The 56,927-nt window shown below is 54.2% G+C and carries 53 protein-coding genes (2 of these 53 cut by a window edge); 27 read left to right on the top strand and 26 right to left on the bottom strand.

Annotated elements, in window-relative coordinates; genetic code table 11:
* The 7 genes from AB9F26_RS02235 to AB9F26_RS02265 form a co-directional block, all read left to right on the top strand.
* Positions 1-373: the 3' portion of a cytochrome c oxidase assembly protein gene (locus AB9F26_RS02235; protein WP_369767176.1), read on the top strand. 203 nt of this gene lie to the left of the window's left edge; 373 of the gene's 576 nt are visible here — the last part of the coding sequence; its start codon lies beyond the left edge, outside the window; the stop codon is at positions 371-373.
* A gap of 20 nt (positions 374-393) precedes the next feature.
* Positions 394-1,194, top strand: a complete 801-nt coding sequence (locus AB9F26_RS02240) for a cytochrome c oxidase subunit 3 (RefSeq protein ID WP_335585006.1) — start codon at positions 394-396, stop codon at positions 1,192-1,194.
* 92 nt (positions 1,195-1,286) lie between these two features.
* Positions 1,287-1,964 (top strand): SURF1 family protein, encoded by a 678-nt coding sequence (locus tag AB9F26_RS02245; RefSeq protein ID WP_335585005.1) that lies wholly within the window; start codon positions 1,287-1,289, stop codon positions 1,962-1,964.
* Between the two features lie 13 nt (positions 1,965-1,977).
* A complete protein-coding gene (thrC, locus tag AB9F26_RS02250) occupies positions 1,978-3,363 on the top strand; it encodes a threonine synthase (protein ID WP_369767177.1) in 1,386 nt (461 codons plus the stop codon).
* On the top strand, positions 3,360-4,622 hold the full coding sequence (locus tag AB9F26_RS02255; protein WP_039001466.1) for a pitrilysin family protein: 1,263 nt from the start codon (positions 3,360-3,362) through the stop codon (positions 4,620-4,622). The genes thrC and AB9F26_RS02255 overlap by 4 nt, the downstream gene beginning before the upstream one ends.
* On the top strand, positions 4,622-5,206 hold the full coding sequence (locus tag AB9F26_RS02260; protein WP_039001465.1) for a GNAT family N-acetyltransferase: 585 nt from the start codon (positions 4,622-4,624) through the stop codon (positions 5,204-5,206). Before AB9F26_RS02255 ends, AB9F26_RS02260 begins: the two co-directional genes overlap by 1 nt.
* 8 nt (positions 5,207-5,214) lie before the next feature.
* On the top strand, positions 5,215-6,636 hold the full coding sequence (locus tag AB9F26_RS02265) for an FAD-binding oxidoreductase (RefSeq protein WP_369767178.1): 1,422 nt from the start codon (positions 5,215-5,217) through the stop codon (positions 6,634-6,636).
* Positions 6,637-6,766: 130 nt separating this feature from the next.
* Here AB9F26_RS02265 and AB9F26_RS02270 read toward each other — a convergent pair whose 3' ends face one another.
* Genes AB9F26_RS02270 through AB9F26_RS02280 form a run of 3 tightly spaced genes read right to left on the bottom strand, consistent with a single transcriptional unit; the run spans position 6,767 to position 8,840 of the window.
* Complete coding sequence (locus AB9F26_RS02270; RefSeq protein ID WP_335585002.1) at positions 6,767-7,303, bottom strand: adenine phosphoribosyltransferase; 537 nt, start codon at positions 7,301-7,303, stop codon at positions 6,767-6,769.
* Positions 7,304-7,342: 39 nt separating this feature from the next.
* Entirely contained in the window at positions 7,343-8,221 is an 879-nt protein-coding gene (locus AB9F26_RS02275; protein WP_369767179.1) for an S-methyl-5'-thioadenosine phosphorylase, read from the bottom strand.
* 10 nt (positions 8,222-8,231) lie between these two features.
* A complete protein-coding gene (locus tag AB9F26_RS02280; protein ID WP_369767180.1) occupies positions 8,232-8,840 on the bottom strand; it encodes a flavin reductase family protein in 609 nt (202 codons plus the stop codon).
* 101 nt (positions 8,841-8,941) lie between these two features.
* Between AB9F26_RS02280 and AB9F26_RS02285 the strand changes: the two genes are divergently transcribed.
* Complete coding sequence (locus tag AB9F26_RS02285; protein ID WP_369767181.1) at positions 8,942-9,427, top strand: GNAT family N-acetyltransferase; 486 nt, start codon at positions 8,942-8,944, stop codon at positions 9,425-9,427.
* Here AB9F26_RS02285 and AB9F26_RS02290 read toward each other — a convergent pair.
* The 5 genes from AB9F26_RS02290 to AB9F26_RS02310 form a co-directional block, all read right to left on the bottom strand.
* A complete protein-coding gene (locus tag AB9F26_RS02290; protein WP_369767182.1) occupies positions 9,424-9,615 on the bottom strand; it encodes a hypothetical protein in 192 nt (63 codons plus the stop codon). The two genes, AB9F26_RS02285 and AB9F26_RS02290, sit on opposite strands and share 4 nt — an antisense overlap.
* A gap of 61 nt (positions 9,616-9,676) precedes the next feature.
* Positions 9,677-11,929 carry a phosphoenolpyruvate--protein phosphotransferase gene (gene ptsP, locus AB9F26_RS02295; RefSeq protein WP_369767183.1) on the bottom strand — a complete coding sequence of 751 codons (2,253 nt, stop codon included), beginning with the start codon at positions 11,927-11,929 and terminating at the stop codon, positions 9,677-9,679.
* Between the two features lie 12 nt (positions 11,930-11,941).
* Positions 11,942-13,180: an aspartate kinase gene (locus tag AB9F26_RS02300; protein ID WP_335584996.1), complete on the bottom strand. Its 1,239-nt coding sequence runs from the start codon at positions 13,178-13,180 to the stop codon at positions 11,942-11,944.
* Positions 13,181-13,301: 121 nt separating this feature from the next.
* Positions 13,302-13,781 carry a DUF1178 family protein gene (locus tag AB9F26_RS02305; protein ID WP_335584995.1) on the bottom strand — a complete coding sequence of 160 codons (480 nt, stop codon included), beginning with the start codon at positions 13,779-13,781 and terminating at the stop codon, positions 13,302-13,304.
* A 92-nt stretch (positions 13,782-13,873) separates the two neighbouring features.
* A complete protein-coding gene (locus AB9F26_RS02310; RefSeq protein ID WP_039003207.1) occupies positions 13,874-14,338 on the bottom strand; it encodes an NUDIX hydrolase in 465 nt (154 codons plus the stop codon).
* 342 nt (positions 14,339-14,680) lie between these two features.
* On the opposite strand from AB9F26_RS02310, the gene AB9F26_RS02315 reads away from it, so the two are divergent.
* On the top strand, positions 14,681-17,260 hold the full coding sequence (locus AB9F26_RS02315) for a methyl-accepting chemotaxis protein (protein WP_335584994.1): 2,580 nt from the start codon (positions 14,681-14,683) through the stop codon (positions 17,258-17,260).
* Between the two features lie 640 nt (positions 17,261-17,900).
* Here AB9F26_RS02315 and AB9F26_RS02320 read toward each other — a convergent pair.
* From AB9F26_RS02320 to AB9F26_RS02345, 6 genes are all read right to left on the bottom strand, one after another.
* The gene (locus AB9F26_RS02320; protein ID WP_335584993.1) at positions 17,901-18,998 is read right to left on the bottom strand and encodes a primosomal protein N' (replication factor Y) - superfamily II helicase; all 1,098 of its coding nucleotides are present in this window, start codon (positions 18,996-18,998) and stop codon (positions 17,901-17,903) included.
* 25 nt (positions 18,999-19,023) lie between these two features.
* A complete protein-coding gene (locus AB9F26_RS02325) occupies positions 19,024-20,136 on the bottom strand; it encodes an SPFH domain-containing protein (protein ID WP_369767184.1) in 1,113 nt (370 codons plus the stop codon).
* Positions 20,136-21,098 (bottom strand): DUF2927 domain-containing protein, encoded by a 963-nt coding sequence (locus tag AB9F26_RS02330; protein WP_369767185.1) that lies wholly within the window; start codon positions 21,096-21,098, stop codon positions 20,136-20,138. Before AB9F26_RS02330 ends, AB9F26_RS02325 begins: the two co-directional genes overlap by 1 nt.
* Positions 21,095-22,288 carry a toxic anion resistance protein gene (locus AB9F26_RS02335; protein WP_039002734.1) on the bottom strand — a complete coding sequence of 398 codons (1,194 nt, stop codon included), beginning with the start codon at positions 22,286-22,288 and terminating at the stop codon, positions 21,095-21,097. Before AB9F26_RS02335 ends, AB9F26_RS02330 begins: the two co-directional genes overlap by 4 nt.
* Positions 22,289-22,300: 12 nt before the next feature.
* Positions 22,301-23,173: a 5-bromo-4-chloroindolyl phosphate hydrolysis family protein gene (locus AB9F26_RS02340; RefSeq protein ID WP_369754984.1), complete on the bottom strand. Its 873-nt coding sequence runs from the start codon at positions 23,171-23,173 to the stop codon at positions 22,301-22,303.
* 277 nt (positions 23,174-23,450) lie between these two features.
* Positions 23,451-24,413, bottom strand: a complete 963-nt coding sequence (locus tag AB9F26_RS02345) for a pseudouridine synthase (protein ID WP_369754983.1) — start codon at positions 24,411-24,413, stop codon at positions 23,451-23,453.
* Positions 24,414-24,486: 73 nt separating this feature from the next.
* Between AB9F26_RS02345 and AB9F26_RS02350 the strand changes: the two genes are divergently transcribed.
* A complete protein-coding gene (locus tag AB9F26_RS02350; RefSeq protein ID WP_335584986.1) occupies positions 24,487-24,939 on the top strand; it encodes a nucleoside deaminase in 453 nt (150 codons plus the stop codon).
* On the opposite strand, the gene rimO is transcribed toward AB9F26_RS02350, so the two are convergent.
* Complete coding sequence (rimO, locus tag AB9F26_RS02355; RefSeq protein ID WP_335584985.1) at positions 24,936-26,324, bottom strand: 30S ribosomal protein S12 methylthiotransferase RimO; 1,389 nt, start codon at positions 26,322-26,324, stop codon at positions 24,936-24,938. The two genes, AB9F26_RS02350 and rimO, sit on opposite strands and share 4 nt — an antisense overlap.
* A 155-nt stretch (positions 26,325-26,479) precedes the next feature.
* On the opposite strand from rimO, the gene AB9F26_RS02360 reads away from it, so the two are divergent.
* A complete protein-coding gene (locus tag AB9F26_RS02360; protein ID WP_369767186.1) occupies positions 26,480-28,423 on the top strand; it encodes an AsmA family protein in 1,944 nt (647 codons plus the stop codon).
* Between the two features lie 58 nt (positions 28,424-28,481).
* Here AB9F26_RS02360 and AB9F26_RS02365 read toward each other — a convergent pair whose 3' ends face one another.
* A complete protein-coding gene (locus tag AB9F26_RS02365) occupies positions 28,482-29,048 on the bottom strand; it encodes a GcrA family cell cycle regulator (RefSeq protein ID WP_039002729.1) in 567 nt (188 codons plus the stop codon).
* A 217-nt stretch (positions 29,049-29,265) separates the two neighbouring features.
* Between AB9F26_RS02365 and AB9F26_RS02370 the strand changes: the two genes are divergently transcribed.
* From AB9F26_RS02370 to gndA, 4 genes are all read left to right on the top strand, one after another.
* Positions 29,266-30,009 (top strand): ABC transporter permease, encoded by a 744-nt coding sequence (locus AB9F26_RS02370; protein ID WP_369757592.1) that lies wholly within the window; start codon positions 29,266-29,268, stop codon positions 30,007-30,009.
* A gap of 205 nt (positions 30,010-30,214) precedes the next feature.
* Entirely contained in the window at positions 30,215-31,396 is a 1,182-nt protein-coding gene (locus AB9F26_RS02375) for an aspartate aminotransferase family protein (protein WP_369767187.1), read from the top strand.
* 28 nt (positions 31,397-31,424) lie between these two features.
* Complete coding sequence (gene argF / locus AB9F26_RS02380; protein ID WP_369767188.1) at positions 31,425-32,351, top strand: ornithine carbamoyltransferase; 927 nt, start codon at positions 31,425-31,427, stop codon at positions 32,349-32,351.
* Positions 32,352-32,405: 54 nt separating this feature from the next.
* Positions 32,406-33,830 carry an NADP-dependent phosphogluconate dehydrogenase gene (gene gndA, locus AB9F26_RS02385; protein ID WP_369767189.1) on the top strand — a complete coding sequence of 475 codons (1,425 nt, stop codon included), beginning with the start codon at positions 32,406-32,408 and terminating at the stop codon, positions 33,828-33,830.
* A 65-nt stretch (positions 33,831-33,895) separates the two neighbouring features.
* Here the strand turns inward: gndA and AB9F26_RS02390 are convergent, their stop codons facing one another.
* The 4 genes from AB9F26_RS02390 to AB9F26_RS02405 form a co-directional block, all read right to left on the bottom strand.
* Positions 33,896-35,377, bottom strand: coding sequence for an inorganic phosphate transporter (locus tag AB9F26_RS02390; RefSeq protein WP_039002724.1), 1,482 nt, complete (start codon positions 35,375-35,377; stop codon positions 33,896-33,898).
* A 75-nt stretch (positions 35,378-35,452) separates the two neighbouring features.
* The gene (locus tag AB9F26_RS02395; protein ID WP_335584978.1) at positions 35,453-35,908 is read right to left on the bottom strand and encodes an NUDIX hydrolase; all 456 of its coding nucleotides are present in this window, start codon (positions 35,906-35,908) and stop codon (positions 35,453-35,455) included.
* 67 nt (positions 35,909-35,975) lie between these two features.
* The gene (hrpB, locus tag AB9F26_RS02400) at positions 35,976-38,516 is read right to left on the bottom strand and encodes an ATP-dependent helicase HrpB (protein WP_369767190.1); all 2,541 of its coding nucleotides are present in this window, start codon (positions 38,514-38,516) and stop codon (positions 35,976-35,978) included.
* Positions 38,455-39,192, bottom strand: coding sequence for a DUF3108 domain-containing protein (locus AB9F26_RS02405; protein WP_335584976.1), 738 nt, complete (start codon positions 39,190-39,192; stop codon positions 38,455-38,457). The genes hrpB and AB9F26_RS02405 overlap by 62 nt, the downstream gene beginning before the upstream one ends.
* Positions 39,193-39,308: 116 nt before the next feature.
* Here AB9F26_RS02405 and meaB point away from each other — a divergent pair, with 116 nt between their 5' ends.
* From meaB to AB9F26_RS02425, 4 genes are all read left to right on the top strand, one after another.
* Positions 39,309-40,307: a methylmalonyl Co-A mutase-associated GTPase MeaB gene (meaB, locus tag AB9F26_RS02410; protein WP_369767191.1), complete on the top strand. Its 999-nt coding sequence runs from the start codon at positions 39,309-39,311 to the stop codon at positions 40,305-40,307.
* Between the two features lie 199 nt (positions 40,308-40,506).
* Positions 40,507-40,797 (top strand): 50S ribosomal protein L28, encoded by a 291-nt coding sequence (rpmB, locus tag AB9F26_RS02415; protein WP_039002721.1) that lies wholly within the window; start codon positions 40,507-40,509, stop codon positions 40,795-40,797.
* 36 nt (positions 40,798-40,833) lie between these two features.
* Positions 40,834-41,298 carry a hypothetical protein gene (locus AB9F26_RS02420; protein ID WP_369767192.1) on the top strand — a complete coding sequence of 155 codons (465 nt, stop codon included), beginning with the start codon at positions 40,834-40,836 and terminating at the stop codon, positions 41,296-41,298.
* Positions 41,299-41,351: 53 nt separating this feature from the next.
* A complete protein-coding gene (locus tag AB9F26_RS02425; RefSeq protein ID WP_369767193.1) occupies positions 41,352-41,852 on the top strand; it encodes a copper chaperone PCu(A)C in 501 nt (166 codons plus the stop codon).
* 55 nt (positions 41,853-41,907) lie between these two features.
* Here the strand turns inward: AB9F26_RS02425 and AB9F26_RS02430 are convergent, their stop codons facing one another.
* A complete protein-coding gene (locus AB9F26_RS02430) occupies positions 41,908-42,237 on the bottom strand; it encodes a hypothetical protein (protein WP_369767194.1) in 330 nt (109 codons plus the stop codon).
* A gap of 297 nt (positions 42,238-42,534) precedes the next feature.
* Between AB9F26_RS02430 and lepA the strand changes: the two genes are divergently transcribed.
* Positions 42,535-44,334 (top strand): translation elongation factor 4, encoded by a 1,800-nt coding sequence (gene lepA / locus AB9F26_RS02435; protein WP_369767195.1) that lies wholly within the window; start codon positions 42,535-42,537, stop codon positions 44,332-44,334.
* Between the two features lie 787 nt (positions 44,335-45,121).
* Here lepA and AB9F26_RS02440 read toward each other — a convergent pair.
* Positions 45,122-45,409: a hypothetical protein gene (locus AB9F26_RS02440; RefSeq protein WP_335584970.1), complete on the bottom strand. Its 288-nt coding sequence runs from the start codon at positions 45,407-45,409 to the stop codon at positions 45,122-45,124.
* A 161-nt stretch (positions 45,410-45,570) separates the two neighbouring features.
* Between AB9F26_RS02440 and AB9F26_RS02445 the strand changes: the two genes are divergently transcribed.
* Both AB9F26_RS02445 and AB9F26_RS02450 read left to right on the top strand, forming a co-directional pair.
* The gene (locus AB9F26_RS02445) at positions 45,571-46,128 is read left to right on the top strand and encodes a PhnA domain-containing protein (RefSeq protein ID WP_369767196.1); all 558 of its coding nucleotides are present in this window, start codon (positions 45,571-45,573) and stop codon (positions 46,126-46,128) included.
* 71 nt (positions 46,129-46,199) lie between these two features.
* Positions 46,200-46,382, top strand: coding sequence for a CTP synthetase (locus AB9F26_RS02450; RefSeq protein WP_335584969.1), 183 nt, complete (start codon positions 46,200-46,202; stop codon positions 46,380-46,382).
* 2 nt (positions 46,383-46,384) lie between these two features.
* On the opposite strand, the gene AB9F26_RS02455 is transcribed toward AB9F26_RS02450, so the two are convergent.
* Positions 46,385-47,140: an alpha/beta fold hydrolase gene (locus tag AB9F26_RS02455; protein WP_335584968.1), complete on the bottom strand. Its 756-nt coding sequence runs from the start codon at positions 47,138-47,140 to the stop codon at positions 46,385-46,387.
* Positions 47,141-47,225: 85 nt separating this feature from the next.
* Here AB9F26_RS02455 and AB9F26_RS02460 point away from each other — a divergent pair, with 85 nt between their 5' ends.
* Positions 47,226-47,597: a hypothetical protein gene (locus AB9F26_RS02460; protein ID WP_369757580.1), complete on the top strand. Its 372-nt coding sequence runs from the start codon at positions 47,226-47,228 to the stop codon at positions 47,595-47,597.
* A 56-nt stretch (positions 47,598-47,653) separates the two neighbouring features.
* Here AB9F26_RS02460 and glyA read toward each other — a convergent pair whose 3' ends face one another.
* Positions 47,654-48,949: a serine hydroxymethyltransferase gene (glyA, locus tag AB9F26_RS02465; RefSeq protein ID WP_369757581.1), complete on the bottom strand. Its 1,296-nt coding sequence runs from the start codon at positions 48,947-48,949 to the stop codon at positions 47,654-47,656.
* Positions 48,950-49,134: 185 nt separating this feature from the next.
* On the opposite strand from glyA, the gene AB9F26_RS02470 reads away from it, so the two are divergent.
* Positions 49,135-49,896, top strand: coding sequence for an NAD kinase (locus AB9F26_RS02470; protein ID WP_039002712.1), 762 nt, complete (start codon positions 49,135-49,137; stop codon positions 49,894-49,896).
* Positions 49,897-49,930: 34 nt separating this feature from the next.
* Here AB9F26_RS02470 and prpE read toward each other — a convergent pair whose 3' ends face one another.
* Both prpE and AB9F26_RS02480 read right to left on the bottom strand, forming a co-directional pair.
* Positions 49,931-51,820: a propionate-CoA ligase PrpE gene (gene prpE, locus AB9F26_RS02475; protein WP_369767197.1), complete on the bottom strand. Its 1,890-nt coding sequence runs from the start codon at positions 51,818-51,820 to the stop codon at positions 49,931-49,933.
* 108 nt (positions 51,821-51,928) lie between these two features.
* Complete coding sequence (locus tag AB9F26_RS02480; RefSeq protein ID WP_335584964.1) at positions 51,929-54,214, bottom strand: NADP-dependent malic enzyme; 2,286 nt, start codon at positions 54,212-54,214, stop codon at positions 51,929-51,931.
* Positions 54,215-54,385: 171 nt separating this feature from the next.
* Between AB9F26_RS02480 and cdd the strand changes: the two genes are divergently transcribed.
* The 3 genes in view from cdd to AB9F26_RS02495 are tightly spaced (each overlapping or abutting the next) and all read left to right on the top strand, a layout consistent with a single transcriptional unit that may run on beyond the window.
* Positions 54,386-54,778, top strand: coding sequence for a cytidine deaminase (gene cdd, locus AB9F26_RS02485; RefSeq protein WP_039002709.1), 393 nt, complete (start codon positions 54,386-54,388; stop codon positions 54,776-54,778).
* A complete protein-coding gene (locus tag AB9F26_RS02490) occupies positions 54,779-56,083 on the top strand; it encodes a thymidine phosphorylase (RefSeq protein WP_369767198.1) in 1,305 nt (434 codons plus the stop codon). It begins immediately after the preceding gene.
* A protein-coding gene (locus AB9F26_RS02495) for a phosphopentomutase (RefSeq protein WP_335584962.1) crosses the window boundary here: on the top strand, positions 56,084-56,927 show its 5' portion. Its footprint extends 350 nt past the window's final position; 844 of the gene's 1,194 nt are visible here — the first part of the coding sequence; its start codon is at positions 56,084-56,086; its stop codon lies beyond the right edge, outside the window.

The raw sequence follows: 56,927 nt of genomic DNA on the forward strand, positions 1-56,927 counted from the left end.
TGGCGGCATGTCGTGGGAATTCAAACCCGTTGTTCGGGAGATGGAAATCCGCATCGGCGAAACCGGCCTTGCGTTCTATGAGGCCACAAATCCGACCGACCGCGTTATCGCGGGAACCGCCGCCTATAATGTTGCTCCCTATGAAGCGGGCGGCTTTTTCACGAAAATCGATTGTTTTTGCTTCACCGAACAGGTGTTGCAACCGGGCGAAACCGTCATGATGCCGGTCAGCTTTTACGTCGATCCCGAAATCGTTACGGACAGGGATGCAAAATACGTGCATCACATTACGCTGTCCTATACGTTCTACGAAACCGAACTGCCTGAAGATGTGGCGAACCTCTCGACCACACCCGCGGCTAATGTTAACTAAGTCCCAAACAGGGGATCCCCATGGCACACGCTAAAAATCACGACTACCACATTCTCAACCCTTCGATCCTGCCGCTCTTGGGCGCATTATCGGGCTTCATTATGCTTTTCGGTGCGGTTATGTGGATGAGTGATATCACTCCGTTCATGTTCTTCATCGGCCTCGCTGGCGTCCTTTACGTTATGTACGCGTGGTGGAGCGAGATGGTGACCGAAGCCCAACAAGGCGACCACACGCCAGTTGTTAAAATCGGTCTGCGCTATGGCGTGATCATGTTCATCATGTCCGAAGTTATGTTCTTTGCCGCATGGTTCTGGAGTTTCTTTAAAAACGCAATCTATCCAATGGGTCCAGATTCCCCGGCAATCGATGGCGTTTGGCCGCCAATCGGTATCGAAACATTTGATCCTTGGCATTTGCCGCTGATCAATACGTTGATCCTCCTGTGCTCCGGTGCAGCAGCGACTTGGGCGCACCATGCGCTCGCACATGAAAATAACCGCAAAGATCTCGTAACTGGCCTTGCTCTCGCAATTGGTCTTGGCGCGGTGTTCACCTTGTTCCAAGCCTATGAATATAGCCATGCGGCCTTCGCGTTCTCGGGCAATATTTACGGCGCGAACTTCTTTATGGCGACGGGTTTCCACGGTTTCCACGTTCTCATCGGCACAATCTTCTTGGGTGTTTGTTTGATCCGCGCCCTCAAGGGGCACTTCACTCCTGAAAGCCATGTCGGCTTCGAAGCTGCTGCTTGGTACTGGCACTTTGTGGACGTTGTGTGGCTCTTCCTCTTCGCAGCGGTCTACGTTTGGGGCGGCTAAATTTGACGGGTGCTTAACGGCGCCGTTATAAAATAAAAAAGGCGCGGGCATCGTCCGCGCCTTTCCAGTTTTAAGTAATAAGGTTGCACTCCATGCGCCGCAAAATGCTCATCCCTTTGATCTTTGGTTTGATTGGCACAGCGATTCTGTGCGCGCTTGGGACGTGGCAGCTCCAACGTCTGACGTGGAAAACAGAAGTGTTGGCCGCAATTGACACGAAAATTCTGTCTGAACCTGTTGATATTCCGCTAAACCCAACCGAAGCGACGGATCAATTCCTGCCCGTGCAGGCCAAAGGCGTTATCGGTCCACAGGAAATTACCATCTTAGCCAGCGTTCAAAAAATCGGACCGGGTTATCGGGTGATTGCGCCGCTGGAAATGGCCGACGGACGTCGCGTACTATTGGATCGTGGTTTCGTTGCGATTTCAGCGAAAAACGCGCCCCGCCCCGCCGTTGAGGCCGAAATCGTCGGTAATTTGCTCTGGCCCGATGAAATCAGTAACGCGACCCCGCCGCCAGACCTCAACGCAGGCATCTGGTTCGGGCGCGATATTCCAGCCATGGCCGAAGCCCTTAACACCGAACCCGTCATGCTTGTTCAGCGCACGTCAACAGAGCCAAATCTGGTCACGACCTCGTTCCCTGTCGATTCGGCGGGCATCCCAAACAAGCATTTGGAGTATGTTGTGACGTGGTTTGGGCTGGCGTTGGTATGGTTTGGGATGACAGCGTTCCTTCTGTGGCGTATCAGGCAGAGAACCGTCTAGAGGCGAGAGAAAAATGCACTATATTTCGACACGGGGCCAAGCGCCCGAACTGAGTTTTGAAGATGCGATGATGACTGGCCTTGCGCGGGACGGGGGCCTTTTTGTGCCTGCGGAAATCCCTGTCATGTCCCCCGAAGACATCGCAGCCCTTGCGGGAAAATCCTACGAAGAAATCGCCTTCGCGGTGATGCGCCCCTTCATTGGGGGCGCCTTCACGGACGACGAATTCAAAGCGATCATTGCACGGGCTTACGCAGGTTTTCGCCACACCGCGCGCGCGCCGCTGGTGCAGTTGGATCAAAACCACTTTCTACTCGAATTGTTCCACGGCCCGACGCTCGCCTTCAAAGACTTCGCGATGCAACTCATCGGGCAATTGTTTCAAGCGTCCTTGAGCCGTTCAGGCAAGCGTGTAACTATCGTTGGGGCCACATCGGGCGACACAGGGTCCGCAGCAATCGAAGCCTTTAAAGGCCTTAGCAATGTCGACGTTTTTATCCTGTTTCCCCACGGTCGCGTGTCGGAGATTCAACGTCGCCAAATGACCACCCCCACCGAGAGCAACGTTCACGCCCTCGCGATGGACGGGGATTTTGATGATTGCCAAGCCCGCCTCAAGGATATGTTTAACGACTTTGACTTCCGCGAAGGTGTCAAACTTGCGGGGGTGAATTCGATCAATTGGGCACGAGTTCTGGCTCAGGTCGTCTATTATTTTTCATCAGCTGTGGCGCTCGGCGCGCCATATCGCGAAGTCTCCTTTACGGTTCCGACCGGCAATTTCGGTGATATTTTTGCAGGCTACATTGCCAAGAAAATGGGCCTGCCTATTCGCGAACTCGTGATTGCCACAAACCATAACGACATTCTGCACCGCACCTTGGTAACTGGCGCCTATACCAAGGCCAAAACGATCCCAAGCAGCAGCCCCAGCATGGACATTCAAGTCTCCAGCAATTTCGAGCGCGCGTTGTTTGATATGTATGGTCGCGATGGCAAAGCCGTGGCGCAACTGATGGAAGAGCTGAAATCGGGTAGTTTCAAAATTTCCCAAGGCCCCCTCGAGAGCCTGCGCGAAACCTTCACCTCTGGTCGTGCTTCCGAGGAAGAATGTGCCGCAACGATCAAGGAAATGGCCGCCACAACGGGCCACGTCCTTTGCCCGCACACTGCGGTCGCGGTTAAGGTCGCAAAAGAGCATCTGGGATCGGTTCCCATGATCACGCTCTCAACGGCACATCCCGCTAAATTCCCCGCAGCCGTCGAGGCGGCCTGCGGTATTCATCCTACGTTGCCCGCTCATATGGCAGATCTCGGCAACAAACCCGAACGCGTGACCCGCGTTCCAAATGATTTGGCCGCGCTTATGGCGTTGGTTCACGAAAGGCGCGCTCTTTGACCAGCCAACTTACAACTCTCGATAACGGGTTTCGCATTGTTTCTGAAAACATGCCCGGACTTAAAAGCGCGAGCATCGGCATTTGGGTGATGGCAGGCGGTCGTCACGAGCGGCTTGAGCAAAACGGCATCGCGCATTTTCTTGAGCATATGGCATTCAAAGGCACGACAACGCGCAGTAGCCTCGAAATAGCCGAAGCGATCGAGGATGTCGGCGGCTATATCAATGCCTATACCAGCCGCGAAATGACAGCCTATTACGTGCGTGTTTTGGGGCAGGACGTGCCCCTTGGCCTTGATGTTATTTCCGATATTCTGCTCAATCCCACGTTTTCCCCCGAAGAAATCGAGATTGAGCGTGGCGTGATTTTGCAAGAAATCGGCCAAGCGCTTGATACACCGGACGACGTGATTTTCGATTGGCTCCAGAACGTTTCCTATCCGGACCAGCCGATTGGCCGAACGATTCTTGGCCCCGAAGAGCGCGTGAAGAATTTCACCCGTGACGATCTGGTTGGATTTGTGAAGGAACGTTACGGCCCCGCACAAATGATCCTATCTGCAGCAGGGGAGGTCGATCACGCGGCCCTCGTTGAAGCCGCGACCGCGCTTTTTGGCCACCTGCCAAATCGAGACAGCGCTCAGGAAGTCACGGCAACCTTTAAGGGCGGCGAGACCCGTGTTGAAAAGGATCTTGAGCAAGCGCATTTCGCGCTTAATTTCGATGGACCCAGCTATACAGACGACGCTATTTACACCAGCCAAGTCCTTGCCTCAACTCTTGGAGGCGGTATGTCGAGCCGCTTGTTCCAAGAGGTTCGAGAAAAACGGGGCCTTTGCTATACGATCTTCGCCCAAGCGGGCGCATTTTCGGACGGCGGCTCAACCACGATTTATGCGGGCACGTCTGGCGAAAAATTGCCCGAATTGGCCGAAATCACCGTGAGCGAAATCCGCCGCGCCGCCGAGGACATGTCGGAACGCGAAATCGATCGTGCCCGTACACAAATGAAGGCCGGAATGCTCATGGGCCTCGAAAGCCCGTCAAGCCGCGCAGAACGCCTTGCGCGGATGATTTCAATTTGGGGCCGTGTCCCAAGCTTGTCTGAAACCGTTACTAAAATTGATGCGGTTTCACGGCAAGGTGTCGCCGATATGGCCCGTGAAATGGCCGAAAATGCGCGTATCTCACTGGCCACCTATGGGCCAAACGCGAAATCGGTTTCAATCGAGGGTATCCGTGGGCGTTTGGTTGGCTGATGCTTTTTAAGCGTAGAAAAGTTCTGGTGGATTCGGAGCGCATGACGCTTCGGCTGCCACAACATTCGGATTACCGAAACTGGGCCGCATTGCGTCACAACAGCCAATCTCACCTGTCGCAATGGGAACCCGCGTGGGCGGCGGATCATTTGACGCGTAAAGCCTTTACCAATCGTGTTTATTGGGCACAACGCGCTGTCACGACAGGGACCGCGTTGCCATTGTTTCTAACCTTGCGCCAATCGGGAGAGATTTTGGGGGCGGTCACTTTGGATAATATTCGCCGTGGCCCCGCGCAATCGGGCACACTTGGGTATTGGGTTGGCGAAGAATACGCGCGCCAAGGCTACATGCGCGAGGCCATCGAGGCCCTGAGCCACTATGCGTTTTCCACACTCGATTTGTCGCGCATTGAGGCGGCCTGCCTTCCTGAAAATGTCGCGTCGCGGGGCGTCTTAGAGAAGTCAGGTTTCAAGTATGAAGGGGTCGCGCAAAGTTACCTTCAGATCGCGGGACGCTGGCGCAACCATGTTCTATATGCCAATCTACGGGGCGATCGTCGGGGGAGAACCGGCGTACGTTAGGAGGACCTATGCTCAATCCGCTCACCAATGATTTCGTCGAGAAGCTGTCTGCGATGTTGCCCGATAAGGCCCTGCGCCTTGCCACACCTGCCGACGTGGAGGAACCGCGTGGTCGCTATATAGGTTTGGGCACACATGTTGCCACGCCAAGCACGGTTGAGGAGGTTTCCAAGATCATCACCGCCTGCAATGCGGCGCGGATCGGCGTTATTCCTTTCGGTGGCGGGACGGGTTTGGTTGGCGGGCAAGTCGCCCCCCAAGGGCCCCTACCTCTCATTCTCTCGCTTGAACGTATGACCCAAATTCGGGCAACTTACCCACAAGAAAACGTCCTCATCGCTGAAGCGGGCGCAATTCTGGCCAATGTGCAATCTGCGGCACAAGCTGTGGATCGTTTGTTCCCCCTATCCCTTGCTTCCGAAGGATCGTGCCGTATTGGCGGCAATTTGGCGACAAATGCGGGCGGTTTGAATGTGTTGCGATACGGAAATACGCGCGATTTGTGTTTGGGGCTCGAAGTGGTTCTCCCCTCGGGGCAAATTTGGAACGGGCTGACGCGCTTGCGCAAAGACAACACGGGGTTTGATTTGCGCAATTTGATGATCGGATCCGAGGGCGCATTGGGCGTGATTACCGCCGCTGCGTTGAAACTTTACCCGCGTCCTGCCGAAAATGGCACGGGAGTTTTTGTTGTAGAGGATCCAACGGCGGCCCTCGCGCTGCTTAATCTCGCACAAACCATTGCACCCAGCGAAGTTTCTGCCTTTGAACTCATTCACAAAACGGGCCTCGAGTTCCTTTCAGAGAAGCTACCGGATGTTCGGCAACCCTTTGAGAACAAACCAGAGTGGATGGTTCTGATTGACCTAGGAACTGCAAGAGGGCGTGATCCGGACGCTTTGCTCGAGCGCTTGTTTGAGGAAGGGCATGCGGCGGGATTGATTTCGGACGGAGCTATCGCACAAAACGAAGCCCAGCGGCGCCAGTTTTGGGAGGTCCGAGAGCGGATTCCCCAAGCCAATAAGGTGATTGGCTCCATTGTCTCGCATGATGTTTCTCTGCCGCTTGGAAGTATCGCGGCCTTTGTCATTGAAGGGCTCGCGCGTCTTGCAAAGCTTGGCGATATGCGGGTGAATTGTTTTGGACATCTCGGTGATGGGAATCTGCATTTCAACGCTTTCCCTGCACGCGGGCGCGACCGCCACGAATACGATGCTATACGTGATGATATTCAGCGCTGTGTGCATGATTTGGTGAGCGAAATGGGCGGCTCCATCAGTGCCGAACACGGAATTGGACGCCTGAAGGCCAAGGACTTGGCACATTATGGTGATCCGGGAAAAATCGCGGCGATGCGGGCGATCAAAACGGCCCTTGATCCGAACGGAATCATGAATCCCGGAGCCGTCATCGGCAATTTGCACGCATAGTTGAAAAATCAACGCCCCGCCGCGAACGACGAGGCGTCAATCGGAACATGTAAGCAAATGCCAGCTGCTCCCAACTGGCAAGCATGGGTCTAAGACTAAAGTTTTAATAAACTATTACTTCGAGAGACGATTACAGTCCGCCAAATTCACAAATCGATGTGACATCCATACCCATTTTTTCGAGCTTTTCACGTCCGCCAAGATCAGGAAGGTCGATCACAAACGCACAGCTCACGATTTCACCGCCCAATCGTTCAATCAACTTAATTCCGGCTTCGGCGGTACCACCTGTCGCAAGCAGATCATCAACCAGAAGGATTTTTTCCCCCGGTTTGATGGCGTCATCATGGATTTCCACAATCGCCTCGCCGTATTCCAGCGAGTATTCTTCACTGATCGTGGTGCCAGGAAGTTTGCCCTTTTTGCGCACGGGCACAAAGCCGACCGAAAGCTGGTGCGCAATCGCGCCACCAAGGATAAATCCGCGAGCCTCAAGCCCAACCACCTTGTCGATCCGCATGCCCGCATAGGGATGCAGCATTTGGTCTACCGCCATGCGAAACCCGCGTGGGTCGGCAAAAAGGGTTGTGACATCGCGAAAAAGGATGCCCTCGTGCGGGAAATCAACAATCGTACGAATGTAGTCTTGAACGGTCTTTTTTTGCATCGTTTTGTCCATTCTGCTTTCGAAAAAAGGGGGGCGAGACTATCGGTTGAGGACACGGCCTGCGACGGCGTCGAGCTTGGCCACATGGGCTGGGTCCCTTGCGTCGGGGGCCGTGAGAATGGCGTATTCCAGTGCCTTGTCACAGCCATGTTCACAATCGTCGCGCTGTGCTCCTAAGAGGGTGGGCAGGCGTGCGACCAAGCCGCGCGCTTTGGTTGCATTGCCCATCAATGTTTGGATGATTTGGGTGACGTCGACCTCGCCATGATCGGGATGCCAGCTGTCGTAATCGGTGATCATCGCGACGGACGCATAGCAGAGTTCGGCCTCGCGGGCGAGTTTTGCTTCGGGCATATTTGTCATGCCGATCACGTCTGCGCCCCAGCTTTCGCGGTACATTTTACTTTCTGCGAGCGTCGAGAATTGCGGCCCCTCCATCGCCAAATACGTGCCGCCGTCATGGACAGTGATCCCTTGATCTTTTGCCGCCGTGAGGCAGGCCGCTGAGAGGCGCGGGCAGGTGGGATGGGCGACGGAAACATGCGCGACGCAACCGGTGCCAAAGAACGATTTTTCACGCGCGAAGGTGCGGTCAATGAATTGATCCACAATCACGAAATCACCCGGTGCCATCTCTTCGCGAAAACTGCCACAGGCCGAAACCGAGATCACATCCGTAACGCCAATGCGCTTTAAGGCGTCAATATTTGCCCGATACGGTACGGTTGTCGGGCTAAGGCGGTGCCCACGTCCATGGCGCGGTAAAAAGGCCATTTTAACGCCATCCAAAACGCCCGTCAAAACGGCATCACTCGGGTCGCCCCAAGGCGTTTCGACACGCGTCCATTCCGCGTTCTCAAGCCCGTCAATTTCATACAGGCCAGAGCCGCCAATCACACCAATCATCGTGTCGCGCATATCAAAATTCCTATTCTTCGCCGGGACGTTTGAGGCTGAAAATCGTTTCCACTCGCGCGTAGTCTTTATACCCCAGCCGCGCGAGTGGGCTGAATGTGGAAACATCAAAAACACCGTCCACAAGGCAATTATCGCGCAAATGCACCCCCACAACCTCACCGAAAACCGCGAAGTTGGCTTCACCGGGCAATTGAACGATCTTGGTCAGTTTGCATTCCAAATTCGCGGGGGCAAGGGCGACACGTGAGGCCGAAATAACTGAACATTCCGCTTTTTCAAGCTCCGCGAGGGAAAATTCGTCGACATCTTTTGCATAGCTTCCTGAGGTCACATTCATCGCGTCGCGCATGGCATATTCAACGATGTTTACACAGAAAACACCCGTCTCGCGAATGTTGGCAACGCTGTCTTTTGTGCCGTCGCGGTCATCCTTTGCGCTCGTTGATGCGAACATAACCTGTGGCGGTTCATAGGCGACTGCGTTGAAAAACGAGTAAGGCGCGAGGTTGTCGTTTCCATTTCTGTCGCGCGTGGAAATCCATCCAATTGGGCGGGGCGTGACAAGGGCATTAAATGGGTTATGCGGGAAACCATGCCCATTTTTAGGTTCATAAAACATTGGCGGCCTTTCTTGTGTTTGAACAAGAGGTAACGCTGTGCTAGTGGCGTTGCCAGAGAAAAAGAGCAGGTTCGCGTCAGAACCCATTTTCGGAGCGCCGCGTGTACAGGATAGAGCAAGAAAAACCAGCGGACCTATGGGAAGTTGAGGCGCTTTACGATCTGTGCTTTGCGCCGGGGCGCGAGGCGCTGTCGTCCTACCGGTTGCGTGAAGGCGTTTCGCAAGTTGCAGAGTTTTCCCTTGTGGCGCGGGACACCGATAACACCCTTGCCGCGGCGATCCGGTACTGGCCCGTTTTAGTCGGCCCGAAGGCGGCCTTACTCCTAGGCCCGATTGCGGTTCATCCGACTCGGCAGGGCGAAGGCTTGGGCGACTTACTGATGCGCACCAGCCTTGATTTGGCACGCGTCGCAGGCTGGGAACGGGTGCTCCTTGTCGGGGATCTGCCGTATTATCAGCGCTTTGGCTTTGACATCTTGCCAGATGTTGTCATGCCAGCACCAAGCAACCCTGCGCGTGTGCTGGGCTATTCGCTGACGTCGGGCGCGTGGGATAGGTGTGGGGGGGAGGTTTGCAAATACGTCTAGTCGTTTTGCAAACCGAAAAGTCTGCGCAGTCGCGGCAAAGTGTACATTAAGAGCGCGACGCAAAGTACCGTCACCGCTCCTGTTCCTGAATAAACGATAAATGCACCCAAGAGAGTGCTGCCGTTCAACAGGGCTGCAATGGCCGCGAGACCCGCGACAATAGATGCAAAAATAAGAGGCCCAATCACAGGCGATCTCCAAACAAAAAATACTCGTAAAAAATGGCGCCAGACATATTGGTTTTCCAGCTTAAAGGTTGGAGATCCACTCTACTACGGCAGGTCGAACAGATTGCGCACCAGAGGCGCGTGCCGCGTCGATAACCGATTTTGCTTCCGCGAGGTCAACGCGCCGCAACAGGTTTTTCACCGGACCAATGGAAGCAGGGCGCATCGAGAGGGCGCGAAATCCCATAGCCGCAAAGCAAAGGGCCTCGACAGGGCGACCAGCATCTTCGCCGCAAAAGGATATAGAAGTTCCCGAGGCAACACAGCGTTCGACGATCCCCTCCAAGAAACTTAAAAAGCTTACGTTCAACGTGTCATAGCGTTTGCGAACCCGTTCGTTTTCGCGGTCGGCAGCAAAGAAAAACTGTTTGAGATCATTCCCGCCCACGGAAATAAAGTCGCACATTTCAAAGAATTGCTCCGGCGCAAACGCCAATGAAGGGGTTTCCAGCATCGCGCCAATTTCGACGCGCTCTGGAAGAATATGTCCCAAACGGGCTTCGTTTTCGAGTACCTTCTCAAAAATCTCGCGCGCCTGAATATACTCATCGAATTGCGCAACAAACGGGAACATCACCGTCAAGGGGCGTCCTTCGCAGGCACGGATAAAGGCTTGCAACTGCATGCGCATGACGCCAGGTTTGTCGAGCCCAAGGCGGATTGCACGCCAACCCATCGCGGGGTTTGGCTCATCCTGTGGCTTCATATAGGGCAGCACTTTGTCAGACCCAATATCAAGCGTTCGGAAGTTCACCCGCTGCCCGTCAGCCGCGTTCAAGACGCGTTTATACAGCTCAACAAGCTCGCCACGCCGCGGCATTTTATTGCGGACGAGGAATTGCAGCTCGGTACGAAAAAGCCCGACACCCTGCGCGCCCGAACTCTCAAGAGATGGCAAATCTGCCATCAGCCCTGCGTTCATTGATAGACGAATTTCAGTGCCATCGAGCGTTATTGCGGGCTTGTCGCGGATGGACGAATAGCGCTCCGCAGCGGTTGTTTGCATTGCAATTTTGTCATGAAACGCTGCTTTGACGGAATCGTCTGGGCGCAAATGAACGATACCCTGCTCGCCATCCACAAGGATATAATCGCCATTGAGGGCTTCGGTCGTGATGCGGCTTGCATTGATAATCAATGGGATCGCAAGGGCGCGGGCAATAATGGTCGCGTGGCTGCCCACAGACCCTTCTTCTAGGACAATACCGCGAAGCGATCTGCCGTATTCCAGCAGTTCACCGGGGCCGATATTTCGTGCGACCAGCACAGCATTTTGTGGCATCTCCGCGCCGGTATCTTTGCCTTGCCCCGTTAGAATTCTAAGCAGCCGATTAGAGAGGTCGTCTAAATCGTGCAAGCGCTCGCGCAAGTAGGCGTCAGGCACTTGGCTCATCCGCGTACGGGCGGTGGACTGTTCTTTTTCAACCGCAGCTTCGGCGGATAGTCCACGCGAGATGTCTTCCTTGATGCGCCGCATCCACCCTTTGGAATTGGCGAACATCCGGTAGGTTTCAAGAACCTGCAACTGTTCTTTGTCCCCTTGTACCGCACCGAGTAGCAATTCGTCCACGGAGACGCGCAATGTATCTACGGCCGCATCCAGACGTATTTCTTCGGCCTGCGGGTCGTCGGCAATTGGGTTTGTGACCACGACGCGCGGCTCGTGCAAGTAGACATTGCCAACTGCGGTGCCTTCTTGGCCGACGCCGCCGCGGATCATAACCGGGTGTTGATGGCGAGCCGAGAGGGCTGCGCCGTCGCCCACGAAGGCCCCAAGTTCGGCCATTTCAGCGAGAACCATTGCCACAACTTCTAAGGCGTAAACTTCGTCTTCCGAATAGCTCCGAGCGTCTTTGGATTGGACAACCAAAACCCCGAGTGTTTCCCCCAAACGCTGCACTGGAATCCCAAGGAAACTGGAGTAAATCTCCTCCCCCGTTTCTGGCATAAAGCGAAACCCACGCTCGCTGGGGGCGTTGGCTGAGTTGACGATGCTGCCGCTTTTGGCCACGCGCCCCACGAGGCCTTCGCCGAGGCGTAGCCGCGTTTGGTGGACCGCTTCCGCTTTCAAGCCCTCGGACGCGCAAAGTTCCAAAGTGTCTTGATCTCGAAACAAATAGATCGAACATACTTCAGTTGCGATCGAATCCGCGATTAAACTCGTGATCCGGTCGAGGCGTTTTTGACCTTCGGAATCCTCTGCCAATGCCTCGCGAAGCCGCCCAAGCAGCTTTCGGCTCTCACTTTGGGTAGACTTTCCTGATAAATTGGGCATTTGGCCCCTTAATTATGGTGATTTGTGCAGTTCAAAAACATCATGCAGGGCTTGGACCGCAAGTTCCATATATTTTCGGTCAATCAGCACAGATATTTTGATCTCGGAGGTTGTGATGACCTTAATATTGATCCCCTCAGAGTTGAGTGCGCCAAACATTTTGGCGGCGACACCCGCGTGTGAGCGCATACCTATGCCAACGACACTGACTTTCGCGACATCCGTGTCCGCGACCAAATCATGATAATTGATGTGGCCCGCAGCCTTGGCTGTCGCCATCGCGTTTTCGGCCCGCAGGACGTCTTCGGTAGGACAGGAGAAGGTCATATCCGTACGGCCTTCCTCGGATATGTTCTGAACAATCATATCGACGTTGACGCCCGCTTCGGACAGTGGCCCAAAGATCGCGGCGGCAATACCCGGACGGTCAGCAACCGAAATCAAGGTCATTTTAGCTTCGTCGCGACTATAGGCGACGCCAGATACTACATTGCTTTCCATGATTTCCTCCTCGTCGCACACTAGGGTGCCGGATGTGTCTGTTTGTTCGTCAAAGCTCGAAAGGACGCGCAATTTCACTTTATAGCGCATGGCCAGTTCGACAGAGCGGGTCTGAAGGACCTTGGCGCCCAGCGAAGCCAATTCGAGCATTTCTTCAAAGGCGATTTTGTCAAGTTTGCGCGCCTTGGAACTGATGCGGGGATCGGTGGTATAGACACCATCCACATCGGTATAAATATCGCAGCGCTCCGCGCCAAAGGCCGCAGCAAACGCCACAGCCGTTGTGTCCGAACCTCCGCGTCCAAGCGTCGTCGTCCGCCCCTCAGGGCTCACGCCTTGAAAGCCAGCAACAACTGCAACGCGCATTCCTTCGGCGAATTTGCCGTTGATGTTCTCGGTGAGAATGTCTTCGATGCGGGCGGCGCTATGCGCAGACGTCGTTTTGACCGGAACTTGCCAGCCTTGCCAACTGCGCGCCGGAACATCCATTTCCTGAAGCGTGAGGGCCATAAGCCCCGCCGTGACCTGCTCGCCCGAACTGACAACGGCATCATATTCACGCGCGTCAAACATAGGGGAGGTCTCGCGAACCCACCCGACAAGCTCATTCGTTTTGCCGGACATCGCCGAAACAATGACGATGACGTCATAGCCATTCGCGACTTCGACGCCAACACGCTTTGCGGCGCGGCGGATGCGATCGAGGGTGGCAACGGACGTGCCGCCAAATTTCATGACCAGAAGAGGCATGGATGCTCCTTTAGGGTTAAACCGCTGGTGTCTTAGGAGGAAGTTTGGTTCAGCGCAAGCGGGGAAGGGTCAGAAGGGGCGTTCCGTGTCGATTATTATGCCAAATGAGCGCCGTTTGCCCCTAATTTGTCTTACGCGCGGGAATAAAGGGGAGGGGAGCCACGCTTATGCCGTCTTCGATTAACGACAGGGCTTCTGCCATATTTGCCTCGCCATAGATTGTGCGCTCTGGGGTGTCACCCTCATGCATCGCGCGCGCTTCTTTGGCGAAATTCTTGCCAACGTAGTCTGAGGTGGCCTCGACATGGGCCTTAAGTGCGGCAATTTTGGCCTCAAGTTCTTTTGACGGTGTTTGGATAAACTCAGATTGATCTGGAGGGGGCGAAAGGGTCTCAGAGGCTGGATGTGGAGTGTCACCCTCCTTTGAGGCCTTGCGCGTTGTTTGAACCTGAGGGGACATCAAAGTTTTAACGACATCCGTTGAGCCGCAGGCTGGGCACGACACCATCCCCGCCGATTTGACCTTGTCAAATGCTGAACCAGATTGAAACCAGCTCTCAAAACAGTGGTCGTGGTCGCATTTCAGGGCAAAGCGGATCATTTCGGGCCTTTCAAGCTATGTGCAAACTAGTTTTGCCGTAACAAGGTTAACATGACCTTGTGAATTTCTCCAACCAACACCTGAATCCGCATTTAGAAATTTTCTGGCGTGAAACCGCGCAGAATTTTTCCAAGTTCGGGGTCAGAAACCATACTTGCTGCCTTCTTACGGCTCACCCATTTACGTTTGCGCTGGCTTTTTTCGGGAAACTTTTTCGCGGTACGCTTCACCTGTAAGGCAAAAAGGGAAACCATAACCGGAAGGATTTCGCCCTTAGTTGCCTTTTTAGTATGCGAATACAAGCCGATACAAGCGTCACCCATAACGCCGATCGCGCCCGCTTCTTCCCACGCCTCAATGGCGGCCGATTGAGCAGGTGTTTTTCCGTTGATTGGCCAGCCTTTGGGAACAATCCACAGGCGAGAGCGTCGGCTCGTGATCAAGAGTATCTGGATTTTTCCATTCGCAACGCGATAGCAGATAGCGCCAAATTGCGTGCGCAGATCATATTTACTCTTTAGAGAAAGGGCCGATCCCTTTTGTATGTTCTTAACCATGTGAGCCTTTTCATGCCCTTAAGTACACCAACAAGCGCCAATTCGGGCGCGCCTAATTTGTCTATGCTTGTTTCAGAGGTTGCAAGGGAAACCTAGAGTTTTCCTTTTAAAACCGTAAAGTATATGCCCCATGGCGCTAGGTGTTTGGATTTGTTGTGAAAAGTAAGAGTTTGAAGAAGAATGACTTCAATTTGAATGAAATTATTTTCAAGCTGGGCAAAAAAAACGACCAGTTTTAAATTTCTTGTAAGAGTTTCCCATTAGCAAAAAGGCAAGAGTGCGCAGTTAGGTCGTCTAGCGTCATGCACTTCCCCAATAGATCGTCTCAATGAGGAAACCGGTATGAAAGTGATATCTATTTTTAAGAACCTTAAGGGCACCACGCGAACGGTTTTCTTTAGGGTCTCCGCAATTGTTGCCCTTTGCACCGCCGCTGTTGCCGGCACAATGACGGCGTTATCTCTGGATGCTCAGTACAATGTTGCTCGAGAAAATACAAAGGAACTCGCAATAAATCTCACATCCTTTTCGGCAGTTCAAAGTGCGGGCTCGATAAGGTTTGCAAACCCGCAGGCTCTAGAAACGATCATCCAGGGAGCGGTTCAGTCCTCTGGCGACTCCGCGTTGGAAGCTATCGTTCTGGATGCAAAAGGGGAGGTCTTGTATACATATTTGGGACAAGAAGCTTTAGTTTCAGACCTCAAAAACTTAGCGACAAAAGCAATGGAAACCGGTGAAATCGAGACTGCTGGTGATGGGTTTTACGTGGCGGTCCCTTCGCTATTTGGAAAGGACAGCAGCGTGGTAGGTGTTGTCGCTATGCTCTGGAGCCCGGATCCAGCGATCTCACACATAGCGGATCTTCAAAAAAAGACAAACCTCATAGCAGGGATAGTGTTCCTTGTTGCTCTTGTCATTGTTTCGATTTTGCTGCGCGGCTTTTTGTCGAAGCCGTTGGTACGTCATCGCACGGCGATGGATGATGTTGCGCATGGAAATTACACAATCGAGGTTCCAAACCTCAAACGCAAAGATGAAATCGGAGACATCGCGCGAACCCTCGAAGACTTTAGGACAACTCTATTAGAGGCGGAAGCGACGTCTCGAGAGAGCTTGTTTAAGGGGGCCGCATTTGAATCGTCATCCTCTGCTATGCTGATGGTAGATCAGGACCTAACGATTAACTACATTAACAGTGCCTTTTCGAAGATTATGATGGCAAACCAAGAGAACCTTTCCAGCAAACTCAAAAAGCTAAATCCGTCGGAAATTGTTGGTAAACATTTCTCGATTTTTCACGGAGAAGGTAGCGGGGCGGAAAGTATTCCGGAGGATTCAGACAATCTTCCACATATATCCGACATTGTCATGGGCGAAACCCGTGTCGAACAATCAATCAACGATGTCGTTGACGTTAATGGAATCTCGATTGGTCGAGTCATTGAATGGAAAGATGTAACGGAAGAACGGCTGAATCAGGCGATCCTTACATCGTTAGATTCCAGTCAAGTGCGTGTGGAATTTAACGCCGCCGGAGAACTGGTAAAAGCTAACGATAATTTTTGCAGATCTTACGGGAGTGAGGAAACTCAACTTCTCGGGCATCATTGCCGCGATGTTTTTTCCGAGAATTTGGAGGCTTCTGCAGAAGAAAGAGATTACTGGCCCGCGCTTTCTAAAGGTAAGCCATTTTTTGGACAGTTTGAGTGCGGCATCCCATCTGGCGAAAATCTTATCTTCGACGGAAGCTTTAGCCCTGTAACTGGTCGCCAAGGAAACGTGAACCGTCTGGTTTTTATCGGTACAGATGTCACAACCACACAACGGGAAATCCAAAGAGCGGAAGAGCAGCGTAAGGCTTCAACGAAAGAACAGGATGCGGTTGTCGAGGGTCTACGAGCGGGTCTCAATAGTTTGTCCAAAGGTGACCTAACAGCATCAATTGAAATAGAGTTTTCACCACAGTACGAGCAACTCCGTAGTGACTTCAATGAAGCGATTGACGCCTTGCGAAAAGCCATGGGGAGTGTTGTTGAAAATTCTGAAATGATCCGGGGGGAAACCAACGAAATCTCCAAGGCGGCAGACGACCTTTCTCGCCGTACCGAAACCCAGGCAGCAACCCTTGAGCAAACCGCGGCAGCACTTGATGAAATGACATCTTCAGTGAGTTCAGCGGCGGAAGGGGCAGGTATCGCGCGGAAAATGGTAATCGAAGCGCGTGATAATGCGGAGGCCAGCGGTGAAGTGGTTCGTGAAGCAGTCGCAGCGATGAGCGAAATTGCAAGCTCTTCACAACAGATTTCAAAGATTACTTCGGTAATTGACGAGATTGCCTTTCAAACAAACCTTTTGGCACTGAACGCAGGTGTTGAGGCGGCGAATGCGGGCGATGCAGGTCGAGGATTCGCAGTTGTGGCAACCGAAGTGCGTGATCTTGCTCAACGGTCGTCACAAGCCGCAAGCGAGATTAATGCTCTCATTTCAGCCAGTGAGGGGCATGTGAAACGAGGTGTGCAACTCGTTGACCAAACGGGTGATGCATTGAGGGGGATTTTTGATCGCGTGTCTGAAATTTCGACACATGTAGGAGAAATTGCTGTATCAGCAGATGAACAATCTCGAGGTCTTGCGGAAATAAACATCGCGGTCAACCAACTGGATCAGGTCACCCAACAGAACGCTGCAATGTTTGAAGAAACGACTGCCGCAAGTCACGCATTGACCAGCGAGGCTGAGAACCTCGCGACGACTATGGCCCAATTCCTTTTATCTCGCGAGGGGGAGGCCGCTCGAAGACCACCTCAAATGCAAAAAAATGAAGCTCAAAAGCCAACTGAAAAACCAACGGCGAATGTAAGAATGGTGGGGAATGGAGGCCAAGTGCTTTCCTCAACAGCTGAGAGTTGGGAAGATTTTTAGTTCGAAAACAAACAAACTGTTGTCCAATTAATTATTGGGCAACAGTAAAAATGTGAGCCGGTTTTTTCCTGAATTAGTAAGCAATAAATGTTTCTCATAAACCCATCGGTCTTTGCCTAAATGCGTTCGATTGTGGTATAAGTTTTACGCCAACTTACCTGCGCTCCAAGTTGCCTCCAGGCTGACCGCAGCCCTTGGGGTAAATGTACACTTTCCGCCGACCTTGGGCCACTGAAGTGGTCCGGCAAAACTGGACCGCGTGCTAAGGTGTATCCAACACGAATGAATGGATACGAGAATGACGAAGCGGCGAAACTTTTCGGACAAGTTTAAGGCTGCTGTGGTGTTGGATTAAGGCATTGGTTAGTTCTTGTCTGAAACCCTCGTGGCGGCACAAATGAAATCTGGCGAGTGAAACGATGTAGTAAGCTGGGCTACTCAACGATGCCGTCGAAAAGAGCACAGGTCTCTGGGCGTGGAAATAGACCGTGAAATCAACCTTCTGAACAATATGAATTTGAGTAGGGTTACGCCCCACCAAAAAAGTTGATTGAAAATAGTCCCTTAAGGCTTGCTCAGTCACAATTACCCTTTGGGAAAACACCTCGACTTAAAATCTGTGTCTAAGGTTAGTAATGCGTTAGGTCGACTGCGCGTAAAAATACCCAAAAACGGCGGCGAGCCCCAAGGCCAAAAGGACTGAAAACGCGATTTTCCATGCCGAATATGGCCTCTCGCCTTCTACGCGGCCAGTTTGACCATTTACAACAAAACGGTATGTTTTGCCTTGATACTTATAGGCTGCGAGCCAAACCGGTAGAAGAATGTGTTTAAAAGTTACGTCGCTAACGGAGGTTTCGATTGCGCCAACCTGTTGGCGATCCCCGCCGATATCAAACTTCACATCGCGTAAAATCTGGCGATCCATTTTCTCTCGCGCAAACGAGAATCCATTTTCCAAGTCGATTGAGTAACCTTCTGCCTTGAAGCCAGCGAGGTAAAACGCTTGAAACGGTTCCAATCCGCTAAGATCCCATGGCTCCAACGCCTGTGTATAACGGGTCGGCAAAGCTTTACTGGCGAGCACCAAAACATCATCAAAAAGGCGCGAAACGCGACCTGATACTGGGCTCCATCGAACCTTGGTTACAGTGCGTTGAACTTTTTTCCCATTTTCAAAATGAGTCGATGTTGTCTGATACTCCGTTCCGCGTTGCCCCCGATACCGCGACTTAGTATCTGCATCAAATGTCCAGTAGGGAACGTATATTCCCTGCATTCTCCGCCCTTTTCTTGCATATGCTTTTAGTCCATTCGGAGCGAACCACAGCCGCCCAAGCCATGCTGACATCGCATCGTGGGCGGTTGTTTCTTCGAGTTGAAACGGGAGGACAGCACTTGGCTTAATCTGACGGTGAGAACCAGTATCAACAACAACCGGAGTGGCGCAAAAAGGGCACTCGGATGCGTGGTTTTCTCCGTCAAACCCCACCTGCGCGCCGCAATTGGGGCAACTTGTGACGCGGTTCTCTTCGATCTCGGCGGATGGCAGCGCATCTGCCAAAGCAGATTTGAAATCCAATTCAAGAATGGTCGTTTTGGGCTCCACACGGTCTTCTTGAAAGCCGCATTGATTGCATGTGAGCACACCTGTTTTGGGGGAAAACCTCAGGTCTGCCCCACAGTTTTCGCACGGAAATAGGTGCTCCTCTTGAGGCGTATTCTCAATGGTATTCATAACGCGAAACGCTCCGATTCTCTGACTATTCAGCACCAGGAGGGGGAGGGGGCATTATGGTGAACAAAGTGGCGAGCGCCCCAATTTCAGAAGCCTTTTTCCACCCGTCTTGCCCCGCAGTCCAAACAAATGTCTCGCGCGTGAGTTGCCCGTCCTGTGCCATGCGTCCCATTGTTGCCCGCGAAAACGGGCCGGATGTCTCGCCATTGTTTGCCGTATGCCACACGTGTTCAACCGGCGCGGGCGGGGGAGTCGCGGGCGCCGCTGCCTGCACAGTATGCGCGCCCCATGGTCCAGCAAATTGGCTCGCCATCGCCATGCCCATGCCCGCACCAAGTCCAGCGGCCATACCGCCGCCTGCGGGGTTTTGGGCCGCCGTGGTCATGGCTTCAGCGGCGGAAAATTGCGTGTATTTCCCCAAGTCGCCCGCGAGTCCAACAGAGGTGCGTTTGTCCAAAACCGCTTCGACGGCGGGCGGGAGGCTGATGTTCTCAATGTAAAGTTCGGGGATCGAGAGGCCGTATTCCGCCAGCGTTGCGCTGATTTGGGCTGCAACAAGCTTACTCAGGTCGCCAGTGTTTGCGGCCATATCGAGGACAGGAATGCCAGAGCCCGCGATGGAGCGACTAAATTCCTGAACAATGATATTGCGAATTTGGAAGCTAATTTCATCCATCGTAAATTCGCCGTCCGTCCCAACGATTTCACGCAGGAATACCCCAGGGTCCGTCACGCGAATTGAATAGGTTCCAAAGGCACGCAGGCGAATAGGGCCAAATTCGGGGTCCCGACACATAATCGGGTTTTTGGTGCCCCATTTAAGGTCGTTAAAGCGCGTTGTATTTACGAAATAGATTTCGGATTTGAACGGGCTTTTAAACCCATGATCCCAGTGTTGAAGCGTTGTCATCACGGGCATGTTGTTGGTTTCCAACATATAAAGCCCGGGGGTGAACACATCCGCCATTTGGCCTTCGTGGATGAAAACCGCCGATTGACCTTCACGCACCGTCAGCTTTGCCCCGTATTTTATCTCGTGACCTTCCCGTTCAAAACGCCAAACCATTGTGTCACGCGTGTCATCCGTCCATTGAATGACGTCAATAAACTCACCCGTTAAAAAATCAAAAATTCCCATTATATTCTTCCAATCTTTTCAGGTGTTTCGGGGGCCATCAGCTCGCGGGCAATTTGATCGACAATCGGGCGGGCTGTTTGCGCATCCATTCCGGGGGTAAGGCGCGGATCATAGAGAATGCGCAAAAGGTATTCATCATGCGTGGTTAAAAGTCCAAATTCTTCGTCGTCGTTGAAAATGGAGGGGCGCGCAGCGTCACTGTCATTTGAAAGGCCGAGGCTTTGTGCGATTTCCTCGTGAATACAGGATTTGCGCAGGAGGTCAGGATGTTCGTCCCGAATGATCACAAGCGCGCGCCCGATGTATTTGGAGGCATGCCCCTCACTGTAGGATTGCGCGATACACAGGTCATTTTTCGTAATTTGGGTAAGGGCTTGTATATCGACGTTCGAAATTTCTGGGATGATTTCCCGCAACAATGGGCCCGCCGCGAGGCGTTCATCTTCGTTTAAGATCAATACAAATAAGTTGGCCGATTGCCGTGATCCCATTTGAATCGGATGGCCGGTTACGCGCTCCAAACGGCTTGCAAAACGCTTAACTTCCGCTTGATCCGCGCGTTGTTGGGACTCTGTTAGGGTTTCACCAAGGATAACGTTTATGACCACGGGATTTTGCCAACGACGCATCGGGAAAGCGACTTCCTGTGCCACGAGCCGTCCGTTGACCATGGAAAACTCCGCAAAAAAAGCGATTTTCATGAAGTTTTCGGCCAGATCGTTGGCAGTAAACGCCACATCCACACCGCCGCCATCTGTCCGCAAAAGCCCTTTCACAAGAAAGTCATCTTGCAGCCGGCTAAAGCTATTCAGGTAGAATTGACTTAACTCTGACCGCCCTTTGGGTGGCGCGACCGGTTTAGGCTCCGGTGGCTTGCTTGACACCACGTCTGCCTCGCACCCCAAAAGGAGCGAGAGGCCGATGACGAACATTGCCAGTTTTATCGGAGCTTTAAGCCTCATTCGCTTCCGACAGCCGCCCCAATTTGATGCCCCGTACCGTCGTCACGTGATTTCGCGGCTGCCAAAGTTTCCTTGAGGTCTTTTTCCATTTTGATAAGTTCAACTTCGGCCTCCGCACGGCGCCGTTTCCCTTCGTCCGCAAGCGCGAGGCTATCGTTAATCGTACCAATAAGCTCTTGGTTGGCGATCTTAACTGCTTCAATATCAAACACACCGCGCTCCATTTCCTTGCGGACGACCGTGTTCGCTTGACGCAAATTGGTTGCATTGGAGGTGAGTAATTCATTGGTTAAATCATTGGCGTCACGCACTGCATGCGCGGCTTCGCTGCTGCGTTGAATCGTAACGGCTTGCGCCAGTTGCGTTTCCCAAAGGGGAACTGTGTTCACCAATGTCGAGTTGATTTTCGTGACCAAAGATTTGTCGTTTTCTTGCACAAGCCGAATGGACGGAAGGCTTTGCATCGTAACTTGACGCGTGAGCTTGAGGTCATGCACGCGGCGCTCAAGGTCGTCACGCGCAGATCGTAAATCGCGCAGTTCTTGCGCAACCATAACGGCGTGTTCGGGGTCCGCGGCGGTTACTTCACCCTCTTTCTTGGGAATATCGGTACCGTCCAAAACTTCCAGTTTTTCCGCTCCAGCAGTGATATACAACCCAAGCTCATCATAGAAATTTAACGTTTTTCCATAAAGCTGATCCAGAGATTTGATGTCTTTGAGGAGCGTGTGTTCATGTGCCAATAGGTCGTCGGTGATTTTATCGATCTGGCCCTGTACGTCTTCAAACTGTGCAAGGAATTGGGCAAAAGGTGCGGCTTGGCCCGTGATTCTTTCCCACCAGCTTCGCTTGCGGCGGACATCCAGTTCGGAAACGCTAAAGCCACGAATTGCCGAGACGATTCCACTCAAACTGTCGCCTGCAGGACCCACGTCCTTATTTTTAACATCCGCCAACATGGCTTGGCTGATGACCTGAAGTTCGGCTTGGGCTGAGGACCCGAAATTCACGATCGATCCCGTATCACTCATATCCAACTCGTCCATGCGGCGTTGGATTTCAGCGGCAATGGGGGCGGGGGCGGCCTTGAGCGGCACCAGATCGGTCTTGGGCTCTGGCAATTCAATGGCCACAACTTCATCAACCAATGGCTTGGCTTTTTCGGCTTCTTTGCGAATAGTTTCGGTCATAAAATTTCCTCGTTACAAATTTTCGCGAGCAAGGCGCTCACGAAGAACCTCAATTTCAATATCTAGGTCGACGGTATTGTCCTCGAGCAGTTTTGAAATGCGTGCAGCAAAATTGTCGCCTAAATATTCTAGCAACCCCTCATAGTCCTCGCGGGCTGTTTGGTTTTGATTGCGGTTGTAGATGTCGGCAAATTTGATGGTCGCGTCGCGTGCAGCCTTTAGATAAACGCCCATGAATTTTCGCGCCGACGTTAAATCACGCGGGTCTTCTTCCACGGTTCTAAACAATTGGCGGGCAACGTCCGCAAAGTCTTGGACTTGAGCGATCAATCGGCGGTCCTCTGTACGCTTGATGGCGGCATCCATGCTCGTCAAATAGCTTTCACCTTCTTGGACAACACGTGCAACGCGGTCTTGCTGAAACAGGTCGACCCCATCCGCGCCTTTGTCCTTCATTGGGTCTAATCCAAAAGACGATAAATGCAGAATAGAGCCAAGGACCCCAAATATTATCACAGCCGACAAGGCGCTTGCGCTTGCGAATCCGGCGACGGACAGGCCTACGCCCATTAAGATTGCCGCAAATAACTTTCGGGGAAAGGCGGGGCGGCGGGCAACACTTCTCGCTTCATAGGCTACTTGCGCAGCGACACCCTCGCGGGTCAACCAAGCGGCCCCAAGAAGTAGCGCGACAGCGAGAAGGGACGCCGCCATTTCTGCTGGCGACCGGAAAAACGCCAGTATGGCAAGGGGAATAGGCGCGGCAAACAAAAGGTTAATCCGTGCTCGTGCGGGTGCGGGCTTCTTACCACGGAACGGATTGGGCGCATCCGTCTGGGAAGACGAACCTTGGGGGCTAAATTGCCCACCATACCGCTGCGCCATTATACCACCCCCGAAAAAGTCACGTAGAGGACGAGTGCGATAAGCATGACAAATGAGAGCTTTTTAAGTCCGGTCTCTGCCATAGGGTCCCTCGATGAGATGTGTGGAAACATTTATTTTTTATAAAGCACTTTAGGGCTTCATGATAGCAAAAGGCCCCAAAGTTGAAAGTGTATTTTCAATATAAGTGTGATCTCCGGCGAGCCTTCGCCAGAGAATTGAGGTCGTTAAAGGGAATGGCTCCACAAAAAATGGGTGGATACAGGCCCTTTAGGGCTTACCTGCCACGCGGTTTTCCGTGCGGTTTACCACTCGGACGGGAAGGCGCGGATTTTCCACCGCTTCGATCGGGGAAGGACCGTTTCTCCGCAGGTTTACCCGTGCGTTTGCCGCCGCCCCGTGGACCTTTGCTGGCAGGAGCATCAAGCTCGGTTCCGTGACGCGGCATTTTCCCGACGGGTTTGCGCTGGCGCACGATACGAGGTTTTTCATCTTCATCGGCCAAAGGCTCTTGGCCAAGTTGATCGCGAAGAACGCGTGTTTTTACTTCTTCGATATCGCCTGGCTTAAGTTCGCCCAGTCGAAACGGCCCATAAGACACGCGCAACAATCGGTTTACTGTCAGGTCAACTGCGGCCATCGCACGGCGAATTTCACGGTTTTTACCTTCGCGAATCGATACAGTAAGCCACGCATTGGCCCCTTGTTGGCGGTCAAAACTAACGTTCATCGGCTGAAATTTTTCGCCATCAACAACGATTCCGGCGCGCAGGGGGGCCAAAGACTCTTCCGTTGGGCGTCCGTTTACCCGCACACGATAGCGGCGCAGCCAGCCCGTTGAAGGGAGCTCGAGCTTACGTTTGATCCCGCCGTCGTTGGTCAGAAGGAGCAATCCTTCAGAGTTGATATCGAGGCGACCAACACTCAAAACGCGGCCAAGTTCGACTGGCAACGTATCAAAAACTGTTTCACGGTCTTTTTCATCGCTATTGGATGTCACAAGGCCCAGCGGCTTGTAATAGAGCCAGAGGCGGGCGTGTTCAGGTTCGGAAATTGGCTGATCATCAACGCAAATTTTGTCCGCCCCCGTTACGTTCAACGCGGGGCTTTCAATAATCTTGCCGTTCACCGAGACACGGCCTGCTTCAATCATGCGCTCCACTTCGCGGCGCGATGCGACGCCTGCGCGAGCCATAATCTTGGCGATGCGTTCGCCGGTTTTTTCACTAGAATTTTCCATGACCCGCTTTACCTCACCATTTGGGAAATAGAAAGCCGCTTGGCACGTGGCGACGAAACAGGCACAAAGCAGCATGCAACCGTTTCAAAGCTATATGAATCTGGCCCTTTTGGAAGCCAAATCGGCCGCCATTCGTGGCGAGGTACCGGTCGGCGCCGCGTTGGTTGGCCCCGACGGGAAGGTTTTGGCCGTCGCAGGGAATCAGACGCGTGCGGATTGTGATCCCACCGCGCATGCGGAAATCCTCGTTCTGCGCGAAGCGTGTCGCTTGTTAAAGTCTGAGCGGCTGTCTGCTTGCGACCTCTATGTCACCCTTGAGCCCTGTCCAATGTGCGCGGCGGCGATTTCAGCGGCACGGATTCGGCGCTTATATTACGGCGCGAGTGACCCCAAATCCGGTGGGGTCGAGCGCGGGCCACGTATATTCGCGCATTCCCAAGCGCACCACGTACCCGAAGTATATGATGGAATTGGCGCGCGTGATTCCGAAGAGTTACTCAAGAGTTTCTTCCAAGAAAGGCGCTAGTTTTTAACCAGCGTCCCCCACAGATCATATTCGCTGGCTTCGTCGACCATGACTTTGACAATGTCGCCCGGCTTCAGATTTTCAAACCCTTCGTCGATGAACAGGTTGCCGTCAATTTCCGGAGCATCGGCCTTTGTGCGACATGTCGCGGCTTCATCGTCGACTTCGTCCACGATGACTTCTTGCACAAATCCAACTTTTTTCTCCAGCTTTGCGGCTGAAATGGCCTGTGATCTTTCCATAAACCGATGCCAGCGTTCTTCTTTCACTTCTGGCGACACGTGATCGGGCAGGGCATTACTGCGCGCACCCGCAACGTCTTCGTATTTAAAGCATCCAACGCGGTCGAGTTGGGCCTCATCCAGCCACTCTAACAAATGCTCAAATTCCGCTTCCGTTTCGCCGGGGAAACCAACAATAAACGTGCTGCGCAAAGTCATGTCAGGACAAATTTCGCGCCACGCATTGATCTCGTCCAAGGTTTTTGCTCCCGCTGCCGGACGCGCCATGCGGCGCAGGACATCGGGGTGCGAATGTTGGAACGGAATGTCGAGATAGGGCAGAATAAGCCCATCCGCCATCAGTGGAATAAGATCGCGCACATGGGGATACGGGTACACATAGTGGAGGCGAATCCACGCATCCATATCGCCAAGTTCCCGCGCCAAATCGGTGATGTGGCTACGTACTTCGCGGTCTTTCCACGGATTTAAATCGTATTTTCTGTCCAGACCATATGCACTGGTATCTTGCGAAATCACCAAAAGTTCGCGAACACCCGCTTCCACCAGCTTTTCAGCCTCGCGAAGAATCGCATGGGCTGGGCGGCTCATCAACTTGCCGCGCATGTCAGGGATAATGCAGAATTTGCACTTGTGATTGCACCCTTCAGAAATTTTGAGATAGCTGAAATGACGCGGCGTCAGTGAAACCCCACGGGCGGGTAAAAGATCGATGAACGGATTTGGATTCGGCGGAACAGCGCTGTGCACCGCGTCCAAAACCTGCTCATATTGATGCGGGCCTGTCACAGCCAAAACGCTGGGATGCGCCCCCGTGATATACTCGGGGTTCGCGCCCAAGCATCCGGTAACAATTACTTTTCCGTTTTCTTTAAGGGCTTCACCGATGGCCTCAAGGCTCTCGGCTTTCGCGCTATCAAGGAAGCCGCAGGTGTTCACAATCACGGCTTCCGCACCCGCATAATCTGGCGAAATCGCGTATCCTTCGGCGCGTAAACGCGTCAGAATCCGCTCACTATCGACAAGGGCCTTGGGGCAACCAAGGCTGACCATCCCAATTTTGGGCTGATCGGCGCGGATAGGATCGGTGATGATCGCGCGGGGCGCGAGATCGGGGCGGAGTTCTGGAGGATTCTGGCTCATCCCTGCGCTATACACCCGAGTTCGCGACGGAGCAATATCGCGTTGTTGTGTTGCGCAGTGGAGGATGCGCCCATTGTTTCATGCATCCATCCCCCCTAGATTAAAGGGAATAGAAAAAAGTGAGGTGAACGATGCGGTGGATTTTTAGAGCCTTCATGATTGTTGCGACTTTGGCTGTGCTGGGTGTCTTCGCGATTGCCCTCATTCCCGGCAAGAAACTCGCTGAAATCGCCGCCGGGCAGATTGCGGAATTTACGGGCCGCGAAGTGACCCTCTCGGGCGACGTGACGACCAAAATATTCCCCCGCCTTTCGGTAACGACGGGCCCCATCGCGGTTGCGAACGCGCCTTGGGCCGAAGACGCGCCGTTGCTCACGGCCGAGGGCCTGACGATTGGGGTGGAGTTATTGCCCCTGCTGCAGGGAAATTTTGAGTTTAGAGACATTAAAATCCTGCAACCCAACATTCGGTTGTCGGTGGCAAAAGATGGTCGAAAAAACTGGGACTTTTCTGGAAAACCCACGGCGGCGGCAACGGCCCAAGTGGCGAAAGCGCCCTCAAGCGGACCGCGGCGCGTTACTGTTGAATACGCAGGCATTAAAGACGGAGAGATTCATTTTTATGACGATGCCTCAGGGCTGCGGGAATCTCTCAGTGACGTAAACTTTGAAGCGCGTTTCCCCGAATCTGACGGGGAAATCCGGGTGTCTTTGAGCGGACAATACAAAGGGGCCAGTCTGGACGTTCAGGCGGGTTTGGATCGTCCGATGGGCTTTTTGCTGGGCGATATTGCCACTTTGGACACAACCGCGTCGTTAGGGGGCGCCAAAATTTCCTATACGGGCAAGCTCGGTTTGTCCGGACTGGTTATGGACGGAGATTTGGTGGCCTCAATTGCCGCAGGATCGCCCCTTTTGAACGCGATAAATGCGGGGAACAACGCGGGTCCCAAAGCCCTAAGCATGAAGGGGAAACTTGTTCGCACTCCGGATGGGGCAACATATGTGCGGGGTGGCGAGTATAAGATCGGAACCCAAGTTCTGCGTGGGGATATTGATTTTAAAGCTGGCAAAGATCGGCCCGTCATTAAAGGGATATTTACCGCCCAAGACTTGAGCCTCCCTGAGCTTCAAGGGGCGAGCACACAAAGCCAGACAAGTCTGACCGCAAACTCCGGCGGATGGTCGACGGCTCCAATTGATGTCTCAGGCCTCTCTGCAGTAGACGCGGAAATTTCATTGACGGCGACGTCTCTTGATCTTGGTGTCGTTGAATTTGGACCTAGCCAAGTCCTGATGAAGTTGAACGCAGGCAGGGCGGTTTTTGATCTCAAAAAGGTCAAAGCTTATGGCGGTGATCTCGCGGGTGAATTCGTGGTGAATGGGCGTGGTGGCCTTTCGGTTGGCGGCGATTTAACCATGAAGGGCGTTCAGACGGACCAACTTCTTGGGGCGCTCGTTGACTTTGACCGTTTGGTAAGCCCGGCAGACGTTCGGGTGAAATTCCTTGGGGTCGGCAATAATTTGGATGCGATTGTAAAGAGCCTCTCGGGGCAGGGCGCGATCAATGTCCAGAAAGGCGTCCTGAAGGGGGTCGATGTTGAGCAAATGATCCGCACCTTGGATCTTGGGTATCGAGGCACGGGGCAGCGCACCGTTTTCGAAAGTATTGATGCGACATTTAATATCACCGATGGGATTATGTCGGGGACCGACCTCGCATTTAGGGCCAATGGGCTTATTGCGGAAGGGCGTGGAAAAACCAATCTGAGCCAGAAATTATTGGTCTATCGCCTAACGCCGACCGCGCTTGTTTCCCCTGACGGGACTGGTGGGGTTCGCGTGCCGTTGCTTATACGTGGTCCATGGGCCGACCTTCGTTTTTCGCTCGATCTTGAGGCGATCGTTAATCAGGAGTTGAGTGCGGAGAAAGCGGTTCTAGAGAAAAAGCTGAAAGACGCTGAGAAAGCTGCAAAAGCCAATGCGATTAAAAAACTTGGCGTGAAGCAGAAAAAAGATGAGAGCCTAGAAGATGCGGCGCGGCGCACTCTTGAAGAAACCGCGACCAAAGAATTGCTGAAACTCCTAGGGCAAAACTAATCACGCAAATAAAAAAGGCGCCACAAACGGGCGCCTTTTAAAATACTGTTCCGACTGTCTAGCGGCGACGCTCGCGGCGGCTGCTCATCGGCTGGAAGGCCACGCCCACATGCGCTTCGCAATAGGGTTTGCCGGCCTTGGTGTCCAAACCACAGAACCAAAACTCTTCGGTCGCAGGGTCGCCAATTGGCCATTTGCAGGTCCGCTCGGTTAGTTGCATGAGGGTCAGCTTCTTCGCTGTTTTCTCAACTTCGCGCACAGAGGCCATGGCTTCTGGGCTGATCTCATTTGCCGAGGGTTGCGGCGGCAAGGGTTGGCCCGCAGGAATGATGGCCTTGCGAATTGGGATCGGGCGCGTCGGCTCGGGGCTCACCGGCTTGGCCTCAACTTTAGGCTCAACGCGCGGTTCGGCGGCTTTTGTCCGTGCCGCAGGTTTCGCGGGGGCGGCTTTCTTCTCGGGTGTGGTTTTCGCTGTGGTCGTGCGATTAGACAGACCCAAACGGTGCACTTTGCCGATAACGGCATTGCGCGTCACGCCACCAAGTTCTTTAGCAATCTGACTCGCAGATTGTCCTTCGCCCCACATCTTTTTGAGGGTCTCTACGCGCTCATCTGTCCAGGACATATCTGTTCCTTAAGTAGGGCTACGCGCGCACCAAGAATGGCCCGCACCTGCAGCCTGAAAGAATTCTATTCTCCCTCTATTTTAAACACCCTGACACGGGATACAAGGCACAGAGTCGGAATCCACGTGAATCGCTACGATAAGTTGAAGGAAAATGGCAGTGCATAACGAAAATACCCTTGGAGAACGCCGTTTCGGTCGCATCAATTGGCTGGGGATGGCAACACTTGCCCGCCGCGAAACCCGCCGGTTTGTCGTCGTCTGGACACAAACGCTTCTCGCCCCCCTCGTAACGGCCGCCCTTTTCTTGGCCATTTTCAGCGTCGCAATCGGCCCAACGCGCGGCGATATCGCAGGGGTGCCGTTCCTGCATTTCCTCGCGCCCGGTATCCTGATGATGACCGTCATCCAGAATGCTTTCGCCAATACCTCCTCGTCAATTGTAGTCTCAAAAGTGCAGGGGAATATCGTCGACACCCTCATGCCGCCACTGTCTGCCCTCGAACTTCTCCTTGGTTATATGGCGGGATCAGTGGTGCGCGGAATGATGGTTGCCGTCGCGATTGGACTTGGCATGCTCTTTTTCCTCGGAATTGAAATTCAGCATCCGATTTGGGCTCTTGTCTTTGTTTTCCTTGGCAGTTCCATGATGGGCGCCGTGGGAATTGTGGCCGGAATCTATTCCAATAAATTCGATCAAATGGCTGCGATCACCAATTTTATCGTCACCCCCCTCGCGTTTCTTTCGGGGACATTTTACACCATCGACACCCTGCCGCCGCTCATTCAAACCATCACCCGCGCCAATCCGGTCTATTACCTAATTGATGGTGCGCGTTATGGCGTGATCGGCCATACCCAAACGCCGTGGCTTGGTCTTGTTGTGTGTACGGCGGCGACATTGGCAGTGATGGCTCTGTGTTGGGTTTGGTTCGCCAAAGGCTACCGCCTTAAAGCTTAACGGAAATTTATTCTTCCCAAGGGGCAGAGATGTCGATATACGCGTCGGCATGATCATAAGCACAAATATCTCGAACCGACGCCGACGCTAGGCAAGCTGCGGCCTATTCGCTATTGATCCTGCGCAAAATCGCGCACCCCTCTCCAAAATCTTGACATGCCTGTGCCCATGCGGCACCAAAGTCTCTTTTACAAGGACCAACCCGATGATTTCATCCGTTCTTCCGACCTACAATCGCGCTCCCCTTACCTTCGTTAAAGGCGAAGGCGCTTGGTTGATTGAAGCTGACGGACGCCGATTCTTGGACCTTGGGGCAGGGATCGCTGTCGCCGCTTTGGGCCATGCAAACCCCACACTTGTTGCGGCCTTGACCGAGCAGGCGCAAAACCTGTGGCACACCTCCAACCTCTATGAAATCCCCCAACAAACCGCGCTGGCGAATGCTTTGGTCGAAGCCAGCTTCGCCGACACCGTGTTTTTCACCAATTCGGGTACCGAAGCCTGTGAACTCGCCGTGAAAATGGCGCGGAAATATTGGTTTGATAAAAGCGAACCTGAACGTGTCGAAATCCTAACGTTCGACGGCTCGTTCCACGGGCGTTCCGCGGCAGGTATTGCTGCGGCGGGATCGGAAAAAATGACCAAGGGCTTTGGCCCCCTTGTGGCTGGATTCGTCCATCTACCTTTCGGCGATACTGAGGCCGTCAAAGAGGCACTGTCCGACAAAACGGCAGCAATCCTGATTGAACCCATCCAAGGCGAAGGCGGCATTCGCGTGCTTCCCGACGCCGACCTCAAGGCCCTGCGCGCGATCTGTGACGAGGCAGGAATTCTGCTTATTCTTGATGAAGTTCAATGCGGTATGGGCCGCACAGGTCGCCTTTTCGCGCATGAATGGGCGGGGATTACCCCCGACATTATGATGGTTGCCAAAGGTATCGGCGGCGGCTTCCCGATTGGTGCGGTTCTCGCTACCGAAAATGCCGCCTCCGGCATGACCGCTGGTACGCACGGATCGACTTACGGCGGCAATCCTTTGGCCTGCGCCGTCGGAAATGCCGTGATGCGCGAAATCAACACACCCGAATTCCTCGCCGAGGTTAACCGCAAAGCGAACCTCTTACGGCAGGGCCTTGAGGGGCTTGTTGCCTCCCATCCTGACGTGTTCACCGAGGTACGCGGAATGGGCCTCATGCTCGGCCTCAAATGTGTACCCGCCCCTGGTGACGTTGTTGCTGCTGGTTACCAAAACGAGGTTATCACCGTGCCCGCTGCCGATAATGTCATCCGCCTGCTCCCCCCGCTAAACCTCACCGACGAAGATATCGCCCAAGCGTTCGCGCGCCTGGATGCCACAGCAAAAACGATCGAAAACGCCTTGCTCTAAGCAACCTCGGCTCGCTAAGGAATTACAAATGAACCATTTTCTCGATATCCACAAAACTGATCCCGCCGATTTGCGGGGGATGATTGAACAAGCGCACACAATGAAAAAAGCGCGCGCTGGCCTGCCAAAGGGCACCCTTGACGCTGAACAACCCCTCGCGGGCCAAATGGTCGCGCTGATCTTTGAAAAACCCTCAACCCGCACGCGCGTTTCTTTTGACGTGGGTGTGCGCCAAATGGGCGGCCAAACGCTGGTTCTGTCTGGCAGTGATATGCAGCTCGGCCACGGCGAAAGCATCGCCGATACCGCCCGCGTTCTCTCGCGCTACGTCGATCTGATCATGATCCGCACGTTTGAGGAATCCACCCTTTTGGAGCTTGCCGAAAACGCCTCTGTACCGGTGATCAACGGCCTGACAAATCGCACACACCCTTGCCAAATCATGGCCGACATCCAAACCTTTGAGGAGCACAACGGCCCGATCAAAGGCAAGAAAGTCGTTTGGATGGGCGATGGCAACAACGTCGCCGCCTCCTTCATCCATGCCGCGGGCCAGTTTGGATTCGATCTTACATTCTCGGGCCCCGAACAACTTGATCCCGAAGCGGAATTCATCGCCGCGGCGCGGGCAAAAGGCGTGAAAATCGAGATCGAACGCGATGCTGAAAAAGCCGTCGAAGGAGCCGACCTCGTGGTCGCCGATACATGGGTTTCCATGCACGATCCCCAGTCCGCGCGCCAACGTCGCCACAACCTGCTTTACCCCTATCAGGTGAATACGGCCTTGATGGAAAACGCAAAAAGTGACGCTTTGTTTATGCACTGCCTTCCGGCTCACCGCGAAGAAGAGGTGACAAACGAGGTCATGGACGGCCCGCAATCGGTGATTTTTGATGAGGCCGAAAACCGTCTTCATGCACAAAAAGCCGTGATGCGCTGGTGTCTTGGCGTTTAAAGTCCTATTTGTGGTCGTTAACGCAAACACGACCACAGATTTAAGGGACATCACATGTCGGATAATGGGGATATGGCCGCTATTGGCTTGATTGGACTTGGCACAATGGGCAGCGCGCTTGCGCTCAACATCGCGGACAATGGCTATAAAATCGCGGTGACGAACCGCACAGTTTCCCGCGTCGCGGAATTTACGCGCGACGCCGGAGATTTGGCTAAAAACCTTGTTGGATGCGATGATATCGCAAGCTTCGTCGCATCCCTCAAAACGCCCCGCGCGATCATTTTGATGGTGCCCGCAGGACAAGCTTTTGACGATCAAATTAAGGCCCTGAAGCCCTATCTCGACCAAGGCGACACCATCATTGACGCTGGCAACACCAACTTCCACGACACCCGTCGCCGCGACGCAGCCCTTGCCGCCGAAGGGCTCCGCTTCATTGGCATGGGCGTTTCTGGTGGTGAAGAGGGCGCGCGTTTCGGCCCGTCCATCATGGTCGGCGGCCCCGTCGAAAGCTTCACCCCGATTGAGCCGATCATCATGGCAATCGCCGCGAAATATCAAGGCGACCCCTGTGCCGCGCATCTTGGCCCCGATGGCGCGGGTCACTTTGTAAAAACAGTTCACAACGGTATCGAATATGCCGACATGCAATTGATCGCCGAAGTTTGGGGTATTTTGCGCGACGGACAGGGGAAATCCGCAGCCGAAGCAGGGGCCTTGTTCGACCGCTGGAACGAGGGTGATCTCAAGAGCTACCTCGTTGAAATCACAGGTAAAGCACTTGGTTCCGTCGACGCTGAAACCGGCAAAGCGATGGTCGACATTATCCTCGACCGTGCTGGGCAAAAGGGCACGGGCCGTTGGACGGTGATCGAAGCCCTTGGCCTTGGACAGTCCGCCTCCACGATTGAGGCCGCCGTCGGCGCACGCAGTTGGTCTGCGGTCAAAGACGTGCGTGAAGCGGGAGCTGAAATCCTGAAAGTTACCCCTGAAGGCGGCGCATCTGTGAGCGAAGAAGATCTCGCCGAGGCACTCCTTGCCGCGCGAATTTTGGCCTATGCACAGGGCTTTGACATCCTAACGGCTGCATCCGAAACCTATAAATGGGACTTGGATATGGCGCGGGTCGCCGAAATTTGGCGCGCAGGTTGTATCATTCGTTCAGCCCTGCTTGACGACATCTCGGCCGCCTTCCGTGGTGACATGCCCAAAGGGCGCTTGATCCTTGCGCCTGCCTTTGCCAAACGCCTGATCGCAGGTTCCGCGGCATTGCGCCGTGTGGTTGCCTCCGCTGCGATGAATGGCCAACCGACCCCTGCGTTCTCCGCCGCTTTGGCCTATTTCGACACGATGCGCCAAGCGCGCGGCACGACGGATTTGGTGCAAGCGCAACGAGATTTCTTTGGGGCGCATGGGTTTGAACGGGTTGATCAACCGGGTGCTCATCACGGACCATGGGCGATGAACCCTAAGTAAATAAGGGTCATTCCCACATCTAATTGAAGCGCCGAGTGTCTTGTAAGACTCTCGGCGTTCTTGTTTTAGCCAATGACGAAGTTGAGGAAGTAGAAGATTCCAGCCGACATTATCGCGGCTGCGGGCACGGTGATCACCCATGCCGCGATGATTGTCATAAAGTGGCTGCGACGCACCAATTTGCGCCGACGCCGCTCCTCAACCGCGATGCGTTTCTCTGGTGCGCGCGTTTCGCGGCTCTTGGCAAGGCGACGTTCCGTACTCCATTCGCGATAAAATCCAACGCCGAAAATTCCGCCAATTGCGATATGCGTTGAACTCACAGGCAGGCCCAACCAGCTGGCGATAATTACGGTGACCGCAGCGGAAAGGGCAACGCAATAGGCGCGCATCGGGTTGAGCTTGGTGATCTGGCTGCCCACCATGCGGATGAGTTTTGGACCAAACAGCACGAGACCAAACGAAATGCCAAGCGCCCCAATCACCATAACCCAAAGGGGAATTTCAACCTTCGACGAAAAGTCGCCAAATTCAGCAGCGTGGACGATGGCCGCCAATGGCCCCACCGCATTCGCAACGTCATTGGCCCCATGCGCAAACGATAGCATGGCGGCCGAAATCACGAGGGGGGCCGCAAAAAGCGCCTTGAGGGATTTGTTGCGATTCTCAAGCCCTTCAGACTGGCGTTTGATCAGCGGCGCAGAAACAACATAAACAACTGCCCCGATACCCGCGCCAATCAACAACGCCATGCCGATGTCAATTTCGATGATTTTTTTCAAGCCTTTAAGCGAAAGATACGCCGAAAAAGCCGCCGCCATGACTCCCATCAAAACAGGCACCCACTTGCGCGCTGCTGCGATTTTGTCGTCCTGATAGATAATTTTCGCTTTGATAAATGCCAGACACGCCGCCGCGATTGCGCCGCCCAAAACCGGAGAAATTACCCAACTTGCCGCGATTGTTCCCATCGTTGGCCAATTCACCACAGAAAAGCCAGCCGCCGCGATACCCGCGCCCATAACGCCGCCAACCACAGAGTGGGTGGTGGAAACAGGTGCTCCAACGAAGGTCGCAAGGTTAACCCAAAGCGCCGAACTGATGAGGGCGGCCATCATGGCCCAGATGAATACTTTGGTGTCCGTAAAGCTCGCGGGGTCGATAATCCCTTTTGAGATCGTTGAAACAACATCTCCGCCCGCTATCAAGGCTCCCGCACTCTCGAAAAATGCAGCAATAACAATGGCAGATCCCAAAGTCAGGGCGTTGGCGCCAACCGCTGGGCCCATGTTGTTCGCGACGTCGTTGGCTCCGATATTGATCGCCATATACGCGCCAAAACCTGCCGCAGCGATGACAACGAAATTGGACGAAGTGGCGTCAAAGAAAATGGCGGCGGTAATGATGGTCAGCGCAATAAAGGCGAGTGCGATACCTGGGGCCACCAACGGCCGCGACACATATGCGGTCGCGGACTCAAGCTGGCTGATCCGGTTAAGGTCTTTGTCCAGCGTCTGCCACTGGTTGGTCTTTGGAGAATCCGACATGTGTTACCCCTCGGCTACGTTGCGGAAGCGCTAAACGTCGCAGCCGAGTGGATCAAGAGTTTTGTCGAGAAACTGTTACAATGCCGCCAAAATAGCACTTAGTTCTGGTTCTTGAACCATATTCGCCGCTTCCGTTGGCGTCACCCATTTGCGTTCGCGCTGATCAGCTTCAGGGAATTTATCGCAAATTTCCGTCACGGTCATTTCAAATACGGACGTATCACACCAAGAAATTCCACCGGAATCCATCGACTTTTCGTACGAAAATTGCCCGATGGGGGTGCTGTTGACTTCGCCTTTGACGCCCGCTTCTTCCCAAGCTTCCTGCATCGCAGCGTTGGGCGCATCGAGTCCGTCAATGGGCCAACCTTTTGGTAAAATCCAGCGGCCCGTATCGCGGCTGGTAATTAAAAGGACGCGTTTGTCCACTCCCTTGCCCTGATAGCAAAGCGCAGCAACTTGAACCCGCGCGGGGCGTTTGAATATTGGGGACACGTATTCTGCCCAAGCTTTCTTGAGTGCATTCGTCATTCTACTCGCCTCGTTTTTATTATTTTTGCTAAATATACGTTAATTTTAAGTAAAAGGCAACGTTTGCCTACTTCCGAGGCTTGGCGCGCAGGGTTGGTTTTTCCTGCGTCGGGTCGTCCGGCCACGGATGTTTCGGATAGCGCCCCCGCATATCTTTTCGCACATCCACATAGGATGTCGCCCAAAACCCCGGAAGATCCGCCGTTGTTTGCAAGGGTTTGCGTGCGGGCGAAAGAAGAGTGATTCGCAAAGGGATGCGCGTAGGGCCAACCGTTGGATGCTGCGAAACGCCAAACATTTCTTGCAAACGCACGGCGATTTCGGGCGCCTCTCCCGCGTAGTCAATCGGCACTTTATTCCCAAGCGGCGTCACAAAACTCGCGGGCGCGAGGCGGTCAAGGGTTTGGGTTTGCTCCCACGTCAGCATTTGGCGCAGGGCTTCGGATGGATCGAAATTCCGCAGTTGTCCCTCGGTTTTGAGGCCCAGTAGATGGGGGAGAAGCCATGTCTCGGCGCTGTCCAAAAGGCTTTGGCTTTCCGTCACGGGAAAGCCATCCGATTCAAACAGGGCAATCCGCGCAAGAAGGCGATCCGAGGCCGCAGTGTGCGGTAGGCCGATTTCGCGAATCCCCTCCAGCGCGGATTGGGCAATTTGGCCTTCTGGCGCGTCGCTCCAATGCTGATCCGTCAACACCAACGCCCCCAAACGCTCCTCTCGCCGTGCGACTACTTTTTTCTCTCGGCGTGACCATCGACAGGTATTTTGCCATTGAATTTGATCGGCAAACAGCCTGCGCAGGCTTGACGCGGGCAGGGCGATCGCTTGACGAATGCGCGCCTCATGAAGAGTGCCGTCCAAATCGGTGGCGACCAAGAGGTCCACTTTTGACAGAGGGTCTGTGTCGTCCATAATTGCGCCCTTACCGCCGGACAAAAGGAACCGGGGCGCGGAGCCAGATCGACGCAATGCAATGCGATCTGGATAGGCCAAAGAGGCCAGTTCAGCCGAAGAGTATTTCGCCCCCGAATGTTTGATATGTGATACCAGCCGCGCCAACGCTTTGGCGTCACTTCGTAGGGTTTCGATGGTCGCACGATGAAGCGTGTAAGGATGTGCGCGTTGGAACGCGGTCGGGTTTTCGATCGCTTTCAAGCGTAGGTTTACGTCAGAGGGACCACCCCTTAAGGGATCTCGGCCCGCAATAAGCGCGGCCAGTGGTGCACCCGCCGCGCCGCCCAAAAGGAGCATATGTCCAAGTCGCGGATGTACGGGAAGGGCGGCGATTTTACGGCCATGCGGTGTAATTCTGCCGCTTACGTCCAGCGCGCCCAACTCCAGCAGGAGCCGTTTTGCCTCGGCAAAGCCACCCGCACTCGGCGGTGTGAGAAACGCTAACTCGTCTGGTGAGGCGGCCCCCCAAAGGGCAAGTTCAAGCACAAGCGAGGTCAGGTCTGCGGCTTCGACTTCGGCGGGCGCAAAGGCGGGCAGGGCGCCCTCTTGGCCCTTGGTCCAAAGTCGATAGCATGTGCCAGCAGAGACCCGCCCCGCGCGGCCACGGCGTTGTTCTGCTTCGGCGCGGGACACGGGCTCGGTCACAAGGCGCGACATGCCAGAATTGGGATCAAACCGCGCACGGCGCGCGCGGCCACAATCAACCACGACCTGGATGTCCTGAATGGTGAGGGAGGTTTCGGCGATGGAGGTGGCCAGAACAATCTTTCGCCCCGATTTTGCGGGGGAAATTGCGGCGCGTTGATCGGCGAAACTCATGGCGCCAAAAAGCGTATGGATGGTGATGTCGGAAGAAACGCGTCCCGCAAGTAGCCCTGCGACGCGCCGTATTTCGCCCTCGCCGGGGAGGAAAACCAGAATGCCGCCCTCGGTTTCTTGGGCCGCCTGCGCAACCAAATCCGCGGAGGCCTGTTCAAAACGGATGGTTTTGGCAAGAGGTTTGGGTAGGTGCAAGGTCTCGACGGCAAAGGCCCGCCCCTCCGAGGTGACAATCGGTGCGTCGTTAAGCAGAGCGGCGACGGGGGCGGCATCCAACGTGGCGGACATGACCACAAGTTTGAGATCGGGCCGCAACGCGCCGCGGATTTCCCAAGCCAGCGCCAACCCCAAATCGGCATTCAAGCTGCGTTCGTGGAATTCATCAAAGATCACGACGGACACGCCGGAAAGCTCCGCGTCCGACTGAATCATCCGCGTCAGAATGCCTTCGGTCACGACCTCGATGCGCGTGGCGGGGCCGACAACGCTCTCGCCTTTGATTCGATAGCCGACGGTCTGGCCAACCTTCTCGCCCAAGGATTGCGCCATCCGTTCCGCCGCTGCACGGGTGGCCAAACGGCGCGGTTCGAGCATGAGAATACGGCCCCCACCTTCGCTCAAATCCGCGAGGCCAGCTTCCAGAAGCACCAAAGGAACGCGTGTCGTTTTCCCCGCCCCAGGAGGGGCCTGCAAAACGACACGGCCCTCACTTCGGAGGGCCGCAACCAGCGCAGGGAGGGCGTCATCTATAGGCAGTTTTTCGTGGCGCACGTCGTTACTTTCGTTTGATGACGACCTTGCCAAAAAGGGACTCAGAACTGATGCGCTGAACACCATAGCGGCCGTCGCTTAAGGCCCCATAGGTCAAGGTGAAGCGGAAGTCGGTGCGTTCTTGCATGTCTTCGGGGGAGAAGCCACCGAGCCTGCGATAAACCCCACTACAGGAAATTTCGTTCCCGTTCTTGCTTGGAGCACCGAGTACGATTTCGCTCAGGCGTCGCCCGTCAAACATCTTCTGATTCAAGGTACAGGCGTCACTCTCTTCCACGTTCCGCAAAGCGCTATAGATCATGGAGAGCGGATCGAGCGTGCCTTTTTGCCCCGCGGGATTTACATCATAGTCCCGCTTGGTGCGTGGTGGATCAAGCTTGAGAACTTGCGGCACGCCGTTTTTGTAATTCAACTGCGAACTTTGTTCGCGCCGCCCCGTGTCGGCCTGTTCGGCATAGGATTGTGGGCTGAGTTTGCCGTTTTTCACCGCGCCTTTGACCTGTGCTTTGTAGCTGACCTTTACAAGCGAGCCGATAAGACCGGTGCTGCGCACGTAGCCCGCAACCTGATAGGCCTTGCCATTGTTTTGAGCGCTAATTGTCAGCTGCCCTGCAGGGATGCCGCCGATATAGAGCTTGAAATCGCCGTTTTCTGCTTGCGCCTGCGCGGTGGTGCCGCCGATCGCCAGCAGAGTCGCCACGCCAAGGCTGGCTGCAATAAGGCGTAAATTGAATGTCCGCATGAAATGAGTGTTCCTTCTTGTCTTTACTCAAGGTATGTCAAAAAGATGGGGTAAAAGGAATTGTTATCCAATATCATGACTATATCGCGTTACGAAAACCGGCGAAAGGCTGCCAATTGAGCGCACAGACTATTACAGAACGCGCACAATCGGTGCTTGACGGGGATCGCCGCGCCCTTGCGCGGGCGATCACCTTGATTGAAAGCGCCAAGCCCAGCCACCGTGTAGAGGCGCTTGCCTTGCTCGATGCACTGCGCGCCGCCGGACCCCAACCCGCCCGACAAGCTCTTCGGATTGGCTTGTCCGGCACGCCAGGGGTCGGCAAATCCACCTTCATCGAGAGCTTTGGCATGATGCTGGTGGGGCAGGGGTTGCGCGTGGCGGTCCTCGCTGTGGATCCAAGCTCGACGCGCTCTGGTGGCTCTATTCTGGGCGATAAAACCCGCATGAACCTGCTGGCGCGCGAAGCCAACGCCTATATCCGCCCCACCCCGAGCAGCAACCGTCTGGGCGGTGTCGCCCGCCGCACTCGCGAAGCGACCATCCTCTGCGAGGCCGCAGGGTTTGACATCATCCTCATCGAAACCGTCGGCGTGGGCCAAAGCGAAACCATGGTCGCGGGCATATCGGACGTGTTCCTCCTCCTAATGGCACCCGCAGGTGGCGACGAGTTGCAAGGCGTGAAGCGCGGCATCATGGAAATCGCTGACATGATTGTGGTCAACAAGGCCGACGGCGACCTCAAGCCCGCCGCGACACGTACCTGTGCCGATTACGCGGGGGCCTTGATGTTGTTGCGCAAGCGCGAGCAAGACCCTGAGGGCTTTCCCAAGGCCATGCTCGCCTCCGCCATTGAGGAAAACGGGCTGGACGCGATCTGGGCCGAAGTCCAAGCGCTGATTGCATGGCGCAAATCGGCGGGGATCTGGCAGAAGAATCGCACAGCTCAAGCGGCAGCGTGGTTTCGCGAAGAAGTCGAAGCTGGCCTTTTGGCCCGACTCACCGAGGATTTTACCCTGAAATCCGCTTTTGAGCGCGAAATGGACGCCGTTCAGCGCGGCGAGTCCACCCCATCTGCCGCCGCCGCCACGGTGCTTGGGGCCTTGAAAGACTGACAATTCGCAGATAATTCACCCCAAGGCGCTTTTTGCACGAATTCTGGGCAATCAAACCCGCCAGCCGCTTGACGGCCCCAGTGATTCCGCGTATCAGCCCCAGACGGAATTCAGGGTATCCCTTTTCGGATGCCCATTTTATGTTATCGGCCACAGATCGGGATACGCCCGTGATCGGCCACGATCTGAGGAATACATCATGTCACGTCGTTGCGAATTGACTGGAAAAGGCCCTATGTCTGGCAACAATGTCAGCCATGCTAAAAACCGTACGCGTCGTCGGTTCTTGCCGAACTTGAACGACGTTTCGTTGCAGTCCGAAATGCTCGGTCGCACGTTCAAATTCAGAATCTCTGCTGCGGCTCTTCGCTCCGTTGATCATCGTGGTGGTCTGGACGCATATCTTGCCAAAGCAAAAGACACTGAGCTTTCTATCTCCGCTCAGAAAGTCAAAAAAGACATCGCTAAAGCGCAAGCTACAGCAGCCTAATATCGCTCAGTCACTTGCCAATAGGTGAGTCTCTGGATGATCAGTTTTAAAAGCCTCACCTTTTTGGTGGGGCTTTTTGCTTTTCACTTACGCGCCGTTTTGTCGCTTTGCCTCCCCCAGTGGGAGGCCTATAGTTGGCGCATGTTTATACCTCGTTCAAAATCCACATCAATGCTTGCCGCTGTTTTGGCGCTGGTTATGGTTTTGACCAGCATGGCAACCGCAATGGGGCAAATGCGGGGCGCAGCCGTCGGCGAGATGGTTCTTTGCACGGGATACGGTCCGCGCGTTGTTCAAATTGATGCACAGGGGCAGCCCGTCGAGGCGCGCACAACCTGTCCCGATTGCCTCCTTTCCGCCGTCATTCTTGATGCGCCCGCGTCGACGTTCACAACGGATATGGTGTTTACATCTGCGGACTTGCGGCGCGTTTCGGTGGCATTCCCCACACGCCCTTTGCGCAGCAAGGCCCACAGTCCGCGTGCGCCACCTTTGGTCTGACACCCCTCGTCAAAACTCTCTAACACCCCAAAATCATTACGAAAGGGCATTCTATGTCTTTCACTTTATCCCTACGCGCGCCGCTCGCCGCCGCGTTTATCGCCGCTTTTGCCTTGCCTGCAAGTGCCGAAATCCTGATCCACGACGCCTATGCGCGCTCCGCGACTCCCGTCGCCAAAACGGGCGCGGCGTTTTTTGAAGTTATGAACACGGGCGAGGCCGACCAACTTATTGGCGTGTCGTCCGATATCGCTCCGCGCGTTGAGTTGCATACCCACAAGGACATGGGCAATGGCATTATGAAAATGATGCATGTGGAGGAGGGATTCGCGATTCCGGCCGATGGGATGTACCAACTTAAACGCGGTGGCGATCACGTCATGATGATGGGATTGGACAAGGGGTTGGCAAATGGCGAGACCGTTTCAATCGTCCTGCATTTTGAAAACGCGGGCGATGTCGCGGTTGAAATTCCCGTAGACAATGACCGCACGCCAGAAGACGAGGCCGACCGCTCTTCAATGGATCACGAAACACCCGAAGTCTCGCAATAAACGGCAGGGATAGGGGCGTGGGAAATCGCGCCCTTATTCACCTAAAATCAGCCGCTTAACCCCTGCAGAATGTGGCCGCCGTTTGGCCGAACTCTTTGTACCGAAGCCAGAATTTCTCGTGGCTGCTATTGTTTGACTGGCGGATTTCTTGCGCCCTGTGGGGGTCATCAAAAAACTTCGCTGCGGTTTTTTGATCGCTGCGGGAAAGCATCATATCCGCAACATCCTGAATACACCCGCACAAGGGTTTGGATGCGGCTTTGCGCTCCGATTTCACACATGCACGCTCAATTGTCTTTGCAGCGTGAACTTCTGAAACGGGGAGGGAAACTGTCGCCAATGGGGACATGCAAAGGGCTAGAACGGCCATTTTAAAAGGTTTCATAAGAATTGCCTATAGTTTGATTTCGCTCAGTCCGCCCTCTTCGGGATCATCACTGGGCCTGCTACCCTGACAATATTGCAAATTTTTCATCGCAAATCAATTCCATATATATTGCGGTCCATATGCCCAAAAGCCACAGGATTTGGGTTTTACGCCTGATTGCCCAAGTCCCAAAACCGCTAGAATCGCAGGCAATGAACCGCCCCCACCAGAATTCGTTCAAAATAACGCCGAACTGCCCCTCCAAACGATCAACCCCGCTTGACCAGACCACAATTCCACCGCATATCAAACGCTATGACTGATCTTGATAAAATCCGCAATTTCTCAATCGTGGCGCATATTGACCACGGTAAATCCACCCTCGCTGACCGGCTCATCCAAGAGACCGGCACTGTGGCCCTGCGCGATATGCAAGCCCAGATGCTCGACAGCATGGATATCGAGCGCGAGCGTGGCATTACCATCAAGGCCAACACCGTGCGCATCAATTACAAGGCGGACGACGGGTTCGATTACGTTCTCAATCTGATCGACACCCCCGGCCACGTGGATTTCGCCTACGAAGTGTCCCGCAGCATGCGTGCCGTCGAGGGCTCGCTTCTGGTTGTGGACGCCAGCCAAGGCGTTGAGGCCCAAACCCTCGCCAACGTCTACCACGCTTTGGATGCCGACCACGAAATCGTTCCCATCCTGAATAAAATCGACTTGCCAGCGGCGGATTGTGATCGCGTCGCCGAGCAAATCGAAGACGTCATTGGCATCGACGCCTCTGGCGCCATCCAAGTTTCCGCCAAAACCGGCCAAGGCATCCATGAAACCCTCGAGGCCATCGTCACCCGCCTTCCAGCCCCAAAAGGCGACCGTTCCGCGCCGCTCAAAGCCATGCTCGTCGACAGTTGGTACGACTCCTACCTCGGCGTGATCGTCCTTGTGCGCATCATTGATGGCGTCCTGAAAAAGGGCGACAAAATCCGCATGATGCAAAACGGTTCTGTCCATCCCGTTGATCGCATTGGCGTTTTCAAACCCGGTATGATCATGATCGACGAACTTGGCCCCGGCGAAATAGGCTTCCTGACCGCCTCGATCAAACAGGTCCGCGACACCCGCGTTGGCGATACGATCACCCATGAAAAAGGCGGCTGTACCCAAGCCCTCCCCGGCTTCAAACCCGCGCAACCCGTTGTTTTCTGTGGCCTCTTCCCCGTTGATGCCGCCGAATTCGAAGACCTGCGCGATTCCATCGAAAAACTCGCCCTCAACGACGCCTCCTTCAGCTACGAGATGGAAACCTCCGCCGCGCTGGGCTTTGGCTTCCGCTGTGGCTTCCTTGGCCTCCTCCACCTTGAGGTGATCCGCGACCGTATCGAGCGTGAATATGACATCGATCTGATCACCACCGCGCCCTCGGTTATCTATCATATCTTGATGAAAGACGGCACCGATCAGGAGCTGCACAACCCCGCCGACATGCCCGATCTCACCTATGTCGAGCACATCAAAGAGCCGCGCATCAAGGCCACAATCCTTGTGCCCGACGAGTATCTCGGCGACGTCCTCAAACTCTGCCAAGACCGTCGCGGCGTGCAACTCGACCTCACCTACGCGGGCGCCCGCGCCATGGTTGTCTATGATTTGCCGCTCAATGAAGTTGTCTTTGATTTCTACGACCGTCTAAAATCGGTCACCAAAGGCTACGCGTCCTTTGATTATCAAATGACCGGCTACCAAGAAGATTTCCTTGTTAAAATGACCGTCCTCGTCAACGAGGAACCCGTCGACGCGCTCTCCACCATGGTCCACCGCGATCGCGCCGAACAACGGGGCCGCGCTATGGTTGAAAAACTCAAAGACCTGATCCCGCGCCACATGTTCAAAATCCCGATCCAAGCCGCCATCGGTGGCCGCGTCGTCGCCCGCGAAACCCTCTCTGCCATGCGCAAAGACGTGACCGCGAAATGCTACGGCGGCGACATGACCCGCAAGAAAAAGCTGCTCGAAAAGCAGAAAAAAGGCAAAAAGAAAATGCGTCAATTCGGGAAAGTAGAAATCCCGCAGCAAGCCTTTATCAATGCGTTGAAAATGGACGATTAATACCTAACCCCGCCTCTGGCGGGGTTTTCTATTCTCATGGCTTATGTGAGAATTTGTCACTTAAGCTTGCAAGAACTGTTGAGCTCTTCAACGAAACCTGTATGATTTTAGGTGGACTGCTAGGGAAAGAGTTTGGAAATTCTTCCCTAGCAGCGCCGGCTCTGTCGCGATGCGACGGTACATTCCTTTTGGAAGGGAGTGTACAGCCCAAAGCACCTAACGTGTTGCTAGAAACTATTCGGAGTACAATATATTGTGTCTCCTGCTGGGCTAAATACACAATACAGCCTTGCCAATGGAGACAGCAACGTAATTGTTTGAGTTATCCACTGGTTTTTTTCGTTGACCTATAGGCACAGAGGCGTTTTTGGCACTCGACTTGATTTGATTCATGGGTAGTTGGCCTTATTTTTCACTCTTTTCGCTCGCGTGGTGCAAAAAGAATGGAGCCTCACCCCACCCTCATTATACGCATATTTATACCCTACTTCGAATGCTGTTCTGTGTCGCCTCCGCCACAGTAAAAATCCACTACGGCGTGCTCCAATAGACATGGTCTGGAAAATGGGGGGCTAAGTGTAGGTGTTTTAGTTCTGTTGCTAACTGCCTGATTTTCCAAATCAGGCAGCGCCCGATCCGCCCCCGCCGTTTTCAAGAATGCGCGGGCGCTTCGCTTCCACCCCTCGGATCGTGCGCCGCATCCCAATCCCGTTGCACCCCCCTCAAACCATTCACCCCCAAAATCCCCTCACCAAAACCAAACCGCGCCCCCCAAAAAACCAAAACGTCATTCCCCCATCTCCTTCACCCACCGAATCCGCGCCGCCAGCGCATCCGACCAAATCCCGTATTTCGTCATCAGCACGCTCGGCCGCTTCCCCGTTTCAGGGTCGCGCTCCCCGTGGGTCTCGTCGTCCTGTTTCTCCCAAATGCGGTGCAGGTCCTCCATCGGCACAATCGCCCCAATAGGCTTGCCATGCATCGCGATCACCGCAATTTTCTTGCCGTGCTGAACCTGACCCAAAATCCGCGACATTTCCCACCGCAACTCCGTCGCATTCACCTCAAAAACCATCGTTACCCTCTTTAAAAAGTTTAAAAATCGACCCTCAGAGTATTTAAAAACTTTAAACTTTCGCCTGTTTCAACGCGCGGCGCGTTAACGAGTGCCCTTGGCAAACCAAGTGTCGCTCTGCTACAGATAGAGGATAAAAATGTTCCCTTGGAGATCCCCCAATGCCCCTTAATGCCCTCTCAGCTCGTTCCGGCGATCAATGTGAATTATGCGGCTCAAGCGACGCCTTGGGGGTCCATGATGTGGGCCCGAATTCCGACAACACCGTGCACATGTCGGCTCATATTTGCCAGAAATGCCGCGCACAGATTGACGGTGAACTCGACCCAAGTCATTGGCGTTGCTTGACTTCTGCCATGTGGAGCGAGCACGAACCCGTAAAAGTCCTCGTCTGGCGCTTGCTGGATCGCCTCAAAGCCGAAGCATGGGCACACGACCTTTTTGATATGCTCTACCTTGACGACGCCACTCTAGAATGGGCCAAAGCCGGCGCCAAAACCCCCACCTTGATCCACAAAGATTGCAACGGAAACGTGCTCTCCGCAGGGGATTCAGTCACCCTCGTCAAAGCCCTCCCCGTAAAAGGCGCAGGCTTCACCGCCAAGCAAGGCACTGCGGTACGAAACATCTCTCTCGTGTCCGACAACGCAGGCCACATCGAAGGCCGCGTAGAAGGGCAACGTATTGTTATCCTGACGGAATTTGTAAAAAAGAGCTAGATGACATAGATCAAGGTAAGCTCCGAGAAAACCCGTAATGTTCCCCGCAGGACGCGCAAAAGGAGCCTGATATGAACCGTTTAACACTGCTGATGTTTACCATAATTGCCCCCAGTATGGCGGGCCTCGGCGTCATCATCGCACTGGTCACAGGCAACGATACACTGTCCCCGATTTTGATCGCGGCCGCCCTTGGGTTTGTCGCGGGTTTTCCGGTCTCTTATTTTGTTTCCAAGAAAATTGCAGATCTTTAAAGCTAGCTGAAAAACGCCCGAATACTGGCCTCAAAGTCACGTGGGTTTTCGGCGTGCAGCCAATGCCCGACGTCGGGCATTTTGGCAAAATAGACGTTTGAAAACAACGCTTTAATGAGGGGGCGATGCGCGGGCAAAACATACTCTGATGCGCCGCCAGATAAAAACAGCGTCGGCTTGTCAAACACGCCCGTCAACTCAGGAAAACCAAGAATCCTATCCATTTGATCTGCCAAAACGTCCAGATTAAGACGCCATTCCTGCGCCTTAACGTCAAGGGATTGCAGCAAAAACGCGCGCACACCGTCCTCTGGAATTGCATCGCGCAGTAGACGATCAGCATCAGAACGTTTCTCAACCTGCGCAAGGTCCAGTGACCGCATCGCCTCAATAAGGGGCATTTGCGTATGAGAATACGCAACCGGCGCAATATCCGCGACGAGCAACCGGTTCACAAGATCAGGTGATTGAACCGCCAGTACCATCGCGGCTTTTCCCCCCATCGAATGCCCCAATACATCCATGGGCGCGCCGAGGTCGTTGATGACATGCGCAAGGTCATCGGCCATATCCATATAGCTTTGCGATGAATATCGCGGACTCTCGCCGTGGTTGCGCATATCGACAGTGTGGACAACGCGGTCCTCAGCGAGGCGTTTTGCTATGACACCCCAATTGCGCGCCGATCCAAACAGGCCGTGCACGATTAAGAGGGGCGGGAGGGCGCTTGAATGACCCTGTGTATAGGTTTTCAACATATCTTTCTGTACCTCGAAAAATTCCTTTAGGCCAGTGGCTTGAGCTGAATCCCTTTGGCCTGTATGGTCTTGCGACGAGGTATTTATGAATTCAAGATCCCCCCGAGACTGCGCCGATGAGGTTGCGACCCTTTTGAAAAAACAACTGTCCGTTGGCGGCACAGGGCTTGACGGAAAACTGCGGCGTGGTGGGCGTCTTTTGCCGCGACATGTGCGCAAGGACGCGGAATTTCTGGCGAGCGCGGCAGCAGCCTCGCAAAATCCGAAGTTGCAGCGTTTTGTAGATTCTGGGCGGGTTGAAAAGTCGTATCTAAATTGCCTCAAGCACCTTAAAGGGATCGACAAAAGCAAACGCCGCACAGATGTTTTTCTAAGTGTTTTGAGTGGGGTAGCGTTGGGAATTCTCATTCCAGCGGCGCTTTTTACGACAGTACTCGTCTGGCGTGGGTATCTGTAAATAGGCGTGTCGGTGAAGCCTAGCGCGGAGGCAAGGCTTCACCGTTTTTCAATATCTTAGAGGTTGTCGTAAATTGGGAAGCGCGCACAGAGTGCGGCGACTTTGATTTTTACGGCCGCTTCGATATCGTGGTTTCCGTCTTCGCCATTTGCGGCGAGGCCGTCCACAACTTCGACGATCATATCGGCAATTTCACGGAATTCAGCTTCGTCGAATCCGCGTGTAGTGCCTGCGGGTGTTCCCAAACGAATGCCCGATGTTACGAAGGGTTTCTCAGGGTCAAACGGGATACCGTTCTTGTTTGTTGTGATGTTGGCGCGTTGCAGCGCTTTCTCTGTGGCATTGCCTTTGACATTTTTGGGGCGCAAATCAACCAGCATAACATGGGTGTCTGTGCCGCCTGTTACGATGTCCAAGCCGCCTTTCATAAGCTGGTCTGCAAGGGCAACCGCGTTCGCACGCACGCGCTTTTGGTAGGCTTTGAACTCAGGGCGCAGCGCTTCGCCAAAGGCGACGGCCTTGCCTGCAATCACATGCATCAAGGGGCCGCCTTGAATGCCGGGGAAGATTGCAGAATTGATTTTTTTCGCAATATCCGCGTCGTTGGTCAGGATCATCCCGCCGCGTGGGCCGCGCAAAGTCTTGTGCGTGGTGGTTGTCACGACATCTGCGTATGGGAACGGGGAAGGGTGCTCTCCTGCGGCAACAAGGCCGGCAAAGTGGGCCATATCAACCATCAAATAGGCGCCGACGCTGTCGGCAATCTCGCGGAACTTCACGAAGTCGATCTGACGGGGAATCGCGGACCCGCCCGCAATGATGAGTTTTGGTTGGTGCTCGGTGGCGAGGGCTTGGATTTGATCGTAGTCGATCAAGTTGTCCTGCAGGCGCACACCGTATTGAATGGCGTTGAACCATTTGCCGGATTGGTTTGGAGCTGCGCCGTGGGTCAGGTGCCCGCCGGAGGCAAGGTTCATCCCAAGGATGGTGTCGCCGGGCTTGATGAGGGCCGTGAAGGCACCTTGGTTGGCTTGCGAGCCTGAGTTTGGTTGGACGTTGGCAAATTCACAGCCAAAAAGTTGTTTCGCGCGATCGATTGCCAATTGTTCCGCAATATCAACATACTGGCAGCCACCGTAATACCGTTTTCCCGGGTAACCTTCGGCATATTTGTTGGTTAGGACGGTGCCTTGTGCCTCCATCACGGCTGCGGAAACGATGTTTTCGCTGGCGATCAATTCGATTTCGTCGCGTTGGCGGCCAAGTTCTTGGCGCGTTACGGCGAAAATTTCAGGATCACGGGTCTCAAGGCTTTCGGTGAAAAAACCTGGGTCGTTGCTGTTTACGGTCATCGTGGGCTCCATGGCGCGTGAAATGTTTAGGCCTTGTAGCGGTCTCGCGCCTTTCACAAAAGCCTGTTTCGCGGCATTTGTATGATATTTTGCGCCATATACATCAATTCGTGTGATCAAATATTTCCTATCTGGTCTTGTGTTTCCGATCTGCACGGGCAAACGTGGGCGAAAATGGGAATGACATGAGCGCTAGAATTCACTTCAAGGCAAACGGTACCGACATTTCACAGGCGGCACTTGCCCGTTTTCAGGCCCAGTTTGGCGACGCCCCTGAGGAAGACTGCGATGTGATCGTAGTGTTTGGTGGGGATGGCATGATGTTGCAAACCCTTCATTCCACACAACATTTGAACACGCCCGTTTTCGGAATGAACTGTGGCACCGTTGGTTTTCTGACGAACAAATACAGTGATGACAACCTTGAGGAACGGCTGCGACAGGTCGAGGAAGAAATTCTGAATCCGCTGCGCATGCACTCTGTTTCTACCGAAGGTGTGGAGCACGACCAGCTGGCAATCAACGAAGTTTCGCTTTTGCGCGCGGGGCCACAGGCCGCCAAGTTGCGGATTACTGTCGACGGGCATGTGCGGCTTTCGGAACTGATTTGCGATGGGGCCTTGGTGTCGACGCCGGCTGGGTCAACGGCCTATAACTATTCGGCGCACGGACCGATTTTGCCGATTGGGTCTGATGTTTTGGCTTTGACACCGATGGCCGCGTTCCGTCCACGGCGTTGGCGTGGGGCCTTGCTTCCAAAGGCGGCCAAAGTTCGCTTTGATGTGCTAGAACCCGAAAAACGCCCCGTGATGGTTGCCGCCGACAGTCGCTCCGAGCAGGACGTCTTGTCGGTTGAAATCTATAGCGATCCAACCATTGAGCATCGCATTCTCTTTGATGAGGGGCATGGGCTAAAAGAGCGTCTTCTCCGAGAGCAATTCGTTTAGCGGGGTGCGGACGGCCCTTTCGGGCCGCCCAATCCTATTGCGCCAGACCGACGGTTTGCAAAGCGACCCGAATTTCATCGAGCACGACCGGATCGTCAATGGTTGCGGGCATTTTGAAATCTTCGCTGTCGGCGATTTTAACCATGGTCGCCCGAAGAATTTTCCCCGAACGGGTCTTTGGCAATCTTTCAACCACAATTGCCGTTTTGAAGGCCGCAACAGGCCCGATTTTTTCGCGCACCAGCTTGACGATTTCGGCGGTAATTTCACTGTTTGGACGTGTCACACCTGAATTGAGACACAACAAGCCCAGCGGCATTTGACCTTTCAGCGCGTCGGCAACACCAATAACGGCACATTCCGCAACGTCCTGATGGCTGGCCAAGACCTCTTCCATCGCCCCCGTCGAAAGCCGGTGGCCCGCAACGTTGATGACGTCATCGGTGCGCGCCATAATATAGAGATAGCCGTCGTCATCGATATAACCCGCGTCGCCGGTTTCGTAATAGCCGGGGAAGTGCTCTAAGTAGCTGGACATAAACCGTTTTTCGGCATTCCAAAGCGTTGGAAGGGTCCCCGGCGGCAGGGGGAGCTTGATGGCAATTGCCCCGAATCCACCCGTCTGCATTGGGTGACCGCCTTCGTCCAAAATCTGAACGTCATAGCCGGGCATCGCAACCGAAGGAGAGCCGAGTTTTACCGGTAGCTCCTCAATTCCCATAGGGTTCGCAGCGATCGCCCAGCCTGTTTCGGTCTGCCACCAATGGTCAATCACCGGAACGTTCAGCTTTTCCTGCGCCCATGTGATGGTGTCTGGGTCTGCCCGCTCGCCCGCCAAATAAACGGTTTTGAGGCAGGAGAGGTCGTATTTTTTGATAAACTCCCCTGTCGGGTCTTCGCGTTTTACAGCACGAAAAGCCGTTGGTGCAGTGAAGAAACTTGCGACTTTGTGCTCGGAAATAACTCGCCAAAACGTTCCCGCATCGGGGGTGCCAATTGGTTTGCCCTCGAACACAATTGTGGTGTTCCCATGCACAAGCGGACCATAGCAAATATAGCTGTGTCCAACCACCCAACCAACATCCGATGCGGCCCAAAAGACTTCACCTGGGTCGACGTTGTAGACGTTTTTCATGGTCCAGTTTAGCGCAACAAGGTGTCCGCCGGTGGAGCGAACGACGCCCTTTGGCGCGCCTGTTGTGCCGGAAGTATAGAGGATATAGGCGGGATGATCGCCCGAAACGGGAACGCATTCTGCCGGGGCTATGCCATGCTGAAATCCGTGCCAATTAAAGTCACGTCCCTCGATGAGTTTTGCAACCTCTTGTTCTCGTTGAAGAACAATGCAAAAATCAGGCTTGTGTGTGGCAAGGTCGATCGCGCCATCCAGCAAGGGTTTATAATGGACGACCCGTCCGGGCTCGACCCCGCAGGAGGCGGCGATGATTGCTTTTGGTTTTGCGTCGTCAATCCGCACGGCAAGTTCATTCGCTGCAAATCCGCCAAAGACCACCGAGTGGATCGCCCCAAGGCGCGCGCAGGCAAGCATGGCTTCGAGCGCCTCTGGAACCATAGGCATATAGATAAGGACGCGGTCGCCTTTTTCGACACCTTTGGCCCGCAAAGCCCCCGCCAAGCTGGCCACGCGATCCCGTAACTCTAGGAACGTGATTTCGCGTTTGGTATGGGTGATGGGGCTGTCGTAAATGATGGCGGTTTGATCCGCGCGGCCATTCTCAACATGACGGTCAACGGCGTTGTAGCACGCGTTTACTTGTCCGTCTTTGAACCATTCATACAGGGGAGCATTGTCGTCAAAGAGCGCTTTGCTTGGCTTTTTAACCCAATCAATACCTTCGGCGGCCTGCATCCAAAATGTTTCGGGGTCGTTCTTCCACGCTTCATAAACCCGGGTGAAACCCATGGTTGATCCTCCTCAGAATCGCGCTCTCTAGGCATTGATAGCGGCGCTGGAACGGGGCGGCAAGGGGATACAGGTGTCTTGACCTGCGCCCGATTGCCGCCCCACATTTTATTCGTAATATTCAACCGGTGTACCGGAAATCGCACTCATGTTGAGCAAGCCGCGCGCCGTGATTGAGGGCGTAACGATATGTGCCTTGTTGCCCATGCCCATCAGGATGGGGCCGACCTCAAGTCCATTTGCCTTCATTTTCAAGATGTTACGAACCCCGCTGGCTGCGTCGGCATTGGTGAAGACCAACACATTCGCGGCCCCTTCAAGGCGGCAATCCGGAAAAATACGCGCTCGAACGTCGGGGTCAAGCGCCGCATCAATGTGCATTTCCCCCTCATAGACAAAACTGCGGGTTTGGCTGTCGAGAATATCAAGCGCCGCGCGGGCGCGTTCGCCTGTGCCGCCGTTTAAGTTGCCAAATTGAGAGTAGGAACAAATAGCAATTTTGGGAGCGACACCGAAGCGTTGCACGTGTCGCGCAGCGCCAATCACGCTTTCGGCAATTTGTGCGGGCGTCGGTTCAAGGTGGACATGGGTGTCGGCAATAAAGAGCGGCCCGTCCTCAAGGATCATCATCGAAAGCGCGCCTACAGGGTGCAAGCCGCCTTCCCCCGTTCCCAAAATTTCCTGCACATATTTCAGGTGCCAGAGGTATTGGCCAAAGGTTCCACAGATCATACTGTCGGCTTCGCCGCGTTGAACCATGATGGCACCAATGGCGGTATTATTGGTGTGCATAATGGCTTTGGCGATATCCGGAGTGACGCCATGCCGCGCCATAAGCTTATGATATGTCTGCCAATATTCGCGATAACGTGAGTCATTTTCGGGGTTAACGAGGTCAAAGTCACGCCCAGGTCTGATGTTGAGGCCAGCGCGTTCACAACGGCTTTCGATCACGTCTGGACGACCAATCAGGATGGGCTTGTCGGTCATGTCCTCTAGCATCGCGCTAGCCGCCCGCAAGACGCGCTCGTCTTCGCCCTCGGCAAAAACGATTTTTCGCTCTGCGGTGGCGGCAGCCATGAAAACAGGGCGCATAATGAGGGCGGATCTAAAGACGGAACCATCCAATTCACGTTTATAGGCATCCAAATCTTCGATGGGACGTTCGGCAACACCGCTGGCGGCGGCGGCTTTGACAACGGCGCTGGCCACGACCCCAATGAGACGTGGATCGAAGGGTTTTGGGATCAAATAGTCGCGCCCAAATGTCATTTGTTCGCCTTGATAAGCGGCGGCGGCCTCGGCGCTAGTGGTTGCGCGGGCCAGTTCGGCAATACCTTCGATACAGGCAATTTGCATTTCGTCATTGATCACAGTTGCGCCCGCATCCAGTGCACCACGGAAGATGAAGGGGAAGCAAAGCACGTTGTTCACTTGGTTGGGATAATCGCTACGCCCGGTTGCAATAATCGCGTCTGGCGCAACTTTGCGCACGTCTTCGGGCGAAATTTCTGGGTTCGGGTTGGCCAGTGCGAAAATTATCGGCTGGCTGGTCATTTTTGCGACCATTTCAGGCTTCAAAACTCCGGGGCCTGAGAGGCCAAGGAAAAGATCCGCACCGCCAATAACGTCATCCAACGTCCGACTGTCACTGGCTTGGGCGAACTCGGCTTTCTGTGGGGTCATTTCTTCGGTGCGGCCCTCGTAGACAAGACCTGCGATATCACAAAGCCAAACATTTTCGCGCTTGAGGCCAAGTTTTAATAGCATGTTCAGACACGCAATCCCTGCGGCGCCGCCACCCGTGGACACAACCTTGATGTCTTCGAATTTCTTGCCCGTGACTCGCAAAGCATTGGTTGCCGCGGCCCCGACAACTATGGCGGTTCCGTGCTGGTCGTCGTGAAAAACGGGAATGCCCATGCGCTCGCGACAGATTTTCTCGACGATGAAACAATCGGGCGCTTTGATGTCTTCAAGGTTGATCGCGCCGAAGGTTGGCTCAAGGGAACAGATAATATCTGCCAGCTTTTCGGGATCAGATTCGTTGATTTCGATGTCGAAACAGTCGATATTCGCGAATTTCTTAAAGAGGACAGCCTTGCCTTCCATGACAGGCTTACTGGCAAGGGCGCCGATATTGCCCAAGCCCAAAACGGCGGTCCCATTGGTTACGACGGCCACCAGATTGCCACGCGAAGTATACTTGCGCGCCGTTGAGGGGTCTTTTTTGATCTCGAGGCTGGCCTCGGCCACGCCTGGACTATAAGCGCGGGCAAGGTCGCGGCCATTGGCCAGTGGTTTCGTCGCGCGTATTTCCAGTTTTCCGGGTTTTGGAAACTCGTGATAATCCAAGGCTGCTTGCCGGATTGTGTCATTTTTTGCGTCACTCATGGTGGGCCTCCCATATATAGTTTAGCATTAAACTACCTGCCATACTGCCTATCTGAACGGCTTACACTAGGTCAATACGCCCCACTTGCAAATAAATTACGAATTACCGTTTCCCTTGCATCCCTTCTGGGGGCGGGGCAATATTGACCAATAGGTAAAATGAGGTTCTAAATGCCCCTTCTTAAAGCTGCAACTGATGTTCAAGCTCGTGCGTACGCGCCTTATTCAAACTTCAAAGTTGGCGCGGCCCTACGAGCGGCATCTGGCGAGATTTTTTCTGGATGTAACGTCGAGAACGTCGCCTATCCTGAAGGAACCTGTGCCGAAGCAGGCGCGATTGCGGCAATGATTGCGGCAGGCCAAACCGAGATCACCGAGGTTTTGGTGATTGCGGATTCTCCCTTGCCCGTAAGCCCATGCGGTGGGTGCCGCCAGAAGTTGGCGGAATTTGCGCAGCCAGAAACCAAAGTCACCATGACGACGCTTGAGGGAAATTCGCAGACGCTCACGATGGGGCAGCTTTTACCCGGAGCCTTTACGCAAGCTCATATGGAAAATACCTAAGTGGATGCGCGCTCAATCATAGCCTGTTTACGGTCGGGGACTACTCCGAGTGGGGCGGAAATTGAGTGGTTTGCGCAGGGTTTGGAGAGCGGTGCCGTTTCGGATGCACAGGCGGGCGCATTTGCCATGGCGGTTTGCTTGAACGGGTTAACGGACGCGGGCCGTGTGGCGCTGACGGAAGCAATGTGCAACAGCGGCGAGCGACTAGAGTGGGCGCTTCCGGGGCCGATTTTAGACAAGCATTCCACGGGCGGCGTTGGCGATTGCGTGTCGCTTTTGCTTGCGCCCGCCCTTGCGGCTTGTGGGGCCTTCGTTCCGATGATTTCAGGGCGTGGTCTTGGCCATACCGGCGGGACACTAGATAAGTTGGAAGCCATTCCGGGTGTCTCGACGGAGCTTTCGACTGAAGATTTTCAGCAGATCGTCGGCGACATCGGCTTTGCCATCGCCAGTGCCAGTAGCAACATCGCGCCCGCGGATCGCCGCCTTTATGCCATTCGAGATGTGACATCGACCGTCGATAGTATCGATCTGATCACAGCATCGATTTTGTCCAAGAAATTGGCGGCAGGCCTTGAGGGGCTGGTTTTGGATGTGAAATGGGGTTCAGGAGCGTTCATGCAAACGCCGGATGACGCGCGTAATTTGGCACAAACCTTGGTGCAAACGGCAAACGGGGCAGGAACGCCCACGACGGCGCTTGTGACCGATATGAACCAACCCTTAGCAACGAGTATGGGCAACGCGCTTGAGATCATTTCCGTGATGGAGTTGCTAACAAACCCTAAAGCGGCCCCCTTGATTGAGTTGACGGAGCAGTTGGGCGGGAGCTTGTTGCATTCCGCGGGGCAGGCGAGTGATAGCATAATTGGCGCGCTTCAGATAAGACAGGCGATCAATGGAGGCCATGCCGCCGAAGGTTTTGGGCGCCTAGTGGCGCGCTTAGGTGGACCCAAAGATTTCGTCGAATGTTGGCGCGATCGTTTGCCCGCCGTGCGGTGTGTGCTGGGGGTAGAAGCGCAAGTCGACGGGTTCGTTCAGGCCATCGACGGTCAGGCCTTGGGCAATATCGTCGTTGCAATGGGCGGAGGGCGGCTTGTTGGCAGCGACAAGATTAACCCCGCCGTGGGCCTTTCGCAAATCGCCAGACTGGGGAGTTTCGTTGAGGCGGGGACATTGCTCGCGATGGTCCACTGCGAGAGCGAGGCGCAAGGGCTGGCCTTTTGCGAGGCTGTGGCACGAGCCATTACTTTGGGGGCTGACGCGCCAAAACCCTATGAACTTGTATTCGAAAAGGTGACCTAGATGGCACGAGCATTTCTTATTGTACTAGATTCTGTTGGGTGTGGCGGCGCACCGGATGCGGTCGATTTTGGTGACGAAGGGGCAAATACGCTCGGCCATATTGCCGCTGAATGTGCGGCAGGAAATGCCGAGGAAGGGCGCTCCGGCGCGCTTTCCTTGCCAAATCTGGCCTCGCTTGGCCTTTGGCATGCGGTCGAGGCCGCGTCGGGGGCGACGTTTGCCGATAAACTCACGGATGTGACGGGCAAATGGGCGGCGGCCACCGAAGTTTCGATTGGCAAGGATACGCCCTCGGGGCATTGGGAGCTTGCGGGGTTGCCCGTCCCTTGGGATTGGCATTATTTCCCCAAAGAGAATTCTTTTGATGATGACCTTTTGTTTGAGGTTTGTAAAGCGGCGGGGACGGGGGGAACGCTTGGAAACTGCCACGCCTCAGGCACCGAAATTATCGAGCGGGAAGGCGCGCGTCACTTGGAAACGGGCTGGCCGATTTGCTATACCTCTGCGGATAGCGTGTTTCAAATAGCCGCCCATGAAGAACGTTTTGGTCTGCAAAATCTTCTCGATCTTTGCAAAAAATTGGCACCGATGCTACATGAAATGAAAGTGGGTCGCGTCATCGCGCGCCCGTTTGTCGGATCAGTCAAAGACGGGTTTACCCGCACGTCCAATCGCAAAGACTTCGCGATTATGCCCCCCGCGCCCGCTCTTTGTGACTGGGTTCACGACGCTGGAAAACACGTTTATGCTATTGGAAAAATTGGCGATATTTTTTCGATGCGCGGAATTGACGAGGTTGTAAAAGGCGATGATCTCACGCTCATGCAGCGCCTTCTAGAGCATG

Source organism: Falsihalocynthiibacter sp. BN13B15, from assembly GCF_041205415.1.
In the GTDB taxonomy this organism is placed as follows: domain Bacteria; phylum Pseudomonadota; class Alphaproteobacteria; order Rhodobacterales; family Rhodobacteraceae; genus Falsihalocynthiibacter; species Falsihalocynthiibacter arcticus.

Coding starts and splice junctions, on each gene's coding strand:
- AB9F26_RS02300 (WP_335584996.1), bottom strand. CDS start 13,180: ATGCCTCTTCTGGTCATGAAATTTGGCGGCACGTCCGTTGCCACCCTC.
- prpE (WP_369767197.1), bottom strand. CDS start 51,820: ATGGGTTTCACCCGGGTTTATGAAGCGTGGAAGAACGACCCCGAAACA.
- AB9F26_RS02315 (WP_335584994.1), top strand. CDS start 14,681: ATGAAAGTGATATCTATTTTTAAGAACCTTAAGGGCACCACGCGAACG.
- AB9F26_RS02265 (WP_369767178.1), top strand. CDS start 5,215: ATGCTCAATCCGCTCACCAATGATTTCGTCGAGAAGCTGTCTGCGATG.
- AB9F26_RS02375 (WP_369767187.1), top strand. CDS start 30,215: ATGATTTCATCCGTTCTTCCGACCTACAATCGCGCTCCCCTTACCTTC.
- thrC (WP_369767177.1), top strand. CDS start 1,978: ATGCACTATATTTCGACACGGGGCCAAGCGCCCGAACTGAGTTTTGAA.
- rimO (WP_335584985.1), bottom strand. CDS start 26,324: ATGAGCCAGAATCCTCCAGAACTCCGCCCCGATCTCGCGCCCCGCGCG.
- AB9F26_RS02450 (WP_335584969.1), top strand. CDS start 46,200: ATGAACCGTTTAACACTGCTGATGTTTACCATAATTGCCCCCAGTATG.
- AB9F26_RS02245 (WP_335585005.1), top strand. CDS start 1,287: ATGCGCCGCAAAATGCTCATCCCTTTGATCTTTGGTTTGATTGGCACA.
- argF (WP_369767188.1), top strand. CDS start 31,425: ATGAACCATTTTCTCGATATCCACAAAACTGATCCCGCCGATTTGCGG.
- AB9F26_RS02425 (WP_369767193.1), top strand. CDS start 41,352: ATGTCTTTCACTTTATCCCTACGCGCGCCGCTCGCCGCCGCGTTTATC.
- hrpB (WP_369767190.1), bottom strand. CDS start 38,516: ATGGTGTTCAGCGCATCAGTTCTGAGTCCCTTTTTGGCAAGGTCGTCA.
- AB9F26_RS02330 (WP_369767185.1), bottom strand. CDS start 21,098: ATGAGGCTTAAAGCTCCGATAAAACTGGCAATGTTCGTCATCGGCCTC.
- AB9F26_RS02350 (WP_335584986.1), top strand. CDS start 24,487: ATGCAACCGTTTCAAAGCTATATGAATCTGGCCCTTTTGGAAGCCAAA.
- AB9F26_RS02390 (WP_039002724.1), bottom strand. CDS start 35,377: ATGTCGGATTCTCCAAAGACCAACCAGTGGCAGACGCTGGACAAAGAC.
- AB9F26_RS02270 (WP_335585002.1), bottom strand. CDS start 7,303: ATGCAAAAAAAGACCGTTCAAGACTACATTCGTACGATTGTTGATTTC.
- AB9F26_RS02275 (WP_369767179.1), bottom strand. CDS start 8,221: ATGCGCGACACGATGATTGGTGTGATTGGCGGCTCTGGCCTGTATGAA.
- ptsP (WP_369767183.1), bottom strand. CDS start 11,929: ATGCCCAATTTATCAGGAAAGTCTACCCAAAGTGAGAGCCGAAAGCTG.
- AB9F26_RS02325 (WP_369767184.1), bottom strand. CDS start 20,136: ATGGGAATTTTTGATTTTTTAACGGGTGAGTTTATTGACGTCATTCAA.
- AB9F26_RS02335 (WP_039002734.1), bottom strand. CDS start 22,288: ATGACCGAAACTATTCGCAAAGAAGCCGAAAAAGCCAAGCCATTGGTT.
- AB9F26_RS02365 (WP_039002729.1), bottom strand. CDS start 29,048: ATGTCCTGGACAGATGAGCGCGTAGAGACCCTCAAAAAGATGTGGGGC.
- AB9F26_RS02240 (WP_335585006.1), top strand. CDS start 394: ATGGCACACGCTAAAAATCACGACTACCACATTCTCAACCCTTCGATC.
- gndA (WP_369767189.1), top strand. CDS start 32,406: ATGTCGGATAATGGGGATATGGCCGCTATTGGCTTGATTGGACTTGGC.
- AB9F26_RS02260 (WP_039001465.1), top strand. CDS start 4,622: ATGCTTTTTAAGCGTAGAAAAGTTCTGGTGGATTCGGAGCGCATGACG.
- AB9F26_RS02455 (WP_335584968.1), bottom strand. CDS start 47,140: ATGTTGAAAACCTATACACAGGGTCATTCAAGCGCCCTCCCGCCCCTC.
- AB9F26_RS02310 (WP_039003207.1), bottom strand. CDS start 14,338: ATGGTTAAGAACATACAAAAGGGATCGGCCCTTTCTCTAAAGAGTAAA.
- lepA (WP_369767195.1), top strand. CDS start 42,535: ATGACTGATCTTGATAAAATCCGCAATTTCTCAATCGTGGCGCATATT.
- AB9F26_RS02305 (WP_335584995.1), bottom strand. CDS start 13,781: ATGATCCGCTTTGCCCTGAAATGCGACCACGACCACTGTTTTGAGAGC.
- AB9F26_RS02440 (WP_335584970.1), bottom strand. CDS start 45,409: ATGGTTTTTGAGGTGAATGCGACGGAGTTGCGGTGGGAAATGTCGCGG.
- AB9F26_RS02430 (WP_369767194.1), bottom strand. CDS start 42,237: ATGAAACCTTTTAAAATGGCCGTTCTAGCCCTTTGCATGTCCCCATTG.
- AB9F26_RS02370 (WP_369757592.1), top strand. CDS start 29,266: ATGGCAACACTTGCCCGCCGCGAAACCCGCCGGTTTGTCGTCGTCTGG.
- AB9F26_RS02360 (WP_369767186.1), top strand. CDS start 26,480: ATGATTGTTGCGACTTTGGCTGTGCTGGGTGTCTTCGCGATTGCCCTC.
- AB9F26_RS02345 (WP_369754983.1), bottom strand. CDS start 24,413: ATGGAAAATTCTAGTGAAAAAACCGGCGAACGCATCGCCAAGATTATG.
- AB9F26_RS02320 (WP_335584993.1), bottom strand. CDS start 18,998: ATGAATACCATTGAGAATACGCCTCAAGAGGAGCACCTATTTCCGTGC.
- AB9F26_RS02420 (WP_369767192.1), top strand. CDS start 40,834: ATGATCAGTTTTAAAAGCCTCACCTTTTTGGTGGGGCTTTTTGCTTTT.
- rpmB (WP_039002721.1), top strand. CDS start 40,507: ATGTCACGTCGTTGCGAATTGACTGGAAAAGGCCCTATGTCTGGCAAC.
- glyA (WP_369757581.1), bottom strand. CDS start 48,949: ATGACCGTAAACAGCAACGACCCAGGTTTTTTCACCGAAAGCCTTGAG.
- AB9F26_RS02280 (WP_369767180.1), bottom strand. CDS start 8,840: ATGTTTTATGAACCTAAAAATGGGCATGGTTTCCCGCATAACCCATTT.
- AB9F26_RS02480 (WP_335584964.1), bottom strand. CDS start 54,214: ATGAGTGACGCAAAAAATGACACAATCCGGCAAGCAGCCTTGGATTAT.
- AB9F26_RS02445 (WP_369767196.1), top strand. CDS start 45,571: ATGCCCCTTAATGCCCTCTCAGCTCGTTCCGGCGATCAATGTGAATTA.
- AB9F26_RS02405 (WP_335584976.1), bottom strand. CDS start 39,192: ATGCGGACATTCAATTTACGCCTTATTGCAGCCAGCCTTGGCGTGGCG.
- AB9F26_RS02470 (WP_039002712.1), top strand. CDS start 49,135: ATGAGCGCTAGAATTCACTTCAAGGCAAACGGTACCGACATTTCACAG.
- AB9F26_RS02460 (WP_369757580.1), top strand. CDS start 47,226: ATGAATTCAAGATCCCCCCGAGACTGCGCCGATGAGGTTGCGACCCTT.
- AB9F26_RS02340 (WP_369754984.1), bottom strand. CDS start 23,173: ATGGCGCAGCGGTATGGTGGGCAATTTAGCCCCCAAGGTTCGTCTTCC.
- AB9F26_RS02395 (WP_335584978.1), bottom strand. CDS start 35,908: ATGACGAATGCACTCAAGAAAGCTTGGGCAGAATACGTGTCCCCAATA.
- cdd (WP_039002709.1), top strand. CDS start 54,386: ATGCCCCTTCTTAAAGCTGCAACTGATGTTCAAGCTCGTGCGTACGCG.